Here is a 55793-nt window from a genome sequence, read left to right as displayed (position 1 = left end):
TCACGCAATTTGCCACGCTCGATAGAACCCATGATCGATACCAATCTCGCCAGTTTCGACACCGACGTACTGGCCGTCTCGCATCAGGTCCCCGTGCTGGCTGACTTCTGGGCCCCGTGGTGCGGCCCCTGCAACACGCTCGGGCCGATGCTCGAAAAGCTGGAGGCCGAAGCGCAGGGACGCATCCGCCTCGTCAAGATCAATGCCGATGAAAACGCGCAACTGTGCGCGGAGTATGGCGTGCGCAGCCTGCCGACGGTCGTCGCGTTCGTCGATGGCGAGCCGGTCGATCAGTTCGTGGGCGCGCTGCCGGAAGGGCAGTTGCGCGCGTTCATCGACCGCATCGTGCCGAATCCGGCGGACATGGCGCGCAACGTGGCGCGCAAGGCGCTCGCAGAAGGTCAGCCGACGGTGGCGCGCGACGCGCTGCAAGCCGCACTGGCACTCGACCCGGCGCATGACGAAGTCCGTCTCGACCTGGTGGATGTCTTGCTCGGCATGGGGGACACCGATGCGGCACGTACCGAGCTGACGCTGCTCTCGCCGCGCACCGCCGCGAGCGGCGACGCCCGTATCGCAGCCCTCAACACGCGTATTGCTGCCGCCGAGCAGGCCAGCCATCTGCCGCCCGCCTCGGAGCTGATCGCGCGCGTGGACGCCGAACCGGCCAATCTTCAGGCGCGTCTGGATCTCGCCAATCGTTATCTCGCGGACCGGGCTTACGAACCGGCATTGCAGACGTTGCTCGATATCGTGCAGCGCGACCGCTCGTTCGGCGACGACGCGGGGCGCAAGTCGATGCTCGCAATCTTCGAAGCGCTCGCCGAGACCGATCCGGCGACGGTGGCGACGTGGCGTCGCAAGCTGAGCGCGGCGCTGAACTAAGCGCCGCCCCCGACGTTCCGACGTCCCATAGCTCTCTAAACTCTTCGACGCATATGACATCTCCCACCTCTCCTGCGCTCATTACGTTCGCCCCCGATCAGGCGGGCGAAGCCGTCTTCGATCATCCCGCCGAGGCGCGCCGCGTGAGCGGCAATCCGCAGCGCATGACACGCCCGTTCTACACCGACGCACTGGGTGAGTTCGATTGCGGTGAATGGACCTGCGAACCCGGCGCGTGGCGCATCGCCTTCGGTGCGCATCGTCAGGAATACTTCTCGGTGATCGAGGGACGTATCCGCATCAGCGATCTCGACGGCAACGCGTCGGAGTTCGGGCCGGGCGACGCCTGCGTGATTCCGGCCGGGTTCGAAGGCGTGTTCGAAGTCATCGAGCCGGTGCGCAAGCACTTCGTGATGTTCGAGCGCAAGGCGGCCGCATGACTCGTCTGATTTTTTTCTGCGGTCACGCCGGGGCAGGGAAGACCACGCTGGCCAAGCGTCTGATACGTCCGCTGATCGCGCGCAGCGGCGAGGCCTTTTGTCTGCTCGACAAGGACACGCTGTATGGCGCGTACAGCGCGTCGGTGATGGGCGCGCTGACCGGCAACCCCAACGACCGCGACAGCCCGCTCTATTTGCAGACGTTGCGCGAGCCGGAGTACGCGGGGCTGCTGGAGACGGCGCGCGAGAACCTGCGTCTCGGTGTGAATGTGCTGGTGGTCGGCCCGCTTTCGCGTGAGTTGCGTGAAGGCCTGCTGTTCGACCGGGCGTGGCTCGATGTCGACGACGACGTGGGCGTTCACGTGGTCTGGGTGGATCTCGACGAAGCGCACGCGCGCGAGCGCATCGAGAGCCGCGGCAATCCGAACGACGCCTACAAGCTGGAACATTGGGACGAGTATCGCGTGCGTCGTTTCCTGCCGCCCGCCGCCGCATTCCCGGGTCTCGTGCGCTTCGATAACACCGCACCGACGCAGGACGACGACGAGCAACTGTTGCAGACGTTGCTCGCGCATACGCGCTAAGGCCGCCGCAGAAGGGAAAGGCGCCGCGAAGGGAATAATCCGAAAGGGCTGGCGTCGCCGGTCGTTTTACCGTTGGCCGTCGCTAAGGTGTGGGCATTTTCCCTCTTGGCGTTGCGTCGACTATGTCCTTTCTATCCCTCATCTCTGCGGGTATTCTCCGTCGGTCTGGCCGCTTCATCAGCATCTTCACGGCGATCATGCTCGCGTCACTCAATGTGACACTCGCCGCCGAGCCGCCCATTGCGGGCATGCCGCGACTGAGTACGGTGGCTGCGCCCGTGCAAGCGCCTGCATTCCCTCCCGACACCTCGTTCGCGCCGACGCCCGCTGTCGCCGATACGCCGACGATGGCGCGTATTCGCGAGCGTGGTCGCATTCTGCTCGGCTATCGGCAATCCGCCGTGCCGTTCTCCTATGTCGACGCGGACGATCAGCCGATGGGGCTGGCGTGGGCGCTGTGCCAACGGGTCGTGACGTCGCTGCAACAGGAGATGGCGATGCCGGAACTGCGCGTTACGCCGGTGCGGGTGATCGAACAGATGCGTGGGCCGCTGGTGAAAGGCGACGCCATCGATATCGACTGCGCGCCGTCGACGGTCACGGCGTCGCGCGGGCAGCAGGTGGCCTTCAGCTTGCCGTATTACGCGGCGAACGTCCGGTTGATGGTCAGGAAGGGCACGGGCGTTGCGTCCACTGACGATTTGCGGGGCCTGCGCCTTGCGGTGGTGCAGGGGACGACTGCCGAGCGCCTTGTGAGGGCACGGCATGCCCGCGCAGGGTTTCAGCTTCTGATGGCGCGTGACTACGACGAGGCGTTTCGCATGCTGAGGGAGCGGCGCGCGCAGGCGTTGGCGCTGGACGATGTGCTCCTCGAAGGCTTACGCGCCACCAGCAAGACACCGGATGCCTATCGGATCGTCGGTGCGCCGCTCGCCAAGAAGTCCGAGCATTACGCGCTTGTCCTGCCCAAGGACGACCCCGGGTTCAAGGCGCGTGTGGACGCGGCCCTTGCGGCGATCTTTCGCAGTGGCGAAATGGCGCAGCTCCAACGGCAATGGTTTCAGGCCGCCATACCGCCGTACGGGCATCGCCTGGCGGTCGAACCGTCACCCGAGACCCTGACCCTTTGGGAGACCGGCGAGCGTCCCGGCAAGGAGCAGGAGGCGTCAGCCTCATCCCCGACATCAGGCAGTTGATCGTCCGCGCATAAGCTAATGACAAAGGTTTCTTTGCACTGCGCGACGCAAATCTGTAACTTCCTATCATGCTGTTAATCCGATAGGAATTTGCTGTGAACGGTTTCAAGAAAGTCGACTGGAAAATCGCTGCCGAACGCGTCGCGCTCGGTCTGTCCGTGTGGTTCGCCGCTCAAGCGGGTATTGCGACGGCAACGGCCGCGCCCGCCAAGGCCGACGCAGTTGTCGCGCTGCCGAAGGTCAACGGTGATCTCACTGGCACCCTCAAGAAGATCCGCGATACCGGCGTCATCACGCTGGGGTATCGCGAAGCGGCCATCCCGTTCTCGTACGTGAACGACAAGGGCAAGCCCGTCGGCTACACGATGGATCTCTGCTACGCGGTGGTAGACGCCGTCAAGACGGCGCTCAATCTGCCGAATCTGCGGGTGCGCGAAATGTCCATCACCCCGCAGAACCGTATTCCGCTGGTGAAGAACGGCACCGTCGATCTCGATTGCGCCCCGAACACCATTACGCCGGAGCGTGCCGAGCAGGTCGGTTTCAGCAATCCGTACTACGTCTCCGAAGTGCGCCTTCTGGTCAACAAGAAGGACAACATTCAGGGTCTGGAAGACCTGAAGGGGCAGAACCTGGTGGCATCGGCCGGTTCGACCGGTGAGCGTCTGGCCCGCATGCAGGCGGAGAAGATCGGCTATCGCGTGATTCCGGCGCGCGACCACGGCGAATCGATGGTGACGCTCGAAACCGGTCGCGCCAAGGCGTTTGCACTGGACGACGTGCTGCTCGCCGGTTTCCGCGCGAATGCCCGCGATCCGGAGTCGTTCGTTATCGTCGGCGCACCGCTGGAGACGGAACTGAACGCCCTGATGCTGCCGCGTGACGATCTGCAGTTCAAGCGCTTCGTGGATACGACGCTGGCGCATGTGTACAGCTCGGGCGACATCCGCCGTATTCAGCGCAAGTGGTTCCAGCAGCCGATTCCGCCGCGCAACGTCAACCTGAACCTCGAACCGAGCAAGGAAGTCTTGGAAGTCTGGCGTAAAGGCTCGCACGTAGCCGAGTGATGTGCGTCTGACGGGCGTGCAGCGAGAAACGCCGCCGCGCCTTTGCCAGTAAGGCCCCGAAGCCCGCCGATAGCGATATCGGCGGGCTTCGTCGTTTACACATTTGGGGCCCGTGTTTACACGTTGTTTACACCCCCTTTACCCCTTTTGTCCCCGTCTTTACGCGCCCCTACGTATCGTTCAGGGCACGGCTGGCATGCGCATGCGAGGGTGCGTCGCGCCCGTGGCGTGCCAGCCGCCACACGATAGGGAGTTGTCATGGACTGGTTATATCTCGGCGTGATCGTGGTGTTCGTTGCCACGACCGTCGGCTTTGTCGCGTTTTGCGCGTCGGTAGGGGGGCAGCAATGACAGCTATGTATTGGCTGAGCGGCGGACTCACGCTCGCGCTGCTCGCTTATCTCGTCTACGCGCTGTTCAAGCCGGAGGACCTAGCATGACACTCAATGCCTGGATCCAGCTCGGCGTTTTCCTCGTCGTGCTACTGGTGCTGGCGCGCCCGCTTGGCCGTTTCATGGCCGACGTGCTCGCCGGTGAATCCCGCGTGAACCGCTGGTTCGCGCCTCTTGAACGCGGTCTTTATCGTCTGTGCGGGATTCGTCCCGAACAGGAGATGCACTGGCGCACCTACGCGTTTGCGCTGATCGGCTTCAATGCAGTGGGCGCGCTCGCTGTCTACGCGCTGCAACGCTGGCAAGTCTGGCTGCCGCTCAACCCGCAAGCGTTCGGCAACATCACGCCGGACTCGTCGATGAATACGGCCGTCAGCTTCGTGAGCAACACGAACTGGCAAGGCTATGCCGGTGAATCGACGATGAGCTATCTGACACAGATGCTCGGTCTGGCTGTGCAGAACTTCATGTCGGCCGCCACCGGTATCGCAGTCGTGGTCGCACTCATTCGCGGCTTCGCCCGTCACACGGCGCAGACGATCGGTAACTTCTGGGTCGATATGACCCGCATCACGCTCTACGTGCTCGTGCCGCTGTCGGTGGTGATCGCGGCTGCGTTCATGAGTCAGGGTGTGATTCAGAACTTCGACGCCTATAAGGACGTGACCACGCTGCAAGTCACGCACTACGACAATCCGGTCCTCGGCCCGGACGGTCAGCCGAAGATGGACGCCGCCGGCAAGCCGGTCACGACACCCGCGCAGACGCAGACGCAAACGCTCGCCATGGGCCCGGTCGCTTCGCAGGAAGCGATCAAGATGCTCGGCACGAACGGTGGTGGCTTCTTCAACGCGAACTCGGCGCACCCGTACGAGAACCCGACGCCGCTGTCGAACTTCCTGCAAATCCTGGCGATCTTCCTGATCCCGGCGGCGCTGTGCCACACGTTCGGACGCATGGTCGGCGACCGTCGTCAGGGCATCGCGATTCTGGCGGCCATGACGATTGCGTTCTCGATTGCGGCGGTAGCCACCGTGTCTGCAGAACAGGCGGGCAACCCGGTGCTCACCACGCTCGGCGTCGACCAGCAGGTCAGCGCCACGCAGTCGGGCGGCAACATGGAAGGCAAGGAAACACGCTTCGGTATCGCCGCGTCGGGCATCTTTGCGACGGTCACGACGGCTGCGTCTTGCGGTGCAGTCAATGCGATGCACGACTCGCTCACGCCGCTTGGCGGCATGGTGCCGATGTTGCTGATGCAGTTGGGCGAAGTGATCTTCGGCGGCGTCGGGTCGGGCCTGTACGGCATGCTCGTCTTCGCGATGCTCGCGGTGTTCGTGGCGGGGCTGATGATCGGCCGTACGCCGGAATATCTGGGCAAGAAGATCGAAGCGTACGAGATGAAGATGGTCGCCGTGGCCGTGCTCATGACGCCGCTGCTGGTGCTGCTCGGGACCGCGCTTGCGGTACTCGTTGCGGCCGGTCAGGCGGGCGTGCTGAACCCCGGAACACACGGCTTCTCGGAAATTCTCTACGCCTACAGCTCGGCGGCGAACAACAACGGCAGCGCATTTGCGGGTCTGTCGGCGAACACGCCGTTCTACAACACCACGCTGGGTATCGCGATGTGGTTCGGCCGCTTCTGGGTGATCGTGCCGGTGCTGGCGATTGCCGGTGCGCTGGCGCGCAAGAAGCGTATTGCCGCGACGTCGGGCACGTTGCCCACGCATGGTCCGCTGTTTGTCGTGCTGCTGCTCGGCACGGTGCTGCTGGTGGGCGCGCTCACCTACGTACCGGCGCTTGCACTCGGTCCGGTCGCCGAACATCTGGCGATGATCGGTGCGCATTGAATAATGAAATGAGGCATTCGAGGCTCTCATGAATCAACCCTCAAGTAATACCGCCACCCGGCAGATGGGCGAAGGGCATACATCGGCGACCAAGTCGATGTTCGACCCCGCCATCGTCAAACCGGCCATCGTGGACTCGTTCCGCAAGCTGCACCCGCTCACACAGGCCAAAAACCCGGTGATGTTCGTGGTGTACGTCGGCAGTCTGCTCACGACCGTGCTGTTCGGCATGGCCGTGGCAGGCCACGCCGAGGCGAGCGCGCCCTTCATCCTCGCGATCACGCTGTGGCTGTGGTTCACGGTGCTCTTCGCGAACTTTGCCGAAGCGCTGGCCGAAGGCCGTAGCAAGGCGCAGGCCGCTTCGCTGCGTCAGGCCAAGAAGAACGTGCCCGCCAAGCAGTTGCGCTCGGCACGTCGTGACGCCGAGTGTCTGGTGATCGACAGTGCCAGCCTGCGTCGTGGCGACTTCGTGCTGGTCGAAGCGGGCGACGTGATTCCGGCCGACGGCGAAGTCGTGGAAGGCGTGGCGTCCGTCGACGAATCGGCCATCACGGGCGAATCTGCGCCGGTGATCCGCGAGTCGGGCGGCGACTTCTCGGCTGTAACCGGTGGCACGCGGGTGCTCTCGGACTGGGTCATCATGAAGGTGACCGTCAATCCGGGCGAAGCGTTTCTCGACCGCATGATCGCGATGGTGGAAGGCGCGAAGCGTCAAAAGACGCCGAACGAAATCGCCCTCACGATTCTGCTCGTTGCGCTCACGCTGGTGCTGCTGCTCGCCACGGCCACGCTGCTGCCGTACTCGATCTATAGCGTGTTCGTCACGCATGCCGGGAATCCGGTCACGATCACGGTGCTCGTCGCGCTGCTGGTGTGTCTGATTCCCACGACTATCGGCGGCCTGCTGTCGGCCATCGGTGTGGCGGGCATGAGCCGCATGATGCAGGCGAACGTGATCGCGACGTCTGGCCGCGCAGTGGAAGCTGCGGGCGACGTGGACGTGCTGCTGCTCGACAAGACCGGCACGATCACGCTGGGCAATCGTCAGGCGTCGCAGTTCGTGCCCGCGCCGGGCGTGGACGAGCGTACGCTGGCTGACGCCGCGCAACTCGCATCGCTGGCCGACGAAACGCCGGAAGGCCGCAGTATCGCGGTGCTCGCCAAGCAACGCTTCAATCTGCGCGAGCGTGAAATGAGCGGTCTGAATGCGCTGTTCATTCCGTTCACGGCACAAACGCGCATGAGCGGTGTGGATCTGAACGACAAGCAGATTCGCAAGGGCGCAGCCGATGCCGTCAAGTGTTATGTGGAATCGGCCGGTGGCGTGTGGCCGGTGGCGCTCGCGACGGCGGTCGACGAGATCGCACGCCGTGGCAGCACGCCGCTGGTGGTGGCCGAGCACGACGCGAACGGCGCACGTGCGCTGGGCGTGATCGAGTTGAAGGACGTGGTCAAGGGCGGCATCAAGGAACGATTCGCCGAACTGCGTCAGATGGGTATCACCACGATCATGGTGACGGGCGATAACCGTCTGACGGCCGCCGCGATTGCCGCAGAAGCGGGCGTGGACGACTTCCTCGCAGAAGCCACGCCCGAGGAAAAGCTCGCGACGATTCGCAAGTATCAGGCCGAAGGCAAACTCGTGGCGATGACGGGCGACGGCACCAACGACGCCCCGGCGCTCGCGCAGGCCGACGTGGCCGTCGCGATGAACTCGGGCACGCAGGCCGCGAAGGAAGCGGGCAACATGGTCGACCTCGATTCGAACCCGACCAAGTTGATCGAGATCGTCGAGATCGGCAAGCAGATGCTGATGACGCGCGGCAGCCTCACCACGTTCTCGATTGCGAACGACGTGGCGAAGTACTTCGCGATCATTCCGGCGGCGTTCGCCACCACGTATCCGCAACTCGATGCGCTGAACGTCATGCGTCTGGCAAGCCCGTCGTCGGCCATCTTGTCGGCGGTGATCTTCAACGCGCTGATCATCGTGGTGCTGATTCCGCTGGCATTGAAGGGCGTGAAGTATCGCCCGCTCGGGGCCGCGACGCTCTTGCGCCGCAACCTCTTCGTCTACGGTCTGGGCGGGATTCTGGTGCCGTTTGCCGGTATCAAGGTCATCGACATGATCATCGCCGCGATGGGCTGGGCCTGATCGCGACGGCTTCCGGGCGCGGCGGCAGCGGTTGCCGTGCGCCCGGGGCCACATTGCTGAAACTCTAAGGAACAGACGTCATGAAAACCCTCTTGCGCCCGATGTTGAGCCTGTTTGTGGTGCTCTCGGTCATCACAGGGCTGGTGTATCCGCTGGTCGTGACCGGCATCGGCCGCGCGGCGTTCTCGCGCGAAGCGGCTGGCAGCCTGATCTACAAGGACGGCAAGGCCGTCGGCTCGTCGCTGATCGGTCAGAACTTCGACGAACCGAAGTACTTCTGGGGCCGTCTGTCGGCCACCTCACCGAATCCGAACAACGCCACGGCCTCCGGTGGCTCGAACTTCGGTCCGCTTAACCCGGCGCTGACCGACGCCGTGAAGGCCCGTATCGCCGCACTGCGCGATGCCGACCCGAGCGCTCAACTGCCGGTGCCTGCCGATCTGGTGACGGCGTCGGCTAGCGGTCTGGACCCGGAAATCAGCCCGGCGGCGGCCGACTATCAGGTCGCTCGTGTGGCCAAGGCGCGTGGGCTGACGCCCGACGTCGTGCGCGATCTGATCGCGAGCAACACGCAAGGCCGTCAGTGGGGAATTTTCGGAGAACCCCGGGTGAATGTTCTGAAGCTCAACCTGGCGTTGGACGGGTTGGCACGCGGCGCTGTCTGAAAGGCGCAGCCGCAGGCAGAGCGAAGCGGGCATACGGCCGGGAATGGCTGGTTTTGCCCGTCAGCCTGCGGTAGATTGGCGGCACGCCCTGAGCGTGCCGCGTTTTTTTGCTTCATCGGGCAACCGGTGACGATTTGCCGCCCGAAGGTGACGCCGGGCGGCGTGGCTCGCGCTTTCACAGTGGACTGACCCGATGGCTGGCATGGAACGCCCCGATCCCGACGAATTGCTTGGCAAGCTGCAACGCGACGAAGCGCGCGAGCAGCGTGGCCGTCTGAAGATATTCTTCGGCGCTTCCGCCGGCGTGGGCAAAACGTTTGCGATGCTGCAAGCCGCCCGCAAGTTGAGCGACGAGGGCACCGACGTGGTCGTCGGTGTGCTGGAGACGCACGGCCGGGAAGAAACGGCGCGCATGCTCGAAGGACTGGAAGTCCTGCCGCAGAAGACGGTCGAGTACCGAGGTCGTGTGCTGCGTGAGTTCGATCTCGATGGCATGCTCGCGCGCAAACCGGCGGTCGCACTTGTCGACGAACTCGCGCATGCAAACGTAGCGGGCGAGCGGCACCTCAAGCGCTGGCAAGACGTGCACGAACTGCTCGACGCGGGCATCGACGTCTACACCACGCTCAACGTGCAGCATCTCGAACGGCTTAACGACGTGGTCGGCCAGATCACCGGCATCCGTGTCTGGGAGACGATTCCCGATCGCGTATTCGATCTGGCGGACGAAGTGAAGCTGGTCGATCTGCCGCCCGACGAACTGCTCGAGCGCATGCGCGAGGGCAAGGTGTACATGGCCGCGCAGGCGGAGCGCGCCGTGCGTAACTTCTTCCGCAAAGGCAATCTCATCGCTCTGCGCGAACTGGCGTTGCGTCGCACGGCCGACCGCGTGGACGCCCAGATGCGCGAGTATCGTGCGGACCAGTCGATCAGTCAGGTCTGGCAGGCGCGCGAGCGTTTGCTCGTGGCGATCGGGCCGGGGCCGGAAGGTGTGGCGCTGGTGCGTGCAGCCGCGCGACTGGCGGCGAGTCTGCGCGCCGACTGGTTGGCGGTCCATGTGGAAACCCCGGCGATGCTGCGTCAGGCGACGGCCCGTCGCGAGAGCGTCTATGCCACGCTCAAGCTGGCGCACGAACTGGGCGCAGAAACGCTCACGCTGGACGGAGCGGAAGCCGCGACGACGCTGCTGGCCTATGCGCAGATGCGCAACGTCTCGAGGCTGGTGGTCGGGGCGAGCGGTGCGCGACGCTGGTGGACGGCGCGCACGCCGCTGCATGAGGCCTTGCTGCGTCGCGCACGGGGTGTCGACGTGGTGCTGATCGGACCGGCTGCTGGCGACCGGTCGGCCGAGAACCGGGTGGTGCGCGGCGACTGGCGCGACTGGTTCGAGACGGCCCCCGAACTCGGGCTCGTCGGTGGCCCGTGGCGGGCGTATGCGTGGGCGGTCGGCATTTGTGGCGCGGTGTCGCTGGCGGCGGCGGAACTGACGTCGTTCCTCGATCTCGCCAACATCGCTATGCTGTATCTGCTCGGTGTGATCATTGCGGCGATGCGGCTGGGGCGCGGGCCGGGGGTGCTTGCGTCGTTCCTTTCCGTGGTGGCGTTCGATTTCTTCTTCGTGCCGCCGAAGATGTCGCTGTCGGTCTCCGACACACAGTATTTGCTGACGTTTGCCGTCATGCTGACCGTCGCGCTGGTCATCAGCCACCTGACGACCAGCTTGCGGTTTCAGGCGCGTCTTGCCACCTGGCGCGAGCGGCGCACCGGTGCGGTGTATGCGATGGCGCGCGAACTGGCGGCGGCGCTCACGACGCCGCAGATCGTCGAGATCGGCTCGCGTCACGTGCGCGAAGTGTTTCAGGCGCGCGTGGCGTTGTTGCTGCCGGATAGCCAGAGCAGTGTGCGTCAACCGGTCGAGAATGCCCGCGAAGAGACCATGCCCGCGCATATCGATACGGATGTCGCGCAATGGGTGTACGACCGTCAGCAAGCGGCCGGGCAGGGGACGAATACCTTGCCCGGGTCGGACGCCTACTATCTGCCGCTGCGCGCACCGATGCGCACGCGCGGGGTGCTGGTCGTCGCCCCCGAGTCGGGCAGTGGTGCAATCGGTACGCCGGAACAGCAGCGCCTGCTCGATACGTTTGCGGCGCAAATTGCACTGGCGCTTGAGCGTGTGCACTACGTCGAAATCGCACAGGATGCGCTGGTGACGATGGAGTCGGAACGCCTGCGCAATTCGCTGCTCTCCGCCATCTCGCACGACTTGCGCACGCCGCTCACGTCCATCGTCGGATTCGCGAGCATGCTCAGCCGCAACGCGCAGACGCCCGGGCCGCTGCGTATCGATCTCGTCGACGCCATCCATGAAGAAGCGCAGCGGATGACGGGGCTCGTGACGAATCTGCTCGACATGGCGAAGCTGGAAGGCGGTGGCGTTCAGCTCAATCGTCAGTGGCAGATGCTGGAGGAAGTGGTGGGCACGTCGCTGCGTGCTTGCCGTCGTGTGCTCGCCGATCACGAAGTGACGACGCGCCTGCCTGCCGATCTGCCGTTACTGCGTTTCGATGCCGTGCTGCTGGAGCGCCTCTTTGCCAACCTGCTGGAGAACGCCGCGAAGTATTCGCCTGCGGGCTCGCACATCGAAATCGCGGCACGTGTGGTCGGCGAGGAAGTCGAAGTGAGCGTGAGCGACGACGGTCCCGGTTTGCCGACGGGCATGGAAGGGCGCATCTTCGAGAAATTCATGCGCGGTGAGAAGGAGTCGGCGAAACCCGGCATCGGCCTTGGGCTGGCGATCTGCCGCGCCATTGTGGAAGCGCACGGCGGTAAAATCCACGCTACCAATGTCCCCGACGGCCACGGGGCGCGCTTCATTTTCACCCTGCCGCTGGAAACACCGCCGGTGGCGCCGGACGTCGTTGAAGGCATCGATGTCGATGTAGCCGAGTCCGACGATGTGGAACCCGCGTCTGACGCACCTGATGCGCCAGACGCAAACGTAACGAAACAACATGAGTGAACCGAGCATCAACATCGTGGTGATTGAGGACGAGCGCCAGATCCGGCGGTTTCTGCGCACGTCGCTCGAAGCCGAAGGCATGGTCGTGCACGAGGCCGAAGCCGGACGGCAGGGCATGGTCGAGGCAGCCACGCGCAAGCCCGATTTGCTGATCGTCGATCTGGGGTTGCCGGATATCGACGGCGTCGAAGTCATTCGCGAAGTCCGCAGTTGGACCGACGTGCCGATCATCGTGCTGTCCGCGCGCAACGAGGAAGCGGAGAAAGTCGTCGCACTCGATGTCGGGGCCGACGATTATCTGACGAAGCCGTTTGGGGTGTCGGAACTGCTCGCACGCATCCGGGCGCAACTGCGACGGCATCATCGCGGCGGCAATTCCGAGACGCTCGACGAAGCGTTCTCGTTCGGCGACATCAACATCGATCTTGCCCGCCGCAAGGTGACGCGTGCGGGCGAACCGGTGCACCTGACCCCCATCGAGTATCGGCTACTGGTCACGCTCGTACGCCATGCGGGACGGGTACTGACGCACCGTCAGTTGCTCAAGGAGGTGTGGGGGCCGTCGCACGTCGAGAGCAATCACTACCTGCGCATCTACATGGGGCACTTGCGGCAGAAGCTGGACGCCGACCCCGCGCAGCCACAACACATCCTGACCGAGACGGGCGTGGGCTACCGGCTTGAGGTGGACGCGAACGGCTGAGGCCGTCGGCCGACGTCAATCTGCCTGCTTTGCTAAAATCGCCCCTGTTCCGTCCGGGGTGTCAGGCGCTCAGCCGCAATTCAATTGACCTTCGATGGAATCCATTGCCGGGACGACCCGGCAAGCGGTTCTCTTTTCTCCGGGGACGACCCCGATCTTTCATCGAAGTCAGTCATGGCCTGGATTCTTCTGGTTTTTGCCGGTTTTCTTGAAGTGGCGTGGGCCGTCGGGCTCAAGTACACGCAAGGCTTTTCGCGTCTCGTCCCCTCCGTATTCACCATTGTGTCGATGGTCGGCAGCGTCTGGCTGCTGGCGCTCGCCGTGCGCACGTTGCCGCTTGGCACCGCCTACGCCATCTGGACGGGCATTGGCGCCGTCGGCGCGTTCGTTCTCGGGATCGTGCTGTTCGGCGAGTCGGCATCCGCTGCCCGTATCGCAAGCGTCACACTCATTCTTGCCGGGCTGGTCGGATTGAAGCTGACGGCCGCTTGACGGTGGCGTCGTCGTGGCGATGGCGGGCCGCCGCTGTGTTGCCGGAGTGTCGCGCCAATGCCGCGTTCTGACACGCCGCCGGGGCCTTTCAAGCCACCGGTGGTGCGTTGCCGCAACGCGCGGCATAATGGCGCGGTAACAGTCGAGTTACTCATCGGTCACATGTAGGGCGGATGTCGGACAGATGCCGGGTGGTTGCGCGGTGTTAGGGCTCGATGTCCGTGGACTGGCCGGTGGGCTGTTACCGCGTCGGCAGTGCGCGGCGCGTGATCGTGCGACGCCGTCATGTCGGCGGCAGCGAGGTCACCATGCTTGAATCGATTGCGCTCGGCGCAGGGCTGTCCTGGGGCAGCGGCCTGCGGTTGTACCTGACGGTGTTCTGCGCGGGGCTGGCGGCGCGTTTCGGGTGGCTGCACTTGCCACCCACGCTCGCCGTGCTGGCGTCGACGTGGGTGATTGCCACGGCGGGTGTGCTGGCCGCCATTGAGTTCTTTGCGGACAAGATCCCCTTTGTCGACAGCGCGTGGGACGCCGTGCACACCTTTATCCGGATTCCGGCGGGGATCGTGCTCGGCGCGGCGGCGTTGGGTCAGACCGATCCGGTCGTGACCGTGCTGGCCGGACTGGCGGGCGGCGCGCTGGCAGGCACGGCGCATCTGGCCAAGGCGGGCAGCCGTGCGCTGATCAATACGTCGCCGGAACCTTTCTCGAATGTCGCGGCCTCAGCCGGCGAAGATGTCTCCACGGTGGGCGGACTGGCGCTGGCGTTTTTCCTTCCCGCCGTTTTTCTCCTGATGTTGTTGCTGTTCGTCGTGTTGGCTTGGTGGTGGTTGCCGCGCGTCTGGCGCGGTTGGCGCTCGTTACTGGCGCGGGTCAAAGGATTGAGGAACGATGGGGTTCACTGAAGTTGCCCGCCAGGCCTGGCGGATGTTCCTGCGCGATTGGCGCGCAGGCGAGTTGCATCTGCTTCTCGTGGCATTGTTGCTGGCGGTCGGCGCACTCTCCAGCGTAGGTTTTCTCTCCGATCGGATGCAGGGCGGGCTTGAGCGCGACGCGCGCCAGATGCTCGCCGCCGATCTCGTCGTTCGCAGCGACGCCCCTCTGGCACCCGAGTTCACCCGTCAGGCACAGGCCGACGGGTTGTCGACCGCCGTCATCGCCAATTTCCCCAGCATGGCCAGTGCGACGGGCGAGGGCGGCGTGGGCGGGCAGATAGCCGCGAGCCGTCTCTCGTCGCTCAAAGCGGTAAGCGACGGTTATCCGTTGCGCGGCCGCGTGCGCGTCGCCCCCGACGCCGGGGCTAATACACCGGATGCACCCGCCGACGGCATTCCCGCGCCCGGCACGGTCTGGGTCGACGCCGCGCTACTCGATGCCCTGCACGTCAAACCCGGCGAGTCGATCCGCGTGGGCAACCGTACGCTGCGCATCGCCGCCGTCATTACTCGTGAAATGGATCGGGGCTACGGCTTCGGCTCGCTCGCACCGCGCGTGATGATGCGTTTCGACGAACTGCCGTCGACCGGCCTCGTGCAGTTCGGCAGCCGTATCACCTACCGTCTGCTGGTGGCGGGCTCAGACACGCAGGTCGGCAAGTTCGCTGCATGGGCGCGTCCGGCGGCGGAGCAGGCGCGCGGTGTTCACCTCGAATCGCTGGAAGACGGGCAGCCGCAGGTGCGGCAGACGCTTGATCGCGCTGAGCGTTTCCTTTCGCTTGTGGCACTGCTCGCCGCAGTGCTCGCGGCGGTGGCCGTGGGCATCGCATCGCGCCGGTACAGCGAACGGCATCTCGACGCGTGCGCCGTCATGCGCTGTCTCGGTCTTCCGCGCCGGGCCTTGCGCGGCATGGTGACGCTCGAATTCATCGGTCTCGGTCTGATCGGCGGCGTGCTCGGTGTTGCGCTCGGTTACGCGGCGCACTGGGTGCTGCTGGCACAACTCGGCGACGTAATTCCGGCGGGGCTGCCTGCGCCGACGTGGCGCCCCGCTGCGTTTGGTCTCGCAAGCGCGCTGGTGATGCTGCTGGGTTTTGCGTTGCCGCCGCTGTTGCCGCTCTCGGAAGTGGCTCCGCTGCATGTGCTGCGTCGCGACGTGGTGGGGGGCGCGCGCCGTCAGGGATGGCTCGCGTACGGTGCAAGCGCGCTGGCGTTCGGTGCGCTGCTGCTGTTCGCGGCGCGTGATCTGCGGCTGGGCGCGATGGTGGCCGGTGGGTTCGTCGTCGGTGCGATTGTTTTCGGCGTGCTGGCCTGGCTGGCGATTCGCGGTCTGGCGGCTTGGGCGCGCAGTACGGGGGGCGCCGGTGGTGCGATGGGCGGCATCGGTTGGCGGTATGCGGTGGCGGGGTTGCGTCGTCGCGGGCTCGGCAGCGCCTTGCAGGTGGTGGCGTTGGGACTGGGATTGATGGCGTTGCTGCTGTTGGCGGTCACGCGTAACGATCTGGTCGCGGGCTGGCAGCATTCGAGTCCGCCGGATGCGCCGAACCGTTTCGTCATCGACATTCAGCCGGGGCAGGACGCGCCGGTGCTCAAGCAACTTCACGCGGCCGGTCTGCCCGACGTGCAGCTCTCGCCGATGATCCGGGCGCGGCTGACGGCCATCAACGACACGCCGGTGACGGGCGAAAGCTACACCGAGGAGCGTGCGCGTCGTCTGGCCGAGCGCGAGTTCAATCTGTCGTACACGTCGGCGCTGCCCGATGGGAACCGTGTGACGGCGGGGCAGTGGTACGGCGAGACCGACAAGCCGCAGATCTCGATGGAAGAGGGCATTGCGAAGACGCTCGGCCTGAAGCTTGGCGATGTGCTGCGTTTCGAAGTGACCGGACAGACCATCGACGCGCCGATCACGAGCTTGCGCAAGCTCGACTGGGGATCGATGCGCGTGAACTTCTTCGTGGTGATGCCGCCCGCCGCGCTGCGCGATTTCCCGATGACGTGGATTACGTCGTTCCATCTGGAGCCGCAGCAGCAGGGCATTGCGGACGCGTTGGTGCGTCAGTTCCCCAATGTCACCGTGATCGATACGGGTGCATTGCTCGCGCAGATTCAGCAGATTCTGTCGCAGGTGATCGATGCCGTGCAGGCGCTCTTCCTCTTCACGCTCGCCGCCGGGGTGCTGGTGCTGTACGCCGCGCTCGCCGGTACGCGCGACGAACGCATGCGCGAGAGCGGCATTTTGCGGGCGCTGGGGGCATCGTCGCGGCAGTTGCGCGACGTCCATCTGGCGGAGCTGGTGACGGTCGGTGCGCTGGCCGGACTGCTCGCCGCATTGGGGGCGGGGGCGCTTGGCTGGGCATTGGCGCGCTACGTCTTCGAGTTCGCACTGACGTTCAATCCGTGGCTGCCGGTGCTCGGGATCGGCGCGGGTGTTCTGTGTGCGTTGATTGGCGGCTGGAGCGGTTTGCGCGCGGTGTTGCGTCAGTCGGCAGTGCGCACGTTGCGCGACGTTTGATGGTCAGGTGTCGGGCGCGGCAATGTGCCGCGCTCGTTGTCCTGATCACGCGGCGTCTTTTTCGAGACGCCGTCCGTGGCAGACGCGTTGGGCCTCGGGCACAATATCGCCCATGACGACCGAAAACTCTTCCGAAAACACCCGTCAGGCTGCTGCGGCAGATGACGAAGCGCAAGACACCCCGGCACAGCCGACGGCCTTTTCCCTGCTCGGCGGCGAGGCGCGTGTGCGCGAACTCGTCGACCGTTTTTACGACCTGATGGACCTTGAGTCCGAGTTCGCGGGCATTCGCACGATGCGTCCTGCGTCGCTCGACGGTTCGCGCGACAAACTCTTCTGGTTCCTGTGCGGCTGGCTTGGCGGGCCGAACCATTACATCGAGCGCTTCGGCCACCCGATGCTGCGCGCGCGCCACCTGCCGTTCCCGATTGCATCGAGCGAGCGGGACCAATGGCTGCGCTGCATGGCACTCGCCATGCAGGACATCCATGTGGAAGGTACGTTGCAGGAGCGGCTGATGCAGGCGTTCTACGGCACGGCCGACTGGATGCGGAATAAGGCGGGTTAATACGGGTTAAGCTGCGTCGCCATCCCGAAGCCCGAACTTCCCCTCGGTCCCGAACGCTTCTTCGTAGTTCAGGCGGCGCTCGACCACATCCATGTTGCGTTTTGCTTCTCTCGCGCTCATCCAGTCGATGACCGCCGTCGTCGCAATATCCCCGAAAGCGCGGTACGCCGTAGCGACGAAGCCGATGCAGCTTTGCAGTGCATCGAGCTCCTGTGCGCGGGTCTGCGGTGCGGCCGACGGCGCGGGCAAGTCCAGCGAGTTCGGCGTGACGGCGTCGTCGTGTTCGTGTTGCGCATTGTGCTGGCCTGCGATCTGGCCCGCCTGATTGAAGAACAGGATCATCGATGTACCCAGCAGGGCCGTCTGATATCTGCCGCCGTAGGTCTCGATATGCTTCGATCCGAGGAGCTTTCCGGCAGAGGCAAACCACGCCGTGTTCATGATTTGCGACGTCGTCGACTCGGGATTGCAGTACTTGCCGACCGCCACCGCCAGATCCATCACGCTCGACAACGATGCGGCTGCCGCAGTCCCCAACGTAATCTTGTGCGCGCTGGAAAGCGAGCTGCTCACATACGTTTCCTTCACCGTATTCAGACTGGCGGCACCCAGCGCACTAATGCTCAGCGCGGCATTACCGACGTGATGCATCAACGCCGCAAAGCGACCGACCGTGGGCGGCGATGGCGCCATCTCACTCAATGAATTCGAAATTTCTGAAAGGCGGTTAAGGGCCTTCGCTGCGTCGTTGCGCACGGCGGCGTCGTCTCCGCCGGGCAAAGGCATGCCGCTGGCGTAGGGGTTCGATGCGTAGGAGTGTGTGACGGATGTGTTCGTTTGTGTACTTGGCATTGACTTGGGGGGCTTGAGAGGCGTTGAAATGAAGGGAAATCAGAGGGCGTCTAGCAGGCGCGTCAGACGCGCGCGCAGGTCGGTGTTGTCGTGGAGGCAGCGGGCCATCTCCAGCGCGTCGGTCGCCATTTCGCGTGCGGTCTGTGGGTCACCCGTGCGCTGCATGCAGATCGCGGCGAAGTAGAGCGGTTCCGGATTGCCGTATTCACGGGAGATCGCCACCATCAGCGGCGCAATCGCCTGTTCGAAATCGCCAAGCTGGCAAAGCACGTAGCCGAAGGCCTTGTATGCGGCGGTGTGATCGGGGAGCACACGGCAGATCGCGGCGAACGCGCGTGCGGCCCCTTCCAGATCGTTCGACGCATACAGGGCATACGCATGCGCGAGCGCTTGCGAATCCACCGCGCCATTGATGTGGGAGACCGGGGCCGGGGACGACAAGGCGTGCGCCCGATGATGAGCGGCCGCATCAGGAGAGGGGGCCCGTGGACGGGCAAGAGGGGGTCTCGTCATGGCGTCGTTCCTTTCAAATGCGATCGCGTCATTGCGATCGTCCGTAATATGCGGCGAGCCAAAGCGGCGGGCTGTCGCCCCGAGACAATCGATGTCGAGAAGTCGCAAACGCGGTGCCGGGTTGGGGCGCAGCCTATGAGGTCACGCTGGTCATGGACCAAAGTGGGCCGCGTTGGGATAAGCACGAGGAACTGCCGGATGGCGGGCGTAGGCACGACCGTACCGGCGTCGGCGCATGGGATTGTGTCTTGCCAGCAGGGCAGGAGTCGCGCGAACATGTCCTGTTCCCACAGGAGGCTGCATGACAACCGAAGCGCTGTTCCGACAAGACGCCTATCTGCGCCAATGCGAGGCGCGCATCACGCATATCGACGAGACGGGGATCATGCTCGATCGCACCGTCTTCTATCCGCTCGGCGGCGGGCAAGCCGGTGACGCAGGCGCATTCGTGCTGGCCGACGGTACCCGCCTGAGCATCGCCGACACCCGCAAGTCGAAGCACGAAGGCGCGACGCCCGACGATGCCGTGCACGTACCCGCCGAAGGGCAGAGCCAGTTACTGGCCGGACTGTCGGTCGGCGATGTTGTTCGGGCGGAAATCGACTGGGAGCGACGCTTCCGTCATATGCGTTTTCATACCGCGTCGCACCTGATGTGCGCGGTGCTGCCGCACCCGGTCGATGGATGCAGCATCACCACGGAATACGCACGGCTCGACTTCGTGACGAACGAACCGATTGAACGCGAGACGGTAGAGGCCGGTTTGGCGGCGCTGGTGGCGGCGGCACGTCCGGTGGCGATCGACAGCATCAACGACGAAGAGATGGCGGAGCGCCCGGAACTCGTGCGGACGATGAGCGTGAAGCCGCCGGTCGGCTTGGGGCGCGTGCGACTCGTGCGCATCGAAGGCATCGACTTGCAGCCTTGCGGCGGCACGCACGTGGGTAACACGGCGGAGATCGGCGCGTTGCGTGTGTCGAAGATCGAAAAGAAGACGTCGCGCACTCGCCGGGTAGTGTTGGCATTCGCCTGAGTCTGGCATCATCGGGCGATCTCCCAACGCTTACCTCAGGATTCTCGATGGCGACTCCGGCAGCAGACATTCTTTCGCAAACCCAACCGTTGCAACCCTGGCAGGCGGTGCTCGACTTCTGGTTCGGCGCGCCCGATGCCGAGGTCTATGGGATGGCACGTCCCGAGTGGTTCCGTAAATCGGACGCCTTCGACGAGGAGATTCGCACCCGCTTCGGTGAGATCCACGCACAGGCGGTGGCCGGGGAGTTGAGTGATTGGGCGCAGACGCCGCTCGGCGCTTGTGCGCTGATCGTGGTGCTCGATCAGTTCTCGCGCAACTTGTTCCGGCATCGTGGCGAAGCGTTCGCGGGCGACGCGCAGGCGCTGTCAGTGGCGCGTCGTCTCGTGGAGGCGGGTGACGATCAGCGGCTGCCGACTGCGCAGCATCGCGTGTTCGTCTATCTGCCGTTCGAACACGACGAGTCGCTCGAAAGCCAGCACATGTCGCTGGCGCTCTACGAGCAACTGGCGCAAACGTCGGGCCTCGTCGACAACCTCGATTACGCGCGCAGGCACGCCGTCATCATCGAGCGATTCGGTCGATATCCGCACCGTAATGCGGCGTTGGGACGCGATTCGACGCCGGAGGAAATCGCTTTCCTCAAGGAGCCGGGCTCGTCGTTCTGATCTGCTGGGGTTGGAGGGCGTGCAGTCAGCCGCGCGGCGGGTTTCTCACCGCTGCTGTGGCTGCCGAGGTGGGCGACGCCCCCGGCGTTGCCGGTTGACGTTGCTGATGCCACCGGATCGAGAAGAAGCCAATGACATACGCCAGCGCTGCACCCGCGACGGCGAAGGCGGCCAGACCGGTACCGAGATGCAACGTCGCGGTGCCGAAGTCGAAATTCAGTAGTTGCGTCCAGAAGCTCTCACCGGCCTGCGTGGCCGCCGCAACGGTCGCTTCGATCTCGGCCTTGGGCGACCAGTCGAGCATCCAGCGGCCGAGATGATGCGCCCCGAAATAGACGAACGGCACCGTGAGCGGATTGGTAATCAGCGTGCCCATCGTCGCCAGAAAGAGATTCCCGCGCAGAAGGGCTGCGACGAGAATCGCCACCGGCATCTGTGCCACCGGAATCAGAAACCCGAAAAAGACACCGCACGCCAATCCGATGGCCACACCACGCGGTGTGGCTTGCCACAGACTGCGGCGCAAGAGCAGGCTGGCATGCGGACGCAACCAACGGGATCGCAGCAGCCGCATTGGGCGGAGCATCTTTAACATCATGGGTAGGTTGCTCGTCGGATGGTATTGACCCAGGCGGGCAGAAGGGCGGGCGTGCATGCAAAGGTCCGCATGCAACGGATGTCTGAGTGTCGGAGACGTCGAGAGTTCAATTACGGCAGTCGCGACGTTTGGCGCGAGATGGGCGCGGGATGGGCGCGTCTGGCAGCCGAGCGCACGCCATAGCGGGACGTAGGCTTGGGCCGTCTCTGCGTTGGGAGGGGAAGGTGCTGCGCGACAGCCGTGTCGCGCAGCGATGCAGCGAAAGGAAGCGACGTTACCGCTTAGATCTGCGTGCGTTGATGCGCCCAGCGATCGACCTGCGACGGCTTGAAGTGACGCATGGTCTCCAGCAACGATTCCGGCGATGCAGCGATCTGCAACTGATCGAGTTGCGGTGCCTTGAGGAACTGTTCGGTCACCATCGACTTGAGGAACACCAGCAGCGGGTCGTAGTAGTTCTCGACGTTGAGCAGGCCAATCGGTTTCGCGTGGTAGCCGATTTGCAGCCAGGTGAACACTTCGAACAGTTCTTCGCATGTACCGATGCCGCCGGGCATGGCGATGAAGGCGTCCGAGAGGTCGGCCATCATCTGTTTGCGCTGGTGCATGTTCTCGACGACGTGCAATTCCGTCAGCCCGGTATGGCCGACTTCCTTCTCCATCAATGCCTTCGGAATGATGCCGATGGCGTCGCCGCCATGCGCGAGCACAGCGTCCGCAATGATGCCCATCAGGCCGACCTTGCCACCGCCGTACACGAGACGGATGCCAGCTTCCGCCATGCGACGGCCCAGATCACGGGCCGCGTCGGCGTACTCGGGGCGAGCGCCGGTTGCGGCGCCGCAGTAGATGCAAATGGATTTGACTTCCGACGACATGCCTTACTGCACTCCCTTGGACGATGATTCCCGGGCCATCTTGTCATACAGCTCGCGTGACTTGCCCTTGAGGTAGGGCGCCATCTGCGAAAGGATGTGATAGCTCGATTGATGCAGCCCCGCGCCGATTTCTGCGGGATCGTTGTACTTGCGCGGGTTCATCACGAACTGATAGGACAACCAGTACGTGGACAACACCACCATGTTGGTGGTCACGATCTCGATCTGTTCCGGCGTGATTTCCATTTCGCCATCGGCCACCAGCAGGTCACACATTTCACGTGCGAAACGCTTCTTGTGGCCGACGATCTGCTTGAAGTGCGTCTCCAGCGTGCGGTTACGCGCGAGCAAGTCGTTGAGGTCGCGATAGAGGAAACGGAAACGCCACAGAAACTCGGACATGTATTGCAGATACGTCCAGACTTCGTCGAGCGTGGGTTTGTGATCATCGGGCAGCCGCAGGCGACGTTCGATTTCCTGCTCGAACTGCGCAAAGATGCTGTTGATGATGTCGTCTTTATTGCGGAAGTGATAGTACAGATTGCCCGGGCTGATCTTCATCTCCTCGGCAATCGTGGTGGTGGTGACGTTCGGTTCGCCGATTTCGTTGAAGAGTCGCAGGGACACTTCGAGAATTCGTTCGCGGGTTCGGCGTGGCGGCTTTGCTTCCATGTCTGTCGGCCCCGGTTAGCGGCAAGCTCGGCGAAGGAGGTTCTCCGCTTGCGTTTATGAGTTGAGTATTGGGTATACGGCGAACGATTATACCCGGCAGCCAGACGCTGCCAAGCCTGCAACCCGGGGCGACGAGCGATATCAGAGAAATGCCGTACGTACGAGCTCCACAATGACCGGACCGGCGAGCGAAACCCAGGTGAGAAGGCATAGGCCGAGTGCGACTAGCACGGCGGCACTGCCGAAATCCTTCGCACGCTTGGACAGTTCGTGCCGTTCGAGCGAAATACGGTCGATGGCGGCCTCGATGCTCGAATTGACCAGCTCGATGATGAGTACCAGCAGGATCGAGCCGATCAGCAGTACGCGCTCGACGGCCGTGACCGGCAGAAAAATCGCGGCGGGCAGGAGAATGGCGGCGAGCGCGAGTTCCTGACGGAAGGCGCTCTCCTCGAACACGGCAAACTTGAATCCGGACAGCGAGTACTTCAGGGCGCGCCAGGCGCGCATGACGCCCCGGTTGCCCTTGTACGGATTCGGTTGTTTGTCGCGTGGCGGCGGGTGATCGATGAACAAGCGTCAGGTTCCTCGCCGCAACGGGCTCTGGAGGTGGATCAGACCGCGGGCGCGAGCGACGGCTCGGGCTTGCGCGGATGCAGATGCGAGGCGAATTCTTCGGAGGCCGCCTGCCACGAGAAGCGCTCGGCCCAGGCGCGCGCGCTGGCTCGCGAGACCTTGAGGGCGTCCAGACACGCTTCGCGCAAATCCTCACGCAGTGCGCCGCCGTCGCCCTCGGGGCAACCGGCGAACACATCGATCGGCCCGGTCACCGGGTAGGCTGCCACCGGCAGGCCGCACGCCATCGCTTCGAGCAGCACCAGACCGAACGTATCGGTGCGGCTCGGGAAGACGAAGACGTCGGCCGATGCATAGACCTTCGCCAGTTCAGGCTGCGAGAGCATGCCGAGATAGTTCACATCGGGGTAGCGCGAGCGGAGTTCAGCCAGTTGCGGCCCTTCGCCCGCGACCCATTTCGAGCCAGGCAAATCCAGCTTCAGGAAGGCTTCGATGTTCTTCTCCACGGCAACGCGCCCCACGTAGAGGAAAATCGGATGTGCTGAATTTAGCACATGTGCTTCCTGCACACGGAAGATGTCGAGATCGACGCCGCGCGTCCACAACACCACGTTGTCGAAGCCGTTCGCTTCGAGGTCGCGCTTGACGACCGGCGTGGGGGCCATGACCGCACGCGAGGGCTTGTGAAACCAACGCAGGAAGCGGTAGGTGGCGGCGAGCGGGAAGCCGAAGCGCGCCTGCACGTATTCCGGGAAGCGCGTGTGATAGGCGGTGGTGAACGGGAAACCGTTACGCACCGCCCACTTGCGTGCCGCCATGCCCAGCGGGCCTTCGGTGGCGATGTGCAGGGCGTCCGGGGCGAAGTCTTCGATGCGGCGTCGCACGCGTCCGCCCGCGAAGAACGCGAGACGGATTTCCGGATAGGTCGGGCACGGGATCGTGCGGAATTCCTGCGGCGTGAGCAGCTCGACACGATGGCCGGCCGCTTCCAACTGAGCGCGCGTGTTCTTCAACGTGCGGACCACGCCGTTGATTTGCGGATCCCAGGCGTCGGTGACGATCATGATTTTCATCGGGCGCTCCTTCGCGCGTTTGGCGCGGGTGGAATGACACGCGTAATCGCGCGTGAAGTGAAGCGCACGTCGGGCGGTGTTCGGCCGTCCGTGCGCAGGTTGGGTTCGGGGTGTCGCGGGCCGCTGTCGCCGTGTCAGGCGCTGACCGGCGTAGCTTTCACGCTCTCGCGCGTGTTGCGCTTCTGCGTCCAGTAGATGATCTTCAGCTCGCCTTCGGTGGTCTCGACGAGCGCCGACAGGCTTTCGACCCAGTCGCCGTCGTTGCAATACAGCAGCCCGTCGATCTCGCGGATTTCCGGCTTGTGAATGTGCCCGCAAACCACGCCGTCGCAGCCGCGGCGGCGCGCTTCGTCGGCCATCACGTTCTCGAACGCGGAAATGAAATTCACGGCGTTTTTCACTTGGTGCTTCAGGTACTGCGAGAGCGACCAGTACGGGAAGCCGAAGCGCGTGCGCACGCGGTTGAACCAGCGGTTGAGCAACAGCGTGAGCGTGTAAAGCGAGTCGCCCAGATAAGCGAGCCACTTAGCGTGCTGAATCACGCCGTCGAACAAATCGCCGTGCGTGATCCACAGACGCTTGCCCGTGAGCGTGGTGTGAAACGCTTCGTCGCGCACTGCGATGTCGCCGAACGCCAGCCCGCAGAACTGACGTGCCGCTTCGTCGTGATTGCCCGGCACGTAGATGACCTGTGTGCCCTTGCGCGCGCGCCGCAGCATTTTCTGCACGACGTCGTTGTGCGCCTGCGGCCAGTGCCAGCCCTTGCGCAAATGCCAGCCGTCGATGATGTCGCCGACGAGATACAGGTAATCCGACTCGTGATGCCGCAGGAAGTCGAGCAGATACTCCGCCTGGCAGCCTTGCGTGCCGAGGTGGATGTCCGAGAGCCAGATGGTGCGGTAGCGGGTGATGCCTTCGGGCGGCGGGTCGAGCGGATCGGGAGTGTCCGGCGGCAGGTCGGTGAGGGAGGGCGGTGTGGCGGGAGGGCTGGCGGGCGGGGAGGCGGGGCGGCCCGGCGGGGTGTCTACGAAGTGACCGGCGCGAGCCGTAGGCGTTGGGATCGGCAGATCGAAAGTGGGTGTCGTCGTCATAGCGGCTCGCACGTCGCGTTGAACATGCGAGCATTCCGCCATGCCTTCGTGAACGCACGATGACAGTCATGCGCGTGTCTCGAAAGTGTCTTTTAGCGTCGCGCCGATGCGACAGCATGCAACGCATGCATCCATCGCGAGATGCCGGATGGCTTCGCCGTGCCCACGTCAGTTGCCGTGACGCAGACCTTGCGCCACGCGCTCGAGTGTCTCCAGCACCAACGCCCGCGAGCGCGGATGTGTGCCCAGAGAGACGTGTCCCAGACCGTCCAGCGCAATGTTGTGCGCGCCGGGCAACACCGATGTTCGCACCGGATACACGACGTTGTCGTGCGCCGTGAAAATCGACGTGATCCGTGCGCGTTCGGAATCCTTTTCGCTGCTGGCCAGTGCCACCAGCCACTCGCTGCCGATGCTCATCTGACGAACGTTATGGCCGATGCCATGACGCGCGTGCAGCGTGCCGAAGTGCGGCGAACCCAGCGTGATGGTGTGCGCGACAGGCAGCGTCGGATAGCGGCGCAGGCAGGCGCGTGCGGCGATCCCGCCCATGCTGTGACCGACGATGACCACCGGTAGCCGCGTGCGCTCTGCGAGGCTCTGCGCAGCGTTGGCGATGGTCTCGGCGTAGTCGTCGATATCGCCGAAGATCGGGGCGAGATTGATGGCGTCGCAGTGATACCCGGCGTCCGCCAGATGGCGGGAGAAGCGCAGCCAGAAGGCGCGATTGCAGCCGTAACCATGCAGCAGGAGGACCGCTACGGGGCGCGCCGGTCCACTGGGTGCGGGCAGTGGGGCGGCGCTGAACCACGGTTGGTACAGATCGAGCAGGAGGATCGACGCTGCACATTCGTAAGCCCAGACAGCGATGTTCGTGCCTGCGGTGGTGCGCCGCTCGGCGCTCGGGTCGCCGTGCGCCGCCATGACGAAACCGGCCGCAAGGCCGAGGGCGTGGGAGACGGGGAGCCAGAGAAGTGTCCAGAGCACGGTCGTCCACGGGCTGTGCCAGGCTGACCATGTTGCGATGGCGACGACGATCGACAGGGCGACTTCGATCGCGCCGTAAATCAGGTGTGGACGGGAGGGCCGCAGCACCGGGGTGGCGGCCAGCGGCGGCGTGCTCATCGTCCCCTCATTTGCCCAAAACGCTGACGAGCCGCGTGCCGGCGAGCCGGTCGTGAACGAACTGATGATCGGGCATCACGCGCATGGCGAGCGCCCAGATGACGAGCCAGCCGGTCAGCAGTGCCACGCTATTCCAGCCGGTCAGCCCCAGCGCCCAGTCGAGCGCCATGGCGGGCAGCACCCAGAGCCACGCGAGGACATAGCGCAGGACCGCGCGGCCCGGGCGCACAGGCAAGCCGTGTGCGTCGACGAGGCGGATCTTCCATGTCTTCATGGCGAGCGTCTGACCGCCGTGCGTCCAGAACCAGACGAAGTACGCGCCGAGCACGAGGAACAGCCAGGTTTGCATGGCGTGACGGTACATCAGGCCGCTGCGTTGTTGCGTCAGGGCGCTGAAGAGGTAGCCCGCAAGGAAGAGCACGCCGAAGAGCAGCAGCGACTCGTAGACCATCGAGAGCAGGCGGCGGCGCAGCGTCGGCACGGCATAGCTTTGCGGCCCGGCGGTGTCAGGCGTGTCGGCAGCAGGGGACGAATGAGACGAACGAGGCGGCTTGGCAGGCTGAGTCGTAGCGGAGTCGGTCATCGCGGCGTGGTCTGAGGTCTTGTTGTCGAAGGCGCGTGGCGGTCCGGTTGGTGTCCGGCAGCATGCGTTCGTTATGCGTTTGTTGTGTGTTCGCTGAGAAGGCGTTGCCCATTATGCGGAAGATTGGGCGGATGGGCCAGCCAGCCGGGGTGGCCTCACACGGGCGCCAAATGCAAACGGCCGCCCTAAGGCGGCCGTCGACTGTCATGTCGGCTGACGGTTGGTGTCAGTTGTGGTGATACAGATCCGAATTGAAGGTATCCGCGTTCTTGTCGCTGTTGGCCGGGGCGGCGCTGGCGGCACCATTGCTGGCGGCCGACGGATTGGACGCAGCGGGTGACGATGAGCCGGATGCCGGTGCCGGGAGGGCGGCCGACGGGCTCGATGCGACCGGTGCCGGTGCGGGCAATGCGCCGTTCTTCGAGGCGGCAGCGCCATCCTTACGGTGCACGGCTGCGTACGGATTCTTCACGCCGGAACGGCCCGTGGGCGGTGCGCTGACCACGTTGGGACGGTTGGACTGCTTCTTGTCGTCCGCCGCCAGACGCTTTTTCTGTTCTTCCGTGAGCTGCTGGTACTGCTGCCAGACCTGCGCCTTGCGCTCCGGCGGCAGGGTCTTGGCGTTCTGATAGCTTTCGCGGGCCAGTTGGCGCTGCTCAGGCGTCAGGCGCACCCAGTCGGCCATGCGGTCGTGCAGACGCTTGCGGCCTTCGGGCGACAACGTCTGGAAACGCTTGGCGATCTCGACCCACTTTTCACGCTGACGGTCGCTCATCCGGTTCCAGTCCTGGGCGAGCGGGGCGAGGGCTTCCTGCTGTGCAGCATTGAGCTTCGCCCACGCGCCCCCCGGCGAGGGCAGAGCGGCCAGCGGCGCGCTGCTTGCAGCGGGCTGGCTACCCGTGAGCGTACCGACGGGGCCGGAGGCCGCCGCCGCGCCGTTGCCGGATGCGGTGGTGCCGTCGATCACCGGCGGCACGTCGGACACCGGTTCGGGGGCTTGCGAGCGGCGCAGCGCTGCCGTGCCGGCAAGAGCGGCGACGACTAGCGCGGCGACCAGAAAAAGTACGTTGCGTCGCGTCACTGGCTGGTCTTGGATGGGGGGACTACTGGGCACGCTTCACGTAGGCGTTGAAACCGTGATCGGCATAGGCCGACAGCGGCAGTTCGTCGCTCAATACGGCAGCGTCGATATCCGCCAGATCCTGAATGTGCTGCTGATGTTCCCAGTACGCAATGCCTGCCAGACCGATCACCAGTGCGGCGAGCGGCCAGAGCAGACCCAGACGGCCCAGTTTGTCGAACGCGCGACGCGGCCCGCCGATCTCCGGCGATTGCATGGCGCCCACACCCGCGAGCACCAGCGCCGGTTGCACAACGGCCACCGGTTCGGGCTTCTTGCGGGCGAGCGCCTCCTGGCGCGCGGCGGCCAGCCGGGCCGCGATGTTCGGCGACGGTGCCTCGGACGCTTCGTCCAATGCCAGTCGCACGCGATGTGCGAAGCGAATTTCCCTCGTTTCCAGATCGTGACTCATAACCTGATCCCTTTTGCCTTCAACGCCTGTGCCAACGCGTGAGTAGCACGCGAGCAGTGCGTCTTGACGCTGCCTTCCGAGCACCCCATCGTGGCGGCGGTCTCGGCAACGTCCATGTCTTCCCAGTAACGCATGAGGAAGGCTTCTCGTTGACGTGTCGGTAGTTTCTGTATTTCCGCTTCGATGAGCGTGAGGATTTCGGCACGCGAAACCGAGTCTTCGCTGCTCTCGGTTTGCACAGACCCATCCTGGCTCAGTAAGGTTTCCAGCGGGTCGTAGTCGTCGCGTTCGTCGTCGCCGGGGCCGGCGAGGTTGGAGAACAGCGTGACCCACGTGTTGCGCACCTTCTGGCGGCGGAAATAGTCGTGAATGGTGTTCTGGAGGATGCGCGTGAACAGCAGCGGCAGGTCGGACGGCGGTTTGTCGCCGTACTTCTCGGCCAAACGGATCATCGCATCCTGAACGATATCGAGGGCGGCCTCGTCGTCGCGTACGGCATAGACGGCCTGCTTGAAAGCGCGCCGTTCGATGCCCGCGAGAAAATCCGCCAGTTCCTTGTCAGATGCCATCCGGTGGGGTACACGCAGCGTCGGCCGCTGCGCCTGTGAAATGCCGTGTAAGCGTAAAGATTACGTAAAGATCGCGTAGTCGGTGCGGATGCTACCAAAAACACGCCTGCCTGTAACCGCTTTTGCTTCCGGTTGTGTCACGTTGTGTCGAGTTAGGTCGGCCGGATCGGTGTCGGCTTCCTATCATGTGAAGATTGTGCACCAGCGTGGGGACGCGCGCCGCACGGTGTGGGAATTTTGCGAACCGGACTTCGCGATCATGCTGCAAATGCATAAACTTGCTTGACCATTTTGCTGCAAACCGGTAACGTTGCCAGTTCGCAATATCTGTGATTGTCTCAATATCGGCACACCCATCAGGTGGGTCCATCATTCAGACGCGCAGCTTGAGCCCGGACCACAAGTTCGTGGGGAGAGCACCCAATCAAAATTTTTGCCGAAACTTTGAAAGGTCGACGATGAACATGCCAAGCGCGGAATTCTCCGAGGCGGAAGCTACACGCCACCAAAATACTTCTGAAGACATGATTGGCGCCGAGATCCTCGTGCGCTCGCTTCAAGAAGAGGGAGTCGAACATCTGTGGGGTTATCCCGGCGGTTCGGTTCTCTACATCTACGACGAACTCTACAAGCAGGACAAGATCCAGCACATTCTGGTGCGCCATGAGCAGGCAGCCGTCCATGCGGCCGACGCTTATTCGCGTTCCACCGACAAAGTCGGTGTGTGCCTTGTGACGTCTGGCCCGGGCGTGACCAATGCGGTCACCGGGATTGCCACGGCGTACATGGATTCGATCCCGCTCGTCATCATCACCGGGCAGGTGCCCACGGCCGCTATCGGTCAGGACGCCTTCCAGGAGTGCGACACGGTCGGTATCACCCGTCCCTGCGTCAAGCACAACTTCCTCGTGAAGGATGTGCGCGACCTCGCAGCCACCATCAAGAAAGCCTTCTATATCGCCAAGACGGGCCGTCCGGGTCCGGTGCTGGTCGACATTCCGAAGGACGTTTCCAAGGCACGCTGCCGCTTCGAATATCCGAAGACGGTGTCGCTGCGCTCGTACAATCCGGTGACGAAGGGCCATTCGGGCCAGATCCGCAAGGCCATGAGCCTGCTGCTCTCGGCCAAGCGTCCCTATATCTACACCGGCGGCGGCATCATTCTGGCCGACGCGTCGAAGGAACTGAACCAGTTCTGCGACCTGCTCGGCTATCCGGTGACCAACACGCTCATGGGCCTGGGCGGGTATCGCGCGAGCGATCCCAAGTTCCTCGGCATGCTGGGCATGCACGGCACGTACGAAGCCAACATGGCCATGCAGCACTGCGACGTGCTCATCGCCATCGGTGCGCGCTTCGACGACCGTGTGATCGGCAATCCGGAACACTTCTCGTCGACCGCCCGCAAGATCATTCACATCGATATCGACCCGTCGTCGATTTCCAAGCGTGTGAAGGTCGACATTCCGATCGTCGGCGACGTGAAGGAAGTGCTGCGCGAGATGATCGAGAATCTGCAAACCGCCGAGCACGGCCCGGATACCGGGGCGCTTGCCGATTGGTGGAAGCAGATCGAGGAATGGCGTTCGCGCGATTGCCTCGCCTTCGATCGCAAGAGCGAGATCATCAAGCCGCAACACGTGGTCGAGACCTACTGGAAGCTCACCGACGGTGAAGCCTTCGTGTGCTCGGACGTCGGTCAGCATCAGATGTGGGCTGCTCAGTACTATCGCTTCAACAAACCGCGCCGCTGGATCAACTCGGGCGGTCTGGGGACGATGGGCTTCGGTCTGCCGGCGGCGATGGGCGTGAAGATGGCGCATCCGGACGCAGAAGTCGCCTGTATCACCGGCGAAGGCTCGATCCAGATGTGCATTCAGGAACTCTCGACGTGCTTGCAATACCGCACGCCGGTCAAGATCCTGTCGCTCAACAACCGCTATCTGGGCATGGTTCGTCAGTGGCAGCAGATCGAATACAGCAAGCGTTACTCCAGTTCGTACATGGACGCGCTGCCGGACTTCGTGAAGCTCGCCGAGGCGTACGGTCATGTGGGGATGCGCATCGAAAAGTCGTCGGACGTCGAGCCGGCACTGCGCGAGGCGCTGGCCCTGAAGGACCGCACGGTATTCATGGATTTCCAAACGGATCCCACCGAAAACGTCTGGCCGATGGTTCAGGCGGGCAAGGGCATCAGCGAGATGCTGCTCGGTTCGGAAGATCTGTAAGACGAAGCGGCACGTACGCGCTGCCAGTCGCTGCCGGCATAGCCGGAGCGCGGGCGCGACGTCCCCAACAAGGACAATCCGGGATACACCATGAGGCACATTATTTCTGTTTTGCTCGAAAACGAGCCGGGCGCGCTGTCGCGCGTGGTCGGACTGTTTTCTGCACGTGGCTACAATATCGAGACCCTCACCGTTGCGCCGACCGAAGATCGGTCGCTCTCACGCATGACGGTGGTCACGACCGGCTCCGATGACGTCATCGAGCAGATCACGAAGCACCTGAACCGGCTCATCGAAGTGGTGAAGGTGGTCGATCTGACCGAGGGCGCGCATATCGAGCGCGAACTCATGCTGATCAAGGTTCGCGCGGTAGGCAAGGAGCGGGAAGAGATGAAGCGGATGTCGGATATTTTCCGCGGCCGCATCATTGACGTTACGGAAAAGACCTATACGATTGAGCTCACCGGAAATTCGTCGAAGCTCGACGCATTTATCGAAGGGCTCGACCAGACGGCGATTCTCGAGACGGTTCGTACCGGTGGCTCGGGCATCGGGCGCGGTGAGCGCATCCTGAAGGTCTGACCGGCAACGGCAACGCGGTAAGCGGATTTCGATCCATTCTGATTTCAGTTTATTTTTGGTAATACGGGACACTCCAAATGAAAGTTTTCTACGACAAAGACGCCGACCTCTCCCTCATCAAGGGCAAGCAAGTCACGATCATCGGTTACGGCTCGCAAGGCCACGCCCACGCACAGAACCTGAAGGACAGCGGCGTGAACGTGACGGTCGGTCTGCGCAAAGACGGCGCTTCGTGGAACAAGGCAGTCAACGCCGGCCTGAACACCAAGGAAGTGGCGGAAGCCGTGAAGTCGGCCGACATCGTCATGATGCTGTTGCCGGATGAGCAAATCGCCGACGTGTACAAGAACGAAGTGCACGCCAACATCAAGGAAGGCGCTGCGCTGGCCTTCGCGCACGGCTTCAACGTGCACTACGGCTGCGTGATCCCGCGCGCCGACCTCGACGTCATCATGATCGCCCCGAAGGCCCCGGGCCACACGGTGCGCTCGACGTACTCGCAAGGTGGCGGCGTGCCGCACCTGATCGCCGTGGCACAAGACAAGTCGGGCGCCGCTCGCGACATCGCGCTGTCGTACGCAGCCGCTAACGGCGGTGGCCGTGCCGGCATCATCGAAACGAACTTCCGCGAAGAAACGGAAACCGACCTGTTCGGCGAACAAGCCGTGCTGTGCGGCGGTACCGTCGAGCTGATCAAGGCCGGTTTCGAAACGCTGGTCGAAGCCGGTTACGCGCCGGAAATGGCCTACTTCGAGTGCCTGCACGAACTGAAGCTGATCGTCGACCTGATCTATGAAGGCGGCATCGCCAACATGAACTACTCGATCTCGAACAACGCCGAATACGGCGAGTACGTCACCGGCCCGCGCGTCGTGACGGAAGAGACGAAGAAGGCCATGAAGCAATGCCTGACCGACATCCAGACCGGCGAATACGCCAAGTCGTTCATCCTGGAAAACAAGGCTGGCGCTCCGACCCTGATCTCGCGTCGTCGTATCACGGCCGAGCACCAGATCGAGCAAGTGGGCGGCAAGCTGCGCGCGATGATGCCGTGGATCGCCAAGAACAAGCTGGTCGACCAGTCGAAGAACTAAGTTTTCTGAACTGACGTCGCTGACCGCCTGTTTTGCCGTAGCTGTCGCTGCGGTAAAACGGGCGGTTTTTTTATGACATCCGCGTGTCGTTTGGGGAAAAAGTGTCGCCGTGCCGCGCGCATTGCTACAATGCCGCCACGCCACGGTTTGGTCCAAAGCAGGCCGACCCGCTCACTCAACCGTTTTACCAAGGACGCGAGTTCAATCGCATGAATTATCCTCACCCGATCATTGCCCGCGAGGGCTGGCCCTTCCTGGGTATCGCCGTCGCCGTCGCGCTCGTCGTGCATTTTATGGCTGGCGTGTTTTGGGCCGCGCCGTTCTGGGTGATCGCCCTGTTCGTTCTGCAGTTCTTCCGCGACCCGCCGCGTGAAGTGCCGCAGCAAGCCAATGCCGTGCTTTCCCCGGCAGACGGCCGCATCGTGGCCATCGAAACCACACAGGACCCGTACGCTGGCCGTGAAGCGCTGAAGATCAGCGTCTTCATGAACGTCTTCAATGTCCACTCGAATCGTGCTCCGGTTGACGGTACGGTGACCAAGGTGGAATATTTCCCGGGACGTTTTTTCAACGCAGATCTCGACAAGGCGTCGCTTGAGAATGAGCGCAATGCGCTGGTGATCGACGTGGGCGGCCAGATCGTGACGAGCGTGCAGGTCGCCGGTCTGATCGCACGCCGTATCCTGTGCTACGTGAAGGCGGGCGACCGTCTCACGCGTGGTCAGCGTTACGGTTTTATTCGCTTCGGTTCGCGTGTCGACGTCTATCTTCCGCTGGGCTCGCGCCCGCGCGTGGCGATCGGCGACAAGGTGTCCGCCACCTCGACGATTCTCGCCGAGCTGTAAGCCACTCGTAACTGCATCGGTGTCAGTGGCGGCGGCGCGACCTCCGGGTTGCACGTCGCTGCGGCCGCCGCGTCGTCAAGCTCTGCCACGGGGTGCCGGGGTTTGGCGATGCAGTTTGCAACTGCTTTCGCGTTTCACGTTCCAATAGCGGTGATCCGTCGCGGGTTCGCCCGCAGTTTTGGGGTCTGTCCATCGACCCTAGCATCGAAAAGGAGTTATAGATGCCGGAAAACCATCGCGGCCGCTTGCGCAACAATGTCAGGCATCTCTCGCCGTTCGGCCGTCACAAGAATCCATCAGAGCCATCGATGAACGAAGACCACGATCAGGGTGTGGAGGACGACGTGCCGGTGCGTCCGCGCAATCGCGGCATCTATCTGCTGCCGAACGCTTTCACGACCGCCGCACTCTTCTGCGGCTTCTTCGCCATCGTGCAGGCGATGAACGACCGCTTTGAACAGGCGGCCATTGCCATCTTTTTCGCGATGGTGCTCGACGGCATGGACGGTCGCGTCGCCCGCATGACCAATACGCAGAGCGCCTTCGGTGAGCAGTACGATTCGCTTTCCGATATGACCTCGTTTGGCGTCGCACCGGCGCTGGTGATGTACGAGTGGATCCTGCACGAGATCGGCAAGTGGGGCTGGCTGGCGGCGTTCGTCTATGTGGCGGGGGCGGCGTTGCGTCTGGCGCGCTTTAACGCCAACATCGGCGTGGTCGACAAGCGCTTCTTCCAGGGGCTCGCCAGTCCGGCGGCAGCAGCGCTGATCGCCGGGTTCGTCTGGATCACGATCGACAACAAGTTGCCGGTGAACGTTTTCTGGATGCCGTGGGTCGCATTCTTCCTCACGATCTATGCGGGGATGTCGATGGTGTCGAACGCGCCGTTCTACAGCGGCAAGGCGCTCGATGTGCGCCAGCGCGTCTCGTTCGGCGTGGTGCTGCTGTTCATGGTCGGCTTTATTCTGGTGTCGTCGGACCCGCCGCTGGCGCTGTTCGGCATGTTCTGCGTGTACAGCGTGTCGGGCTATGTGCTGTGGGCGTTCCGCTTCGTCAAAGGCCGCCGTCAGCGGATTTTCGGCGAAGTCGACGAATAACAGAGCAGGAAACAAGGGGCGTCTCGGTACGCCCCTTGTCATATCTACCTGTCAGAGTTGTCAGGTATGACACCGTTGGGATGCGCTAATCTTGACGTTGGTAGGCGAAGTACCCTTGTGGCACGGGTCGTTTTCCGCCGATCTGGCAGGACCCGACGCTGTTTTCCATAGTTCGACGTGACGAAGGAGAAATCATGGGCATACTCGATTTCGTGAAGGACGCCGGTGAGGCGCTTTTCGGTAAGGCACACGCGGCAGACGCGCCGCCGCCCGCCCCGGGGCCCGATGCCGATGCGGCCAACCGCGCCGCCGGTGAAGCCATCGAAAACTACATCAAGTCGCAGGGATTGGATGCGACCGGCCTCGACGTAGAGTTCGACGGCGCGACCCGTACCGTCAAGGTCTACGGCGTCGCAGCCGATCAGGCGACCAAGGAGAAGATCCTTCTGTGCTGCGGCAACGTGAAGGGGGTTGCTGCGGTGGACGACCAGATGTCGGTCTCGACGGCGTCGGCCGAAGCCACGTACTACACGGTGAAGTCGGGCGACACGTTGTCGGCCATTTCGAAGACGGCTTATGGCGATGCCAACAAGTACGACGGCATCTTTCAAGCGAACAAGCCGATGCTCTCCAGCCCGGACAAGATTTATCCGGGGCAGGTGCTGCGGATTCCGCCGCTCTGATCGGGCGTCGTCCCGTGATTGCCAGCCCGGCCTTGTGCCGGGCTGTTTCGTTTTGGGGCCTACGAGTGGCCCGGCCGATGGCCGGGAATGCCAGTGTGCTCGGGGCTTGACGCCAGCCCCCCGCGTTGCGGAATCACCCGTTTGCGACTATATTGGCGCTCATGATTTCAGGCGCCTGACCGGCTCCGGGCCTTCCTCACGCACCGCTTGGCGTCGCTTCTGGCGTCGCACATGGCGTCACTTGCGGTGCCACTGATGCCATGCTGTTTCTCCGCCTTCGGGCCGGCCATGCCTGTACGCGCCGCGCGCTGATATCAAAAAAATACCGAACCCTACGAAATCCCCTCAGGAGCAAATCATGGCCGACAAGCTGATCATTTTCGATACGACCTTGCGCGACGGTGAACAGTCGCCGGGCGCGTCGATGACCCGCGACGAGAAGATCCGCATCGCCCGACAACTGGAGCGACTTCGCGTGGATGTCATCGAAGCCGGTTTCGCGGCCAGCTCGAACGGCGATTTCGAAGCGATTCAGGCGATCGCAGGCATCGTGAAAGACAGCACCGTCTGCTCGCTCGCACGCGCTAACGACCGCGATATCGCGCGGGCTGCCGAGGCGCTCAAGGGGGCGAATTCGTCGCGTATTCACACGTTCATCGCCACGTCGCCGCTGCATATGGAGAAGAAGCTGCGCATGAGCCCGGACCAGGTGTTCGAGCAGGCGAAGCTTGCCGTGCGTTACGCGCGTCAGTTCACCGACAACATCGAATTCTCGCCGGAAGACGGCAGCCGTTCGGATCTGGACTTCCTGTGCCGCGTGCTCGAAGCCGTGATCAACGAAGGTGCGACCACCATCAACGTGGCGGACACGGTCGGCTACGGCGTGCCGGAGCTGTATGGCCAACTCGTGCGCACGTTGCGTGAGCGAGTGCCGAATTCGGACAAGGCGGTCTGGTCGGTGCACTGCCACAACGACCTGGGCATGGCGGTGGCGAACTCGCTGGCCGGTGTGCAACTGGGCGGCGCGCGTCAGATCGAGTGCACGATCAACGGCTTGGGCGAGCGGGCAGGCAACACGTCGCTCGAAGAAGTCGTAATGGCGCTCAAGACCCGCAAGGATTACTTCGGTCTGGAACTCGGCATCGATACGACGCAGATCGTGCCGGCGTCGAAGCTCGTCTCGCAAATCACCGGCTTCAACGTGCAGCCGAACAAGGCCGTCGTGGGTGCCAATGCGTTCGCGCACGTGTCGGGCATCCACCAGGATGGCGTGCTCAAGGCGCGCGATACGTACGAAATCATGCGTGCGGAAGACGTGGGCTGGACGGCGAACAAGATCGTGCTGGGTAAGCTCTCGGGCCGTAACGCGTTCAAGCAGCGTCTGCAAGAGCTGGGTATCGAGATGGAGTCGGAGCAGGACGTGAACGCCGCGTTTGCTCGCTTCAAGGAACTTGCCGACCAGAAGTCGGAAATCTTCGACGAGGACATTCTCGCGATCGTCTCGAACGAAGCGCAGGCCGAAGGCAACGAGCACTTCTACCTCGTGTCGATGGCCCAGCACTCCGAGACCGGTGAGCGTCCGAGCGCGCGCGTGGTGTTCACCGCGCAGGGCAAGGAACTCGTGGGTGAATCCGAAGGCAACGGGCCGGTCGACGCCGTGCTCAACGCCATCGAATCGCAGGTGAACAGCGGTGCGGAGCAGTTGCTGTACTCGGTCAACGCCATCACGACTGGCACGCAATCGCAGGGCGAGGTGACGGTGCGTTTGTCGAAGGCCGGACGTATCGTGAACGGCGTTGGCACGGACCCGGACATCGTTGCGGCATCGGCCAAGGCCTATCTGTCCGCACTCAACAAGTTGTACTCGAAGGCCGAGAAGCTGAATCCGCAGCTCACGCCGTAATCGCCGTTAGACACGGTGGATCCGTGTCGATCGATCCATCGGTCGGGGGTGTTTGCTTCGCCGCCGACGCCGAAAATGCTCGCACCCTGCACGTCAGGGGCGGGCATTTTTGCTATCTCAGGGCGGAATGGTATCGGCTGTAGACGTTCTGCTCGCGGCCTTGCGCGAATGTGCGTGCCGCGACCAACAGGGCGACACCTAGCAGCGTCAGATCCTTGATCAGAAAGCCGAAGGTGCCTCCGCGGATGTCCGGTGTAGTCGCAAGGAACGAGACAGTCACGATCAGGGTGAGCACCACGCCCAGACTGCCTGCCAGACGCACGCGTCGGTTGCCCGTATGCGCCATGGCCAGCGCCGAGGCGAGTTCGAAGCCACCGATGAGGTTGGACACCGTTTGCGCGCTCAGACCCAGGTAGAGCCAACCCAGCAGGGGATGTTGGCTGACCAGCGGGAAAATGGCCGCCGCTTCGCGTTCGGTGAACTTATGGAAGCCGTAGCCGATGAAGATGCCGACGACGCTGTAAAGCGCGAAGTAGTATGCGAGGCGCTCTAGCCGAGCCGCGGTAGGGCATGTCACATAAGAGTTATGCATTGGGGGCGACTCCGAAATTTGTCCAGTGTTCCGGGGAGTCCGCGGAGGTTTCCTCGGCTCGCCGCCGACTCGGCGGCGAGTGACTTCTGATTGACGACTTACTGGCCGCGATAGATGCGCTCATGCAGCGATGCGTCACCGTAGGCTGCGCGCTTCATACCCGACTTCATGCCAGAGGCAGGTGCTGGCATGGCGTCGCCGGTGGCAACGCCAGTGGTGGCTTGCGTGGGCGCCGGTTGGCGCTTTGCCAGTTCCGCTTTGGCCGCCAGAAGGTTGGCCGGATATCGAGTATGGTCGGTGCCGCCGTGATAGCCGACATCTTGCAGAGCCTTGAGTTCGGCGACGACTTGTTCGCGGGTCAGTCCGCTCTGCGGAGCGGCAAAGGCGACGGTCGAAACGCTGACGATGGCAAGTGTGGCAGCCGAGATAATGGACGTCTTCATGGTAGCTATCTCCAAACGATAAGCGTGGGTGGAAAAGTCTGATCGCGCAGCACGTTGGCTGTCGATCGCACCGTTTAGTCGTAGGGAGGCGCCGGATATGACAGTGCGGTGAAAAAAATTCGCTAATCTTCAGTCATCAATCGGTGTTGTGGCGATGTCGGCATGTCCGGCAATGCCTCGCGATATAGCGCGCAGCGTGGCGATTTGCGATGCGTACGCGCGGCACCCCGCGCACATCAGCAGATGCGCTTGCATACGAATGCTCGCGAGTGCAGTCAACGGTCGGTCGAGCTTGTCGGAGAGCGAGCGCGTGACGTTGGCGCAGTTACCCAAGGGCATCGTCGGTTTCCAGTCCTTTGGCCGATAGGCAAGTGCGCAAGCGGGTGCGCGCGCGGTACAGCAATACGCTGCAATGATTGGCGTCGAGGTCCAGTTCATGGCAAATTTCCGCGATGTCCATGTCGAGCAGTTCGCGCATGGAAAACACGCGACCGGTGGATTCGGGCAGGGTGTTCAGGCACCCGTCGAACAATGCCCAGAACTGTTGACGGGCGACGAGTGTCTCGGGGGGAGGCCAGGGGCGCGGGCGGGCGTGATCGTTCCAGTGACCGCGCTCGTCGAAAAGCTCGCGATCGAACACGGAGTTCTCATCGGCGTCGCCCTCGAGAGACGAAGCGTTGATCGTGCGGCGTCGCGCGCGCATGGTATCGATCAGCTTGTTGCGCAGAATCGCGAAGACCCACGTCTTGTGTTGGGAGCGCCCCGAGAATTCGCTCGATGGTGAGCAAGCGGCCGTCAGCGCTTCCTGAACGGCGTCTTCCGCCAGATGGTCGTCGCGCAATTGCAACCTGGCAAAGCGCAGCAGGTCGCGCCGCAGTTCCGCGAGATACGCGTGGTCAAGATACGAATTCGCGGGGATAGGGCGCCCTCCTGACTTAGAACAGATTGTTATCCCGTTTCTCGTGCAGCGGATCCGGGCTGATTTGGGTGGTCTTGACGATGCCGTCGGCGTCGAAATAGAAGTTCATCATCGAGAACCACACGTCGTCTTGCTTGAAGCGGTAGGTCCAGACTTCGCGCTTCATCAGCGGGAAAGCCGAGGTCTCGACGGGCTCGCCAAAGTGATGCAGTACGTCCGTCTTGGTCCATTTGTCGATCTCGACCTTGTTGAACTCCTGCGTCGACAGCACCTGCGTGACGTGCAGCAGTCGGCCCTGAGCATCGAAGTCGGCGGCAATCGTTTCCTCGCCGAACGGCTTCGTCGGATAGAGCCAGCGTGTGACGCCCGGCGCGAGCGGATAGACCTCCTTGGGCTTACCCAATTGCGCCTGCACTTCCGCCTGGGACGCCGATGCGGGTAATTGTTGCCACGTCGGCGTGATACAGGCCGTCAACGACAACGCGAGCAGGCCCGCAACGGCCCAGCGGATGGCTCGAGTCGACGCAGTATCGGTGTCGATAATCACAGGGAAACGATACGTCATGGTTGGCCTCAATGGGGTGGGGATTTGCCCAAAATATGGGCGATGGTGGCTTGCTGATAGCATACCGCCACCGTTCCCCATCGTGGGGTGCCTTGGCTTGCCCGGGCGGGTGGTGGCAGTTATGATTCGCGCCGGGACAGTTCTAGAGGCCTCGATGAAATCTCACGTATTGCTGGCGCGTATTTGCGCGGTGCTGTGCACTTTGGGCCTGCTGGCCGCCACCGGTGTGGCTAATGCCGCCCCGCCGATTCGGCTTGCCCTCATCGAGGGGATGAGTGGGCCTTTCGGCAATGCGGGGGCGATGGTCGAGCGGAATCTGCGTTTCGCGATCGATCGTGTGAACGCGCGCGGTGGCGTGAAGTTGCGCGACGGCGCACATCCGCTCGAATTGACGGTGTTCGACAGCAAGGGCGCGGTCGAAGACAGTCTCGTGCAGCTCAAGGCGGCAGGGGATCTCGGTATCCCGTTCGTCCTGCAAGGCAACAGTTCCGCGGTGGCGTCGGCCCTGATCGATGCCATCAACAAGCGCAATGCTCGTGAGCCGGGCCAGCGCATGCTGTTCTTCAACTACTCCGCTGTCGATACGGCGCTGACCAACGAGCAGTGCAGCTTCTGGCATTTCGCGTTCGACGCCAACGCCGCGATGCGCATGCAGGCGCTCACCGAAGCCATCAAGCAGGACGACAGCATTCAGAAGGTCTATCTGCTCAATCAGGACTACAGCTTCGGACGTCAGGTCGCCACGCTGGCTCGCCAGATGATCGGCGCCAAGCGTCCCGATGTACAGATCGTGGGCGAACAGTTCAGCCCTGTAGGCCGTGTGAAGGACTTCACGCCGTATCTGGCGCGTATCCGCGCGGCTGGGGCCGATACTGTGGTCACGGGCAGTTGGGGCAACGACCTTACGCTGCTCGTCAAGGCTGCGCGAGAGCAGGGCATGGAGCTCAAGTTCTACACGTTCTACGGCAACGCGCTCGGTGCCCCGGCGGCGTTGGGCGATGCCGGTGTCGGACGCGTGTACGCGGTGGCCGAGTGGCATCCGAACGTCGGGGGTGAGGCGTCGGATGCGTACTACAAGGCGTTTCGCGCGCGCTATCCGGAGGCGCGCGACGACTACCCGTTGCTGCGCATGAGCGTGATGGTCGACATGATCGCCGCAGCGCTCGAACAAGCGGGCACCACGGATGTGACGACCGTTGCACGCGCGCTCGAGAACCGTCGCGTGCGTGAGGCACCGGCCGATGCATGGATGCGGGCGAACGACCATCAGATGATCGAGCCGCTGTACGTCTCTGTGATGCGTCGCGCGGGCGAGCCGGGTGTGAAGTTCGATAACGAAGGCTCGGGCTACGGATTTCGGACGGTGATGGAGCTGCCGATGAACAAGGTGGCGCTGCCGAGTACCTGCCGGATGGCGCGTCAGCGCTAAGCGGGAAGATCGATTTGTCGTGATTTTTTGGATAATTCGACGAAATTCGTCGAATTATTCGTCGGAAATCGGAGTTTTGAGCGGTTCGAAGGGGCTTGCAAGCCCGCCTGCTGCGGCAAAGCGCGGAAAAAAGTGGCGTCGTGATGCCGGTTCCCGTATAATCGCGCACTTGCAGTTTTGTTTATGTACGGCAACGTACATGTTTTTGTAAGTTCACGGCACGGCCATTCTTCCGTGACCGCGTGTATATCCAAAGGAAAGAAAATGTCGAACGCAGATATCAAGAAGTCGGACGTCGTGGCGCAATTCGCCCGCGCCGCCAATGACACTGGCTCCCCCGAAGTTCAAGTTGCGCTGCTGACCACGCGCATCAACGAACTGACCCCGCACTTCAAGGCACACATGAAGGATCACCACAGCCGCCGCGGTCTGCTGCGCATGGTGAGCCGTCGTCGTAAGCTGCTCGACTACCTCAAGGGCAAGGATGCAGACCGCTACCGCGCCCTGATCGAGAAGCTGGGCCTGCGTAAGTAAGCGATTACGATTACGACGAGATGCCTGTATCAGCGTGCTGATGCAGGCATTTTGTTTTTGGGCGGTACCCGATCGATGCGCTGAGCGCCTCTTTCGGGACGATTGACCCGGCGGTTGCGCCGGGTTTCCGGTCTCCGTTACCGATTTACGGGGCCTCGTCGGCAAGCAGGGCTTGTGTCATTCCAGGGTCGTCTCAGAGGTGCGCTGGCGGATTTTCGCAGCGGGCTACGCTGGAATGGCATAACACTCCCCCCTGTAAGGCGTCGGGATCACCCCGGCAGCGATATCGCGCCGCTGCTGCATTCGCGCGATTCGATATAGGAGTGCAAATGTTCAATAAAGTCGTCAAGTCTTTCCAATGGGGACAAAACACGGTTCGCATGGAAACTGGTGAGATCGCTCGCCAGGCATCCGGTGCCGTGCTCGTCGACATGGACGATACCGTCGTGCTCGCCACGGTCGTGGGTGCGAAGAAGGCCAAGGCTGGCCAGGATTTCTTCCCGCTGACGGTCGACTACCTTGAAAAGACTTACGCCGCCGGCAAGATCCCGGGTGGCTTCTTCAAGCGTGAAGGCCGTCCGTCGGAAAACGAAACGCTGACGTCGCGCCTGATCGACCGTCCGATCCGCCCGCTGTTCCCGGAAGGCTTCTACAACGAAGTCCAGGTGGTGGTGCAGGTCGTCTCGCTGAACCCGGAAGTCCCGGCCGACATCCCGGCCCTGATCGGTGCTTCGGCCGCGCTGGCCATCTCGGGTCTGCCGTTCAACGGCCCGGTTGGCGCCGCACGCGTTGCCTACGTCGACAGCCAGTACGTGCTCAACCCGTCGCGTGAGCAGATCGCCAAGTCGAAGCTCGACCTGGTCGTCGCCGGTACGGAACAAGCTGTGCTGATGGTGGAATCGGAAGCGCAAGAGCTGCCGGAAGACGTGATGCTGGGCGCAGTCGTGTTCGGTCACGAGCAAATGCAAACGGCCATCAATGCGATTCACGAACTCGTGCGCGACGGTGGTAAGGCCGAGTGGGAATGGGCCCCGGCTGCCAAGAACGACGCACTGATCTCGCAAGTGGGCGAGCTGGCCGAAGGCCAACTGCGCGCTGCTTACCAGACGCGTGAAAAGCAAGCGCGTACGCAACAACTGCGTGCCGTGAGCACCGACGTGATCGCCAAGCTGGGCGAAGCCGCTGCTGCGAAGGGCGAAGCTGCTCCGGACGACATCGAAGTCGGCAACATCCTGTTCGATCTGGAAGCCAAGATCGTCCGTAGCCAGATCCTGGCTGGCGAGCCGCGTATCGACGGCCGCGACACGCGCACCGTGCGTCCGATCTCGATCCGCACCGGCGTGCTGCCGCGTGCCCACGGTTCGGCACTGTTCACGCGTGGCGAAACGCAAGCACTCGTGGTGGCCACGCTGGGCACCAAGAGCGATGAGCAGATCATCGACGCGCTGCAAGGCGAGTACCGCGATCGCTTCATGCTGCACTACAACTTCCCCCCGTTCTCGACGGGCGAAACGGGTCGCGTGGGTTCGCCCAAGCGTCGCGAAATCGGTCACGGCCGTCTGGCCAAGCGCGCGCTGGTCGCGTGCCTGCCGGGTGCTGACGATTTCGGTTACACCGTGCGCGTCGTGTCGGAAATCACCGAGTCGAACGGTTCGTCGTCGATGGCTTCGGTCTGCGGCGGTAGCCTCGCCATGATGGACGCAGGTGTGCCGATGACCTCGCCGGTCGCCGGTATCGCCATGGGCCTGATCCTCGAATGCAACAAGTTTGCCGTGCTGACCGACATTCTCGGCGACGAAGATCACCTGGGCGACATGGACTTCAAGGTGGCTGGTACGTCGAATGGCGTGACCGCACTGCAGATGGACATCAAGATCCAGGGCATCACGAAGGAAATCATGCAGGTCGCGCTGGCGCAAGCCAAGGAAGGCCGTCTGCATATCCTCGGCAAGATGACGGAAGCCCAGTCGGGCGTGCGTACGGAGCTGTCGGAATTCGCGCCGCGCATGGTCACCATCAAGATCAATCCGGAAAAGATCCGTGACGTGATCGGTAAGGGTGGTTCGGTGATCCGCGCGCTGACGGAAGAGACCGGCACGAGCATCGACATCTCGGACGACGGCGTGGTGACCATCGCCAGCCCGAGCGCCGAAGGCATTGCCGAAGCGAAGCGTCGTATCGAACTGATCACGGTGGAAGTCGAAGTCGGTCAGGTCTACGACGGTACCGTGCTCAAGCTGCTCGAGTTCGGCGCCATCGTCTCGGTACTGCCGGGCAAGGACGGTCTGCTGCACATCTCGGAAATTGCCAACGAGCGCATCAAGGACATCAACGAGTACGTCAAGGAAGGTCAGGCCGTGCGCGTGAAGGTGATCCAGCAAGACGACAAGGGTCGTCTGCGTCTGTCGCACAAGGCATTGACCGAAGAAGAGAAGCAAGGCGGTGCACTGCTGGTCAAGCGCGAAGGCGACGCCCAGTAAATCGGGCCTCGGTATGAGGCAGGGCGGCCCGCTTGCGTGCCGTAGCTACATGCCATGAGCGCGATAAAGAAGACGGCGACTCTCACGAGTCGCCGTTTTTTTATTTTTCGCACGGATTCGCAAAATAATGCGGAAAAAATGCGAGGAGGGTATTTACAGGAAATGGGTTTGTCATTAGAATCTCATTTCTCTGTTCGGGGGGTATAGCTCAGCTGGGAGAGCGCTTGCATGGCATGCAAGAGGTCAGCGGTTCGATCCCGCTTACCTCCACCACGGATTCAGAAGCTTGATTTTCAGGCTGCGTCGAAAGAGCAAGATTCTTGCAAAAACGATGCAAAAAACTTGAAAATAAAGCTTCACAAGCGAAGAAATGTTGTTTAGAATAGCGTTCTTCGCGAAATGCAGTAAGCAGTAGCGAAACAGACAAAGTTTTGACGATTTTGTCCCCTTCGTCTAGAGGCCTAGGACATCACCCTTTCACGGTGAGTACAGGGGTTCGAATCCCCTAGGGGACGCCAGAATTGGTGCCGGTAGCGAGTCGGTATCAGTTTGAAAATGCCAGGCAGTTTGTGGCGTAAAGCCCGCTGAAAGTTAGGCGGGTTTTTTTGTCGGTTTTGGAGCGGTAGTTCAGTTGGTTAGAATACCGGCCTGTCACGCCGGGGGTCGCGGGTTCGAGCCCCGTCCGCTCCGCCAAAACCTACGAAGTTCGGTGATATGCGCATGAAAATGCAGCAATGCCGGACAACTAGCAGGAAAGCAAAGTGAGTGACATCACGATGCTGCAGCAAGTTTGGAGCGGTAGTTCAGTTGGTTAGAATACCGGCCTGTCACGCCGGGGGTCGCGGGTTCGAGCCCCGTCCGCTCCGCCAAACGAAGAAAGCCCAGGCCTAACCGCCTGGGCTTTTTTTATGTCCGAAATCGCTCGGCTATCGAGCGTCACACCGGTATCGCAAGGTCTCGCAACGAGACATTTCGAAGGTTTCGATACCGATTTTTCCTCTATTGATTCCCCCTTCAAAGGCCTTGCGGATTTTTCGCGTCGTTTTTTGAAATTCCGCAATTCATGCGCATTGCGACCGGGCGGTGACCGAGCGTCGGGATTTTGATTCTCCGACGCTCCGAGTGATGCGCTTAAGCAAGCGAGAAATGCCGATGAATCAGCGCATCAGGCAAGGGCGTTTCGGATCGAATTTCCAATCCGGCACAAGATATTGCATGGCAACGCTGTCATCGCGCGCGCCGAGACCGTGTTCGAGGTACAACGCGTGGGCTGCCTCGACGGCGTCCATGTCCAGCGTCACCCCGAGCCCCGGAACGGTCGGCACCTGCACGTTACCGCCGACAATTTGCAGCGGGTTGCGCGTCAGGTATTGACCGTCCTGCCAGATCCAGTGCGTATCGATGGCGGTGATCTTGCCGGGCGCCGCGGCCGCCACGTGGGTGAACATCGCAAGCGACACATCGAAGTGATTGTTCGAGTGCGAGCCCCACGTCAGTCCCCACTCGTGGCACATCTGCGCAACGCGCACCGAGCCCTGCATCGTCCAGAAATGCGGATCGGCGAGCGGAATGTCCACGGACTGCAATTGAATCGCGTGGCCCATCTGACGCCAGTCCGTCGCGATCATGTTGGTGGCTGTCGGCAGCCCTGTCGCGCGTCGGAATTCCGCCATCACTTCACGACCCGAATAGCCGTTTTCCGCACCGCACGGATCTTCTGCGTACGCCAGTACGTCGTGTTGATCGCGGCACAGGCGGATAGCCTCGGCCAGCGACCATGCGCCGTTCGGGTCGAGCGTCACACGTGCCTGCGGGAAGCGTTTGGCAAGGGCGGTGACGGCTTCGATCTCTGCGTCGCCCTCCAGCACACCGCCTTTGAGCTTGAAGTCCTGAAAGCCGTATCGCGCATGTGCCGCCTCGGCCAGCTTGACGACGGCATCGGGTGTCATGGCGACTTCCGTGCGCACGCGCTCCCAGTCGTCGCGCGCGCCACGATTCTCGGCGTAGGCCAGATCGGTGGCATTGCGGTCGCCGATGAAGAACAGATACCCGAGCATTGCGACTTCACTGCGCTGCTGCCCCTCACCCAGGAGGGCGGCAACGGGGACTTCCAGGTGCTGGCCGAGCAAGTCCAGCAGCGCGGCTTCGAGCGCGGTTACTGCGTGGATCGTCGTGCGCAGATCGAAGGTTTGCAGGCCGCGTCCGCCCGCATCGCGATCGGCGAAGACGCGACGCGTCTGGCCGAGAATCGCTTGAACGTTCGCGACCGACTGTCCGACGACGTAGGGGCGTGCGTCCTCCAGCGTCTTGCGAATCGACTCACCGCCGGGCACTTCGCCAACGCCGGTATGCCCGGCGCTGTCCGTCAGGATGACGAGGTTGCGGGTGAAGAACGGCCCGTGTGCGCCGCTGAGGTTCAGCAGCATGCTGTCGCGGCCGGCGACGGGAACAACGCGCAATTCGGTGACGATGGGGGTTCGGCTCATGGCAGGGAACGTTGATCAGACCAAAGGGAACGAAGAGGATCGACACATTGTTGTATGTCGTCAGACAACATTCTATGGAAAGTTCCTGAGATTGCCTTTGCGGGTATACCCGTTTTCTCGGGGTCGAAGCTGATTGGAGACGTTGGCCGGTGAGGCCGGGAGCGGAGTGACGTGAGGATATGGCGCTTCCGTTGTCGTACAACCTACCTACAATTCAACCCATCGCGACCTCACTCGGGCACTGGCACACGATCTCGCGCATCGACGCAGCCTTGCAGCCAATCGACGAACGTCGTGAGGTGCGACGCACCGTCCGTTTCCCGATAGAGCGCGTGATAGGGCGGACCTTCGAGAGAAACGCGATCATCGAACAGGGTGACGAGCTGGCCGCTTTCCAGCGCGTCGCGCACGACCGAACGCGGTGCGAGGCAGACACCCAGGCCGTTCTCGGCGGCACGCAGCGACAGCAGAAACTCATCGAAGATCGTGCCCCGCAGCGTTTCGCTGACGCGCACCTCTGCGCTGTGAAACCAGTATTGCCAGGCCTGTGGCATGCCCGCGTAGTGCAGCAACGGTGCGTCGAGCAGGTCGGCGGGTTCGCGCAGCGTCTCGCGCATCGGGTGGGTAGCCGCGCACACTGCGACGGCTTGACTGCGCATCAACGGGTGATCGACGAACCCCTGGCGTCGCAACTCCGGCGTGTATCGACGAATGACGATGTCGCTCGTGTCGTCGAGATGCGTGACGCTACGGTCCGGCGTCGACACGATTTCGACGGGGATCTCGGGGTGTTGCTCGCGAAAACGCCCGAGCCGGGGGAGTAGCCATGTGTGCAAAAAGGATGTTGACGCATTCACTCGCAATGGCATGCGCGTCGTGGTGTTCAGCATGTGCTCCGTGGCTTCGGTGAGTCGGCCGAGGCAGGTGGAGACGTCTGTCCAGTAGTGGCGTCCGCGTACGGTCAGTCGAATGTTCCGCCCGTCGCGCTCGAAGAGTTTCTGTCCGAGAAAATCCTCCAGGACACGAATCTGCTGAGCGACGGCGCTTTGCGTCACATTCAGCGCTTCGGCGGCCAGCGTCAGGCTATTCAGGCGGCCGGCGGCTTCGAAGCTGCGCAGGGCATTGAGCGGCGGCAATCGACGCATGGCAGAACCTTGAAGAAACGCTAATAGGTTGGCGGAAATAACTCATTTGTGACGCGCGATGCGGCTGCCTATTATAGGCGCGGACCTCGTTCCTCCGGCCTTGCCGAACCGCCTGTGTACGCCTACTCGATATTCTCGTTTCCTTCTTCTGCCGCTACGTCCCACCTCCTGATGGACACCGCTTCGCGAATCGCGCGTCTCGTAATGCTCAGTGCTGCGGTTGCGCTATCGGCGTGCGCGAGCAAGCCCCCGAACGAACGCGAGACGGGGAGTGGCGGCGATTTCATTCGCTACAGCTCGCGTCAGGTCAGCGTAGATCTGACGGATAAGCAACGCGAGACGCTGCGCTCGTTGCGTGATCACCGGTTCGTCGCGCCGACAGCGGGGAAGATGCTCGATGCCGTCGCCGCAGCGCTCAAACAGCAGGGGTTCGATCCCGTGTCCGTCGACCGCGAGATGGCCGTTGTCGAGGCGGATCGCCACGCTGTGCTCGTGCCGCAGTGGCGTCAGATTTTGCGTGGCGTGCTGAAGTCCAAAATCGGTGGCTTGCCTGCTAAACCGGACCATGAACGTATGGCGGCGATCATCGCCGTGCGTGCAGCGGAGGGGGGCGGCGGAGCTGGCGGATGGTGGGTGCGTGTGCGGTTTGATCGCACTGTATGGGACAGCAACGGAGATGCACGAACGGAGACGGTGTTGACGCGCGAGACGTATGACGGCTTCTTTGTCGACGTCGACAAGTCACTCAGAGGCGAGCTTAAACCGAAGCCTTCGTCATCAACGCAAGCCCCTGCGGCTGCATCGGCGGCGACGTCAACGCAATAGCCGACCGATGTGTGCCGCTCAGGCCTGCGCGGTCGCCACGGGCGTTGCCGTGCCTTTGACATGCACGACCCAGCGCAGATACATCAGCAATCCGATGGCGGCGACCGCAACGCTTGCGCTGTTGGCGGCCCAGAAGCCGGTGGCCCCGTGAAGCCAGGCGGGCGAAAGGCCGCCGACGTCGAAGCCGAGCACGTATCCGCCGCCCAATCCCACGCCCCATAGCGACAGGGCGTAGATGACCGTCGGCACGACCGTCACTTTCCATGCACGCAAGACGAAGACGGCGTTCACCTGAAGGGCGTCGAAGATGTGATAGAAGGCGACGATGGTCAGCAGCGGCGCGGTCACGGCGGCGACCAGCGGGTCCGCCGTGTAGGCGGCGAGCACCAGCGGTCGGCCGATCCACATCAGCAGGGCCACGAGCAATCCCAACGTCCCGGCCAGTTCGACGCCACGCCGTCCGACCAGTTGCGCCGCCTTGTAGTCGCGCGAACCGATGGCCTGTGCGGTGAGCGTTGCCGTTGCGATGCCGATCGACATCGGCAGCATGTACATGAGCGCACCGAGGTTCGCGGCGATCTGATGGCCCGCAAGCGTCACGTCGCCCAGTCGGGCAATGAAGATCGCCATGAACGAGTAGGCCGTGACCTCGATGAGGTAACTCAAGCCCATCGGCACGCCGAGCTTGAGCAGTGCGCGAATCGCTTGCCACTGCGGCCAGCAGAACTTCGTGAACACGCCGAATTCGCGCAGCTTCGGATGCCGCGCGATCAGCAGCAGCCCGAGGCCGCAGGAGACCCAGTTGATGGCGGTCGTGGCGATGGCGCACCCGGTACTGCCCAGCGCCGGGATGCCCAGTCGATCCACACCGTAGATCAGCGCGAGATTTAGCGGCACCTTCAGCGCCAGCCCCGTCACCTGAATCATCATGACGATGCGCGGTTGCGCCACGGCCGTCGAGAGCGACGAGTACACGCGGAACAACATGGCAGCAGGCAAGCCGTAAGCGAGGATATGCAGGTAGGCGGTCGCGCGCGCTTCGAGTTCGGGCGTTGCTTCGGAGAGTCGCAGGATGAATTGCGGATGCGACAGCACGAGGAAGCCGGGCACCGCGAGGAAGAGGGCGAGCCAGAACGTCTGACGGACTTCCTCGCCGATGGCGATGCGCTCACCTGCGCCGTAAAGCTGCGCGGCGATGGGCGAGAGGGCGACGAGAATACCCATCAGGCCGACGTACACGGTGATGTAGATCGAGCCGCCGAGTGCAAGCGACGCGAGGTCGAAGGCCGAGGCGCGGCCGACCATGGCGGTGTCCATCACCCCGAAGGCGATGACCGCCAACTGGCCGATCAGCACTGGCCATGCCAGCGCGGCAATGCGTTTGAGGTCTTGCCACATGGTGTCGGGCGTGTCGGGCAATTAGCGCGGACGCGCCGCGCGACGCCACGGGCGCTCTTGCAGGACGTAAAGACGGAAGCGTTCGTCACGGTCGGCCGCACGACGGCCTTCCCACAGTTGACGCCACTCATAAGGCGCAAGCGATAGCGGCTCGCTGTAGTCCTGAGAATCCTGACGTAGCAGCACGTCGCAATCGTCGTCAGCCGAGCCGAAGCGCATCTTGCCGAAGTAGGCGAACGATGCGAGCTGGGCATCGCCCACCCGTGCCGTGCGAATGCAGGTGTAGTCCGCTGGCAGATGAGACGCAATCTGCGCTGCCACGTCGCGATACGTTCTGCCGTAGTTGACGACCGGCAACCAGAGCGTCATGAGCAGCACCCACATCAGTGTCGTGCCGCCGGAGGACAGCACCACGCTGCGCCACAGCACCTTCGGGCTGCGCGACACGCGCCATGCCACCAGCGCCACCCAGGCACCCGTGACGATCAGCGCACTGATCAGCGTGATCCAGCTGAATTCCGGATTGAAGCCGGGCACCAGGCGTCTCAGGTTACGTGCCGTCGATGCCGGGAAGCCGGTAATGCCTGCAAGCCAGACGATCCATACGAAGCCCGCCAGCACGGTAAACGACAGCACGGCGAACCAGTCGATCGCGTTGACGGTGCCGCGCTTGAGCGTCGGCAGACCGAAGGCGGCGATGATCGAGAGTGCAGGCAGCGCCAGCATGAAGAGCTGGTTGCCCTGATGCGCTTGCAGCACGATCAGCACGAGGATCGTGATGGCGAAGACGAGAGAGATCGCAATGTGAGGGGCGCGTCGCATGCCGCGCCAGGAGTACAGCGACCACGCAGCGAGCGGCCAGGCAGGCCACGCGAACAGTGCCAGGTTCTTGGCGATGTAGCTCAGCGAGGCGATCGTGGGGCCGCTGAAGGCGTCCATCCCGATATCGGCCCACTCGCCGAGCCAGCGGCGCGCACCGTCGGCAAATTTGAGGGCTGCGAGGGGCCACGTGCAGGCGATGAGCAGCGTGATCGGCGTGGAGACGAGCAGCAGCATGCGCAGCGGAAGCGCACGACACACCACGGCCGCGATGATGCCTGCGAGCCACAGCGAGAGTGTCATGAGCGGGGACGACGCCAGCGCCATCCCCCCAAGTGCCAGACCAAACCACACGGCACCCTGACGCGGCTTGTCCAGACTGCGCACGAGGCCGTAGATCGCCATCGAGATCAGCGTGAGCTGGCCGACGGTGGCGGTCGTTTCGTGGCCGCGCTCGGCCAGACCGAAGCACGCGAGCAGAATCAGCAGCGCGCCATCGGCGAGCGTGCGGCCGTAGTCGCGCGGTTCCGGCTCACCGCCGAAAGCGTATTTGAACGGTTGCACTTCCGGGCGGCGGCCCAGCAGATAAGTGCCGTACCAGATGAACGTGCAGGTGACGTAGAAACAGAAGCCCGTGACGATGCGGGCGGCATCGGGCGCATCGAGCCACGAGAAGGCGCGGATGGAGAGTGCGCCGAGCCACGAGACGAGCGGGCCGTTGTCGTAAATCGGCTTGCCTGCGATGTTCGGCAGCAACCAGTCGGACAGATGACCGTGTGCCATCGTCCACATGATGCCGAAGCCTGCGGCGTCCTCGTTTTTCCACGGATCGCGACCGAACAACCCCGCCAGCACATAGATGACGCAAATGGCGATCAACAGCGAACGCGGTAGCGCGCTGGTGGCGGAGGCGGTGATGCGAACTCGTTTCATAGGCGATACGACAGGATCGGCAGGGCAGCCGGATCGGAAGGACAGAGGGGTTGAGCCGGAACTGGCTCGGGGGCGACGCTTGGGGTGAAGCCGTGACCAACGCTCAGGGCAGACCTAAGGGAAAACGCGCGGCACCCTGAAAAGCCGACAGTATGACAGTAACCGATGGCTTGGCGCAGCGCAGCCCCAAGAAAAAAGGGCAGCCTGAGCTGCCCCTTTCCAATGCTTTTCACAACGTCGGGATCTTGTCCCCAATGCGCCGACCGGCAAACGTCTGTCCGGTCTCGCATCGCGTTGTTCGGCGCGTAACCGATGAAGCTTACGCAGCCTTGCCGCCAGCGCGCGTGCCGAACTTCTTGCGGAACTTGTCCACACGACCTTCAGCATCCATGATGCGGGTTTCGCCGGTGTAGAAGTTGTGCGATGCGGCCGACGTATCCAGCTTCACGAGCGGGTACTCTTTGCCGTTGTACTCAGCCGTTTCCTTCGTGTTGATCGTCGAACGCGAGACGAATTCGAAGTTGACGCCCGGGGTCATGTCGCGGAACAGGACTTCGCGGTAATTCGGGTGAATGCCTTCTTTCATGGTGCACCTTGAGTTAAGTCGGTAGCCAGTCTGCGCGAGCCCCTTGCCCGCTAACGCTATCGCCGTCGCTTAAACCTTGAGGTCTTGATGACGGGAAACGCGCCAACCACTTTCCGGATTTGGAAAACGCGCATTATGCCATGAAAACAACAACTTTCGCAAAGTTTTCATAGGGTTGCGGCGGGCCCGCCCGGCGGGGCGGCGGCGGTGTCCGGCGCAGATGCCGTCTGGGCGGCGGGATCTTGCAGAAAATAGCGCGAAAAGAGCGTGTACAGGGCCGGATACTCGCGCTGGAAGGCTTCGGGGGCGACGAAGAACGCCTCTGCGCAGACGGCGAAGAATTCCGACGCGTGTTCCGTCGCGTAGGGATCGAGCAGGGATGTCGAGGCGAAGGCGTCCCAATGCAAGTCGGGCACGTTTGCCACGTGGTGGCAGAACTCCTCGTACGCCGGGTCGAACACATCGCACCAAGTCTCGGGGGTCAGGTCGCCATGAAGACGGCGCAGCATGGGCGGCACGCCGTCCGCTTCCCCGCTTTCCATATCGATCTTGTGGGCGAACTCGTGAATCACGACGTTGTACGCCAGCACGTCGCTTGTCTGAACGTCCTGCCATGACAGCACCACCGGGCCGCCCTCCCACGCTTCGCCGCTGGCTTCCTGTTCGACGTCGTGCACGACGTCCGCTTCATCCTGAACCGTCTTGCGAATCAGGAATTCGCCCGGATAGAGCACGATGCCGGTCCATCCGCGGTACAGCGCTGGTGGCAGATGCAGAATCGGAAGACAGGCCTGCGCGGCGACCGAGACGCACATCTCCTGCGTGAGCGGCAGGTCGTGTGCCGTCGAGAAATGCTTGCCTGCAAGAAAGTCGGCCGCTAGTGTGCGGAGCTTTTCCAGATCGGCGGCACTGCGTCGGGAAAGAAACGGCAAGGCGCTGACGACCTCGTGCCAGACGTCGTCTTCAATGGACGTGGTTTGTTGGGAAAGTCCGAGGCGGGCGAACAGGGTCTTGAGCATGACGGGCGAGGCCGGGCGTGGGTGCGGCCGCAACCGCTTTATGCGATGGATCGCAGTGTGCAACGCAGCCGCGCGAAGAACAATGACGCAACGATTCTAATTTAGCTGCTTCTGAATTGCCGCAAAAATCGCACCGCACAATGCCACGATGGCAATGAAGTGAAAGCCGTCGATGAATGAGAGAAACGACGCCTGCCGCTCGATCATCCGGGCAATCTGTGCGAGCGCCGCCCCCTGCGCCTGCGAAGCGGCAACGCCCGCATGCGTGAGCGCATTCGTGAGCGATTCCAGCGTCTGCGTGAAGATCGGATTGTAAGGATTAGCCACTTCCGTGAGCCGGGTGCGATGCAGGGCTTCCCGGTGCTGCTCGAACGCCACAATGGTGGAAACGGCGAACGAGCCGGAGAGCTGCCGGAGAATGTTCTTGAGCCGATATCCGTGCACGAAACTCTCGTGATCGAAAGTGCGGAACGTGAGGTTTGCCACCGGTAGCACGGTGAAGATGCCGAACACGGCCTTGAGCGCGAGCACGCCGTAAAGTTGCGACTGCCCGGCATCCGGTGGCATGGCGCCGAGCCACATGCTGGTGGCGATCGTCATCAGAAAGCCGCTCACGATCAGCAACTTCTTGTTCGTGATGAACTTCGCCACGCGGAAGTAGGCGAGTAGCAGGATAACGGTGAGTAGCGCGGAGTAGCCAAGCAGTTGCCCGGTGCGCTCGACCGTGAAGCCGAACCCTTGCTCCAGCAAGCGCGGCATCAGATAGCTCTGCGTGTTCGCCAGATAGTAGTAAGCCGCGTAGAGCAGGAGTCCGACCTGGAACTCGCGTCGACGTAACGGCTGCAAACGGATGAACGGCGCAGGATGCTGCCATTGGTGATAGCCGAACCACACCAGCGCGCCCACGCCCACGACGGTGAGCAACGGCAGTACGGGTGTTTGCAGCCACAGCGTGTAACGCATCTCCTGGAGCACGACCTGGAATGCGCCCATCGCGAGGGCAAAGGCCATGAACGGGGCGAACGGGTAGCTGCCGCCGGTAGCGCGGTCGCGCAGGCGGCCGACGTCCGGGATGGCGAACCAGGCAAGACCGGCGAGCAGCACGGCCGGTGGCGCAGTGCACAAGAAAAGCGTGCGCCAGGTGTATTCGGACACCAGCAGGCCGCCAATGAGCGGCGCGGCTGCCCAGCCGGTGAACAGCAATAGGGCGAAAGTCTGGACAGTCTTGCCGCGACGCTCGGCAGGCACGCTCACTTGCGCGAGGATCCGGCATGAGCTCATCCAACTGCCAGCGCAGAAGCCCTGACACGCCCGTGCGATCACGAGTTGCGTCACGCTTTCGCTGGTGCCAGCCAGCACGGCGCCGCACGCGTAAAGCAGCAGTGAGGCCGTCAGATAACGGCGGTAGCCGATGCGCTCGACGAACCACTGTTGTTTCAGAATGGCGAGCACGGAGGCAATGCCATACGCCGTCGTCATCCATACGAATTCTTTAGGAGACGCATCGACGCCGCCGGAAACGTAGACGGCGAAATACACGAGGAGCGCGTTCTCGAAGAACTCCAGTCCGGGGATCAGGCCAAGGGCGTAACGATAGGCCTCGACGCGCATCGGGCGCAGCGGGTCCGCGCCACCGGTGTTGCCCGGAGACGGCGGGCTTGGCGGTGCGGTGGACGAGGTCGGAGGCACGGCGGGAGGCATGATCGGACTTGGCGGGGCTTAGCGTGACTTAGTGCGACGAGGACGTCTTGCGCACTTTGGCGGCGCGCTCGGCTAGTAAGTCGTCGGCCGGTACGCCCTGAAGGCGTTGTTCGATGTAACGGAGGTCGTGACGAATCTGGGCTTCCAACGTCTCGGCATCGCGCAATTCGCGCCGCACCTGCGCGGTACGCTCGCGCAGCGTGTCGAGTTGCGACGTGAGTGCGTCTCGCACGACTTGCAGGTCTTCCTCGTTCA

The 55793-nt window shown here is 62.9% G+C and carries 54 protein-coding genes and 4 tRNA genes (1 of these 58 cut by a window edge); 32 read left to right on the top strand and 26 right to left on the bottom strand.

Annotation, left to right across the window (positions count from 1 at the left end; genetic code table 11):
- Nucleotides 1–33: 33 nt before the first annotated feature.
- From trxA to ACIQWO_RS08105, 15 genes are all read left to right on the top strand, one after another.
- Nucleotides 34–885: a thioredoxin gene (gene trxA / locus ACIQWO_RS08175; protein WP_402821924.1), complete on the top strand. Its 852-nt coding sequence runs from the start codon at nt 34–36 to the stop codon at nt 883–885.
- Between the two features lie 53 nt (nt 886–938).
- Nucleotides 939–1325, top strand: a complete 387-nt coding sequence (locus tag ACIQWO_RS08170) for a cupin domain-containing protein (RefSeq protein ID WP_150737299.1) — start codon at nt 939–941, stop codon at nt 1323–1325.
- Nucleotides 1322–1909 carry an AAA family ATPase gene (locus ACIQWO_RS08165; RefSeq protein ID WP_402821587.1) on the top strand — a complete coding sequence of 196 codons (588 nt, stop codon included), beginning with the start codon at nt 1322–1324 and terminating at the stop codon, nt 1907–1909. The genes ACIQWO_RS08170 and ACIQWO_RS08165 overlap by 4 nt, the downstream gene beginning before the upstream one ends.
- 122 nt (nt 1910–2031) lie before the next feature.
- Nucleotides 2032–3105, top strand: coding sequence for an amino acid ABC transporter substrate-binding protein (locus tag ACIQWO_RS08160; RefSeq protein WP_402821584.1), 1074 nt, complete (start codon nt 2032–2034; stop codon nt 3103–3105).
- Between the two features lie 95 nt (nt 3106–3200).
- Nucleotides 3201–4172, top strand: a complete 972-nt coding sequence (locus tag ACIQWO_RS08155) for an amino acid ABC transporter substrate-binding protein (protein ID WP_402821581.1) — start codon at nt 3201–3203, stop codon at nt 4170–4172.
- Between the two features lie 347 nt (nt 4173–4519).
- Nucleotides 4520–4612, top strand: coding sequence for a K(+)-transporting ATPase subunit F (gene kdpF / locus ACIQWO_RS08150; protein WP_063389843.1), 93 nt, complete (start codon nt 4520–4522; stop codon nt 4610–4612).
- Nucleotides 4609–6414 (top strand): potassium-transporting ATPase subunit KdpA, encoded by a 1806-nt coding sequence (gene kdpA, locus ACIQWO_RS08145; RefSeq protein ID WP_402821578.1) that lies wholly within the window; start codon nt 4609–4611, stop codon nt 6412–6414. The genes kdpF and kdpA overlap by 4 nt, the downstream gene beginning before the upstream one ends.
- Nucleotides 6415–6442: 28 nt before the next feature.
- On the top strand, nt 6443–8569 hold the full coding sequence (kdpB, locus tag ACIQWO_RS08140) for a potassium-transporting ATPase subunit KdpB (protein ID WP_402821575.1): 2127 nt from the start codon (nt 6443–6445) through the stop codon (nt 8567–8569).
- A gap of 80 nt (nt 8570–8649) precedes the next feature.
- Nucleotides 8650–9234, top strand: coding sequence for a potassium-transporting ATPase subunit KdpC (gene kdpC / locus ACIQWO_RS08135; protein ID WP_402821572.1), 585 nt, complete (start codon nt 8650–8652; stop codon nt 9232–9234).
- Between the two features lie 202 nt (nt 9235–9436).
- On the top strand, nt 9437–12256 hold the full coding sequence (locus tag ACIQWO_RS08130; RefSeq protein WP_402821921.1) for a DUF4118 domain-containing protein: 2820 nt from the start codon (nt 9437–9439) through the stop codon (nt 12254–12256).
- Nucleotides 12249–12959 carry a two-component system response regulator KdpE gene (kdpE, locus tag ACIQWO_RS08125; protein WP_402821569.1) on the top strand — a complete coding sequence of 237 codons (711 nt, stop codon included), beginning with the start codon at nt 12249–12251 and terminating at the stop codon, nt 12957–12959. Before ACIQWO_RS08130 ends, kdpE begins: the two co-directional genes overlap by 8 nt.
- A 174-nt stretch (nt 12960–13133) precedes the next feature.
- Nucleotides 13134–13451: a quaternary ammonium compound efflux SMR transporter SugE gene (gene sugE / locus ACIQWO_RS08120; RefSeq protein WP_150574692.1), complete on the top strand. Its 318-nt coding sequence runs from the start codon at nt 13134–13136 to the stop codon at nt 13449–13451.
- Between the two features lie 308 nt (nt 13452–13759).
- A complete protein-coding gene (locus ACIQWO_RS08115; RefSeq protein ID WP_402821918.1) occupies nt 13760–14356 on the top strand; it encodes a DUF4126 domain-containing protein in 597 nt (198 codons plus the stop codon).
- Nucleotides 14343–16901: an ABC transporter permease gene (locus ACIQWO_RS08110; RefSeq protein ID WP_402821565.1), complete on the top strand. Its 2559-nt coding sequence runs from the start codon at nt 14343–14345 to the stop codon at nt 16899–16901. Before ACIQWO_RS08115 ends, ACIQWO_RS08110 begins: the two co-directional genes overlap by 14 nt.
- 112 nt (nt 16902–17013) lie before the next feature.
- Nucleotides 17014–17469: a group II truncated hemoglobin gene (locus ACIQWO_RS08105; protein WP_402821562.1), complete on the top strand. Its 456-nt coding sequence runs from the start codon at nt 17014–17016 to the stop codon at nt 17467–17469.
- A 6-nt stretch (nt 17470–17475) separates the two neighbouring features.
- Here the strand turns inward: ACIQWO_RS08105 and ACIQWO_RS08100 are convergent, their stop codons facing one another.
- Together ACIQWO_RS08100 and ACIQWO_RS08095 are read right to left on the bottom strand one after the other, a co-directional pair.
- Nucleotides 17476–18162 carry a hypothetical protein gene (locus ACIQWO_RS08100; protein ID WP_402821559.1) on the bottom strand — a complete coding sequence of 229 codons (687 nt, stop codon included), beginning with the start codon at nt 18160–18162 and terminating at the stop codon, nt 17476–17478.
- Between the two features lie 198 nt (nt 18163–18360).
- Nucleotides 18361–18762: a hypothetical protein gene (locus ACIQWO_RS08095; protein ID WP_402821556.1), complete on the bottom strand. Its 402-nt coding sequence runs from the start codon at nt 18760–18762 to the stop codon at nt 18361–18363.
- A gap of 373 nt (nt 18763–19135) precedes the next feature.
- Here ACIQWO_RS08095 and ACIQWO_RS08090 point away from each other — a divergent pair, with 373 nt between their 5' ends.
- Nucleotides 19136–19867: an alanyl-tRNA editing protein gene (locus ACIQWO_RS08090; RefSeq protein WP_402821553.1), complete on the top strand. Its 732-nt coding sequence runs from the start codon at nt 19136–19138 to the stop codon at nt 19865–19867.
- A 47-nt stretch (nt 19868–19914) separates the two neighbouring features.
- Nucleotides 19915–20535 carry a DUF924 family protein gene (locus ACIQWO_RS08085; RefSeq protein ID WP_402821550.1) on the top strand — a complete coding sequence of 207 codons (621 nt, stop codon included), beginning with the start codon at nt 19915–19917 and terminating at the stop codon, nt 20533–20535.
- A gap of 25 nt (nt 20536–20560) precedes the next feature.
- Here the strand turns inward: ACIQWO_RS08085 and ACIQWO_RS08080 are convergent, their stop codons facing one another.
- The 11 genes from ACIQWO_RS08080 to ACIQWO_RS08030 all read right to left on the bottom strand — a co-directional run bounded on the left by ACIQWO_RS08080 (nt 20561) and on the right by ACIQWO_RS08030 (nt 29232).
- Nucleotides 20561–21121 carry a DUF2062 domain-containing protein gene (locus tag ACIQWO_RS08080; RefSeq protein ID WP_402821547.1) on the bottom strand — a complete coding sequence of 187 codons (561 nt, stop codon included), beginning with the start codon at nt 21119–21121 and terminating at the stop codon, nt 20561–20563.
- A 293-nt stretch (nt 21122–21414) separates the two neighbouring features.
- Complete coding sequence (locus tag ACIQWO_RS08075; RefSeq protein WP_402821544.1) at nt 21415–22011, bottom strand: TIGR00730 family Rossman fold protein; 597 nt, start codon at nt 22009–22011, stop codon at nt 21415–21417.
- Between the two features lie 3 nt (nt 22012–22014).
- A complete protein-coding gene (locus ACIQWO_RS08070; protein WP_150663163.1) occupies nt 22015–22683 on the bottom strand; it encodes a TetR/AcrR family transcriptional regulator in 669 nt (222 codons plus the stop codon).
- 141 nt (nt 22684–22824) lie between these two features.
- The gene (locus ACIQWO_RS08065) at nt 22825–23259 is read right to left on the bottom strand and encodes a diacylglycerol kinase (protein WP_402821540.1); all 435 of its coding nucleotides are present in this window, start codon (nt 23257–23259) and stop codon (nt 22825–22827) included.
- Between the two features lie 38 nt (nt 23260–23297).
- The gene (locus ACIQWO_RS08060) at nt 23298–24332 is read right to left on the bottom strand and encodes a glycosyltransferase family 4 protein (protein ID WP_402821537.1); all 1035 of its coding nucleotides are present in this window, start codon (nt 24330–24332) and stop codon (nt 23298–23300) included.
- Between the two features lie 134 nt (nt 24333–24466).
- The gene (locus ACIQWO_RS08055) at nt 24467–25423 is read right to left on the bottom strand and encodes a UDP-2,3-diacylglucosamine diphosphatase (RefSeq protein ID WP_402821534.1); all 957 of its coding nucleotides are present in this window, start codon (nt 25421–25423) and stop codon (nt 24467–24469) included.
- Between the two features lie 168 nt (nt 25424–25591).
- On the bottom strand, nt 25592–26548 hold the full coding sequence (locus ACIQWO_RS08050; protein WP_402821531.1) for an esterase/lipase family protein: 957 nt from the start codon (nt 26546–26548) through the stop codon (nt 25592–25594).
- A 7-nt stretch (nt 26549–26555) separates the two neighbouring features.
- Entirely contained in the window at nt 26556–27131 is a 576-nt protein-coding gene (locus ACIQWO_RS08045) for an RDD family protein (protein WP_402821528.1), read from the bottom strand.
- Between the two features lie 226 nt (nt 27132–27357).
- Nucleotides 27358–28212, bottom strand: coding sequence for a DUF3106 domain-containing protein (locus ACIQWO_RS08040; protein WP_402821525.1), 855 nt, complete (start codon nt 28210–28212; stop codon nt 27358–27360).
- Between the two features lie 22 nt (nt 28213–28234).
- Nucleotides 28235–28663: a DUF3619 family protein gene (locus ACIQWO_RS08035; protein ID WP_046292343.1), complete on the bottom strand. Its 429-nt coding sequence runs from the start codon at nt 28661–28663 to the stop codon at nt 28235–28237.
- On the bottom strand, nt 28660–29232 hold the full coding sequence (locus ACIQWO_RS08030) for an RNA polymerase sigma factor (RefSeq protein WP_402821521.1): 573 nt from the start codon (nt 29230–29232) through the stop codon (nt 28660–28662). Before ACIQWO_RS08030 ends, ACIQWO_RS08035 begins: the two co-directional genes overlap by 4 nt.
- Before the next feature lie 458 nt (nt 29233–29690).
- Between ACIQWO_RS08030 and ACIQWO_RS08025 the strand changes: the two genes are divergently transcribed.
- The 7 genes from ACIQWO_RS08025 to ACIQWO_RS07995 all read left to right on the top strand — a co-directional run bounded on the left by ACIQWO_RS08025 (nt 29691) and on the right by ACIQWO_RS07995 (nt 37664).
- The gene (locus ACIQWO_RS08025) at nt 29691–31460 is read left to right on the top strand and encodes an acetolactate synthase 3 catalytic subunit (protein WP_039397628.1); all 1770 of its coding nucleotides are present in this window, start codon (nt 29691–29693) and stop codon (nt 31458–31460) included.
- 90 nt (nt 31461–31550) lie between these two features.
- A complete protein-coding gene (gene ilvN, locus ACIQWO_RS08020) occupies nt 31551–32042 on the top strand; it encodes an acetolactate synthase small subunit (RefSeq protein ID WP_039397629.1) in 492 nt (163 codons plus the stop codon).
- A 77-nt stretch (nt 32043–32119) separates the two neighbouring features.
- Nucleotides 32120–33136 carry a ketol-acid reductoisomerase gene (ilvC, locus tag ACIQWO_RS08015; RefSeq protein ID WP_039397631.1) on the top strand — a complete coding sequence of 339 codons (1017 nt, stop codon included), beginning with the start codon at nt 32120–32122 and terminating at the stop codon, nt 33134–33136.
- A 209-nt stretch (nt 33137–33345) separates the two neighbouring features.
- Nucleotides 33346–33981: a phosphatidylserine decarboxylase gene (locus tag ACIQWO_RS08010; protein ID WP_039397633.1), complete on the top strand. Its 636-nt coding sequence runs from the start codon at nt 33346–33348 to the stop codon at nt 33979–33981.
- 221 nt (nt 33982–34202) lie between these two features.
- The gene (locus tag ACIQWO_RS08005) at nt 34203–35078 is read left to right on the top strand and encodes a phosphatidylcholine/phosphatidylserine synthase (RefSeq protein ID WP_039397635.1); all 876 of its coding nucleotides are present in this window, start codon (nt 34203–34205) and stop codon (nt 35076–35078) included.
- Between the two features lie 194 nt (nt 35079–35272).
- Nucleotides 35273–35761, top strand: coding sequence for a peptidoglycan-binding protein LysM (gene lysM, locus ACIQWO_RS08000; RefSeq protein ID WP_402821514.1), 489 nt, complete (start codon nt 35273–35275; stop codon nt 35759–35761).
- 358 nt (nt 35762–36119) lie between these two features.
- Nucleotides 36120–37664, top strand: a complete 1545-nt coding sequence (locus tag ACIQWO_RS07995; protein WP_402821511.1) for a 2-isopropylmalate synthase — start codon at nt 36120–36122, stop codon at nt 37662–37664.
- A gap of 112 nt (nt 37665–37776) precedes the next feature.
- On the opposite strand, the gene ACIQWO_RS07990 is transcribed toward ACIQWO_RS07995, so the two are convergent.
- The 5 genes from ACIQWO_RS07990 to ACIQWO_RS07970 form a co-directional block, all read right to left on the bottom strand.
- A complete protein-coding gene (locus ACIQWO_RS07990) occupies nt 37777–38256 on the bottom strand; it encodes a DUF417 family protein (RefSeq protein WP_402821508.1) in 480 nt (159 codons plus the stop codon).
- A gap of 98 nt (nt 38257–38354) precedes the next feature.
- A complete protein-coding gene (locus ACIQWO_RS07985; RefSeq protein WP_402821505.1) occupies nt 38355–38699 on the bottom strand; it encodes a DUF4148 domain-containing protein in 345 nt (114 codons plus the stop codon).
- 129 nt (nt 38700–38828) lie between these two features.
- Nucleotides 38829–39038 (bottom strand): zf-HC2 domain-containing protein, encoded by a 210-nt coding sequence (locus ACIQWO_RS07980; protein ID WP_402821502.1) that lies wholly within the window; start codon nt 39036–39038, stop codon nt 38829–38831.
- Nucleotides 39025–39618: a sigma-70 family RNA polymerase sigma factor gene (locus tag ACIQWO_RS07975; RefSeq protein WP_402821915.1), complete on the bottom strand. Its 594-nt coding sequence runs from the start codon at nt 39616–39618 to the stop codon at nt 39025–39027. The genes ACIQWO_RS07980 and ACIQWO_RS07975 overlap by 14 nt, the downstream gene beginning before the upstream one ends.
- A 16-nt stretch (nt 39619–39634) precedes the next feature.
- Entirely contained in the window at nt 39635–40183 is a 549-nt protein-coding gene (locus tag ACIQWO_RS07970; RefSeq protein WP_402821499.1) for a hypothetical protein, read from the bottom strand.
- Nucleotides 40184–40337: 154 nt separating this feature from the next.
- Between ACIQWO_RS07970 and ACIQWO_RS07965 the strand changes: the two genes are divergently transcribed.
- The 7 genes from ACIQWO_RS07965 to ACIQWO_RS07935 all read left to right on the top strand — a co-directional run bounded on the left by ACIQWO_RS07965 (nt 40338) and on the right by ACIQWO_RS07935 (nt 45495).
- Nucleotides 40338–41612, top strand: a complete 1275-nt coding sequence (locus ACIQWO_RS07965) for a branched-chain amino acid ABC transporter substrate-binding protein (RefSeq protein ID WP_402821497.1) — start codon at nt 40338–40340, stop codon at nt 41610–41612.
- Between the two features lie 264 nt (nt 41613–41876).
- Nucleotides 41877–42146 (top strand): 30S ribosomal protein S15, encoded by a 270-nt coding sequence (gene rpsO, locus ACIQWO_RS07960; protein WP_039397648.1) that lies wholly within the window; start codon nt 41877–41879, stop codon nt 42144–42146.
- Between the two features lie 323 nt (nt 42147–42469).
- Nucleotides 42470–44626, top strand: a complete 2157-nt coding sequence (gene pnp, locus ACIQWO_RS07955; protein ID WP_402821493.1) for a polyribonucleotide nucleotidyltransferase — start codon at nt 42470–42472, stop codon at nt 44624–44626.
- Nucleotides 44627–44823: 197 nt separating this feature from the next.
- Nucleotides 44824–44899 (top strand) — tRNA-Ala (locus ACIQWO_RS07950).
- A 169-nt stretch (nt 44900–45068) separates the two neighbouring features.
- A tRNA-Glu gene (locus tag ACIQWO_RS07945) sits at nt 45069–45144 on the top strand.
- 98 nt (nt 45145–45242) lie between these two features.
- Nucleotides 45243–45319, top strand: a tRNA-Asp gene (locus ACIQWO_RS07940).
- 99 nt (nt 45320–45418) lie between these two features.
- Nucleotides 45419–45495, top strand: a tRNA-Asp gene (locus ACIQWO_RS07935).
- Between the two features lie 288 nt (nt 45496–45783).
- Here ACIQWO_RS07935 and gudD read toward each other — a convergent pair.
- Complete coding sequence (gene gudD / locus ACIQWO_RS07930; RefSeq protein WP_402821490.1) at nt 45784–47112, bottom strand: glucarate dehydratase; 1329 nt, start codon at nt 47110–47112, stop codon at nt 45784–45786.
- A gap of 230 nt (nt 47113–47342) precedes the next feature.
- Entirely contained in the window at nt 47343–48257 is a 915-nt protein-coding gene (locus tag ACIQWO_RS07925) for a LysR substrate-binding domain-containing protein (protein ID WP_402821487.1), read from the bottom strand.
- Between the two features lie 204 nt (nt 48258–48461).
- Here ACIQWO_RS07925 and ACIQWO_RS07920 point away from each other — a divergent pair, with 204 nt between their 5' ends.
- On the top strand, nt 48462–49082 hold the full coding sequence (locus ACIQWO_RS07920) for a hypothetical protein (RefSeq protein ID WP_402821484.1): 621 nt from the start codon (nt 48462–48464) through the stop codon (nt 49080–49082).
- Nucleotides 49083–49100: 18 nt separating this feature from the next.
- Here ACIQWO_RS07920 and ACIQWO_RS07915 read toward each other — a convergent pair whose 3' ends face one another.
- The 6 genes from ACIQWO_RS07915 to ACIQWO_RS07890 all read right to left on the bottom strand — a co-directional run.
- The gene (locus tag ACIQWO_RS07915) at nt 49101–50480 is read right to left on the bottom strand and encodes an MATE family efflux transporter (RefSeq protein ID WP_402821482.1); all 1380 of its coding nucleotides are present in this window, start codon (nt 50478–50480) and stop codon (nt 49101–49103) included.
- A 21-nt stretch (nt 50481–50501) separates the two neighbouring features.
- Nucleotides 50502–52232, bottom strand: a complete 1731-nt coding sequence (locus ACIQWO_RS07910; protein ID WP_402821479.1) for an ArnT family glycosyltransferase — start codon at nt 52230–52232, stop codon at nt 50502–50504.
- 319 nt (nt 52233–52551) lie between these two features.
- Entirely contained in the window at nt 52552–52818 is a 267-nt protein-coding gene (locus ACIQWO_RS07905; RefSeq protein WP_402821476.1) for a type B 50S ribosomal protein L31, read from the bottom strand.
- Between the two features lie 167 nt (nt 52819–52985).
- Nucleotides 52986–53837, bottom strand: a complete 852-nt coding sequence (locus ACIQWO_RS07900; RefSeq protein ID WP_402821473.1) for a zinc-dependent peptidase — start codon at nt 53835–53837, stop codon at nt 52986–52988.
- 96 nt (nt 53838–53933) lie between these two features.
- Nucleotides 53934–55538 (bottom strand): MFS transporter, encoded by a 1605-nt coding sequence (locus ACIQWO_RS07895; RefSeq protein WP_402821470.1) that lies wholly within the window; start codon nt 55536–55538, stop codon nt 53934–53936.
- A 28-nt stretch (nt 55539–55566) separates the two neighbouring features.
- Nucleotides 55567–55793 carry the 3' portion of a MerR family transcriptional regulator gene (locus tag ACIQWO_RS07890; RefSeq protein WP_402821467.1) on the bottom strand. It continues 298 nt past the right edge of the window, so only the last 227 of its 525 coding nucleotides appear in the window; the start codon falls outside the window, past its right edge; its stop codon occupies nt 55567–55569.

The organism is Pandoraea sp. NPDC090278 (genome assembly GCF_044772185.1).
Classification (GTDB): Bacteria; Pseudomonadota; Gammaproteobacteria; order Burkholderiales; family Burkholderiaceae; genus Pandoraea.
The sequence above is the reverse complement of the archived record's forward strand: the minus strand, read 5'-3'. Positions and strand labels throughout refer to the sequence as shown.

What these genes read in the sequence shown, in the direction of transcription:
- ACIQWO_RS08055 (WP_402821534.1), bottom strand. Translation starts at nt 25,423, where the DNA reads ATGACGACGACACCCACTTTCGATCTGCCGATCCCAACGCCTACGGCT.
- ACIQWO_RS07920 (WP_402821484.1), top strand. Translation starts at nt 48,462, where the DNA reads ATGCTCAGTGCTGCGGTTGCGCTATCGGCGTGCGCGAGCAAGCCCCCG.
- ACIQWO_RS07925 (WP_402821487.1), bottom strand. Translation starts at nt 48,257, where the DNA reads ATGCGTCGATTGCCGCCGCTCAATGCCCTGCGCAGCTTCGAAGCCGCC.
- sugE (WP_150574692.1), top strand. Translation starts at nt 13,134, where the DNA reads ATGGCCTGGATTCTTCTGGTTTTTGCCGGTTTTCTTGAAGTGGCGTGG.
- ACIQWO_RS07985 (WP_402821505.1), bottom strand. Translation starts at nt 38,699, where the DNA reads ATGAAGACGTCCATTATCTCGGCTGCCACACTTGCCATCGTCAGCGTT.
- kdpA (WP_402821578.1), top strand. Translation starts at nt 4,609, where the DNA reads ATGACACTCAATGCCTGGATCCAGCTCGGCGTTTTCCTCGTCGTGCTA.
- ilvC (WP_039397631.1), top strand. Translation starts at nt 32,120, where the DNA reads ATGAAAGTTTTCTACGACAAAGACGCCGACCTCTCCCTCATCAAGGGC.
- ACIQWO_RS08090 (WP_402821553.1), top strand. Translation starts at nt 19,136, where the DNA reads ATGACAACCGAAGCGCTGTTCCGACAAGACGCCTATCTGCGCCAATGC.
- ACIQWO_RS07965 (WP_402821497.1), top strand. Translation starts at nt 40,338, where the DNA reads ATGAAATCTCACGTATTGCTGGCGCGTATTTGCGCGGTGCTGTGCACT.
- ACIQWO_RS07990 (WP_402821508.1), bottom strand. Translation starts at nt 38,256, where the DNA reads ATGCATAACTCTTATGTGACATGCCCTACCGCGGCTCGGCTAGAGCGC.
- ACIQWO_RS08050 (WP_402821531.1), bottom strand. Translation starts at nt 26,548, where the DNA reads ATGAGCACGCCGCCGCTGGCCGCCACCCCGGTGCTGCGGCCCTCCCGT.
- ACIQWO_RS07970 (WP_402821499.1), bottom strand. Translation starts at nt 40,183, where the DNA reads ATGACGTATCGTTTCCCTGTGATTATCGACACCGATACTGCGTCGACT.
- ACIQWO_RS08170 (WP_150737299.1), top strand. Translation starts at nt 939, where the DNA reads ATGACATCTCCCACCTCTCCTGCGCTCATTACGTTCGCCCCCGATCAG.
- ACIQWO_RS08070 (WP_150663163.1), bottom strand. Translation starts at nt 22,683, where the DNA reads ATGGAAGCAAAGCCGCCACGCCGAACCCGCGAACGAATTCTCGAAGTG.
- kdpF (WP_063389843.1), top strand. Translation starts at nt 4,520, where the DNA reads ATGACAGCTATGTATTGGCTGAGCGGCGGACTCACGCTCGCGCTGCTC.
- kdpE (WP_402821569.1), top strand. Translation starts at nt 12,249, where the DNA reads ATGAGTGAACCGAGCATCAACATCGTGGTGATTGAGGACGAGCGCCAG.
- ACIQWO_RS08085 (WP_402821550.1), top strand. Translation starts at nt 19,915, where the DNA reads ATGGCGACTCCGGCAGCAGACATTCTTTCGCAAACCCAACCGTTGCAA.
- gudD (WP_402821490.1), bottom strand. Translation starts at nt 47,112, where the DNA reads ATGAGCCGAACCCCCATCGTCACCGAATTGCGCGTTGTTCCCGTCGCC.
- ACIQWO_RS08080 (WP_402821547.1), bottom strand. Translation starts at nt 21,121, where the DNA reads ATGCTCCGCCCAATGCGGCTGCTGCGATCCCGTTGGTTGCGTCCGCAT.
- ACIQWO_RS08110 (WP_402821565.1), top strand. Translation starts at nt 14,343, where the DNA reads ATGGGGTTCACTGAAGTTGCCCGCCAGGCCTGGCGGATGTTCCTGCGC.
- ACIQWO_RS08005 (WP_039397635.1), top strand. Translation starts at nt 34,203, where the DNA reads ATGCCGGAAAACCATCGCGGCCGCTTGCGCAACAATGTCAGGCATCTC.
- ACIQWO_RS07980 (WP_402821502.1), bottom strand. Translation starts at nt 39,038, where the DNA reads ATGCCCTTGGGTAACTGCGCCAACGTCACGCGCTCGCTCTCCGACAAG.
- ACIQWO_RS08130 (WP_402821921.1), top strand. Translation starts at nt 9,437, where the DNA reads ATGGAACGCCCCGATCCCGACGAATTGCTTGGCAAGCTGCAACGCGAC.
- ACIQWO_RS07895 (WP_402821470.1), bottom strand. Translation starts at nt 55,538, where the DNA reads ATGCCTCCCGCCGTGCCTCCGACCTCGTCCACCGCACCGCCAAGCCCG.
- ACIQWO_RS08045 (WP_402821528.1), bottom strand. Translation starts at nt 27,131, where the DNA reads ATGACCGACTCCGCTACGACTCAGCCTGCCAAGCCGCCTCGTTCGTCT.
- ACIQWO_RS07915 (WP_402821482.1), bottom strand. Translation starts at nt 50,480, where the DNA reads ATGTGGCAAGACCTCAAACGCATTGCCGCGCTGGCATGGCCAGTGCTG.
- ilvN (WP_039397629.1), top strand. Translation starts at nt 31,551, where the DNA reads ATGAGGCACATTATTTCTGTTTTGCTCGAAAACGAGCCGGGCGCGCTG.
- ACIQWO_RS08100 (WP_402821559.1), bottom strand. Translation starts at nt 18,162, where the DNA reads ATGGCGCCATCGCCGCCCACGGTCGGTCGCTTTGCGGCGTTGATGCAT.
- ACIQWO_RS08075 (WP_402821544.1), bottom strand. Translation starts at nt 22,011, where the DNA reads ATGTCGTCGGAAGTCAAATCCATTTGCATCTACTGCGGCGCCGCAACC.
- ACIQWO_RS07910 (WP_402821479.1), bottom strand. Translation starts at nt 52,232, where the DNA reads ATGAAACGAGTTCGCATCACCGCCTCCGCCACCAGCGCGCTACCGCGT.
- ACIQWO_RS08160 (WP_402821584.1), top strand. Translation starts at nt 2,032, where the DNA reads ATGTCCTTTCTATCCCTCATCTCTGCGGGTATTCTCCGTCGGTCTGGC.
- ACIQWO_RS08105 (WP_402821562.1), top strand. Translation starts at nt 17,014, where the DNA reads ATGACGACCGAAAACTCTTCCGAAAACACCCGTCAGGCTGCTGCGGCA.
- ACIQWO_RS08060 (WP_402821537.1), bottom strand. Translation starts at nt 24,332, where the DNA reads ATGAAAATCATGATCGTCACCGACGCCTGGGATCCGCAAATCAACGGC.
- kdpB (WP_402821575.1), top strand. Translation starts at nt 6,443, where the DNA reads ATGAATCAACCCTCAAGTAATACCGCCACCCGGCAGATGGGCGAAGGG.
- ACIQWO_RS07900 (WP_402821473.1), bottom strand. Translation starts at nt 53,837, where the DNA reads ATGCTCAAGACCCTGTTCGCCCGCCTCGGACTTTCCCAACAAACCACG.
- ACIQWO_RS07905 (WP_402821476.1), bottom strand. Translation starts at nt 52,818, where the DNA reads ATGAAAGAAGGCATTCACCCGAATTACCGCGAAGTCCTGTTCCGCGAC.
- ACIQWO_RS07995 (WP_402821511.1), top strand. Translation starts at nt 36,120, where the DNA reads ATGGCCGACAAGCTGATCATTTTCGATACGACCTTGCGCGACGGTGAA.
- ACIQWO_RS08010 (WP_039397633.1), top strand. Translation starts at nt 33,346, where the DNA reads ATGAATTATCCTCACCCGATCATTGCCCGCGAGGGCTGGCCCTTCCTG.
- ACIQWO_RS08115 (WP_402821918.1), top strand. Translation starts at nt 13,760, where the DNA reads ATGCTTGAATCGATTGCGCTCGGCGCAGGGCTGTCCTGGGGCAGCGGC.
- rpsO (WP_039397648.1), top strand. Translation starts at nt 41,877, where the DNA reads ATGTCGAACGCAGATATCAAGAAGTCGGACGTCGTGGCGCAATTCGCC.
- lysM (WP_402821514.1), top strand. Translation starts at nt 35,273, where the DNA reads ATGGGCATACTCGATTTCGTGAAGGACGCCGGTGAGGCGCTTTTCGGT.
- kdpC (WP_402821572.1), top strand. Translation starts at nt 8,650, where the DNA reads ATGAAAACCCTCTTGCGCCCGATGTTGAGCCTGTTTGTGGTGCTCTCG.
- ACIQWO_RS08035 (WP_046292343.1), bottom strand. Translation starts at nt 28,663, where the DNA reads ATGAGTCACGATCTGGAAACGAGGGAAATTCGCTTCGCACATCGCGTG.
- ACIQWO_RS08025 (WP_039397628.1), top strand. Translation starts at nt 29,691, where the DNA reads ATGAACATGCCAAGCGCGGAATTCTCCGAGGCGGAAGCTACACGCCAC.
- ACIQWO_RS08030 (WP_402821521.1), bottom strand. Translation starts at nt 29,232, where the DNA reads ATGGCATCTGACAAGGAACTGGCGGATTTTCTCGCGGGCATCGAACGG.
- ACIQWO_RS08165 (WP_402821587.1), top strand. Translation starts at nt 1,322, where the DNA reads ATGACTCGTCTGATTTTTTTCTGCGGTCACGCCGGGGCAGGGAAGACC.